The 57,671-nt window shown below is 42.3% G+C and carries 53 protein-coding genes and 3 tRNA genes (1 of these 56 cut by a window edge); 29 read left to right on the top strand and 27 right to left on the bottom strand.

Annotated features, from left to right (window positions below; all coding sequences use genetic code 11):
• The 6 genes from glmU to hisF all read right to left on the bottom strand — a co-directional run.
• Positions 1-93: the 5' portion of a bifunctional UDP-N-acetylglucosamine diphosphorylase/glucosamine-1-phosphate N-acetyltransferase GlmU gene (gene glmU / locus M0221_RS12050; RefSeq protein WP_483283923.1), read on the bottom strand. 1,284 nt of this gene lie to the left of the window's left edge; the window shows 93 of its 1,377 coding nt (coding positions 1-93); its start codon is at positions 91-93; the stop codon falls past the left edge of the window.
• A gap of 183 nt (positions 94-276) precedes the next feature.
• Complete coding sequence (locus M0221_RS12045) at positions 277-855, bottom strand: phosphatidylglycerophosphatase A family protein (RefSeq protein ID WP_483283922.1); 579 nt, start codon at positions 853-855, stop codon at positions 277-279.
• Positions 856-858: 3 nt separating this feature from the next.
• Entirely contained in the window at positions 859-1,893 is a 1,035-nt protein-coding gene (gene thiL / locus M0221_RS12040; protein WP_483283921.1) for a thiamine-phosphate kinase, read from the bottom strand.
• Between the two features lie 2 nt (positions 1,894-1,895).
• Positions 1,896-2,957: a transcription antitermination factor NusB gene (nusB, locus tag M0221_RS12035; protein ID WP_483283920.1), complete on the bottom strand. Its 1,062-nt coding sequence runs from the start codon at positions 2,955-2,957 to the stop codon at positions 1,896-1,898.
• Positions 2,958-3,187: 230 nt separating this feature from the next.
• Positions 3,188-3,709: a 6,7-dimethyl-8-ribityllumazine synthase gene (gene ribH / locus M0221_RS12030; RefSeq protein WP_011514697.1), complete on the bottom strand. Its 522-nt coding sequence runs from the start codon at positions 3,707-3,709 to the stop codon at positions 3,188-3,190.
• A 205-nt stretch (positions 3,710-3,914) separates the two neighbouring features.
• Positions 3,915-4,697, bottom strand: a complete 783-nt coding sequence (hisF, locus tag M0221_RS12025; protein ID WP_011514696.1) for an imidazole glycerol phosphate synthase subunit HisF — start codon at positions 4,695-4,697, stop codon at positions 3,915-3,917.
• 179 nt (positions 4,698-4,876) lie between these two features.
• Between hisF and M0221_RS12020 the strand changes: the two genes are divergently transcribed.
• Genes M0221_RS12020 through M0221_RS12010 form a run of 3 tightly spaced genes read left to right on the top strand, consistent with a single transcriptional unit; the run spans position 4,877 to position 7,280 of the window.
• Entirely contained in the window at positions 4,877-6,052 is a 1,176-nt protein-coding gene (locus M0221_RS12020) for a homoserine kinase (RefSeq protein WP_483283919.1), read from the top strand.
• 43 nt (positions 6,053-6,095) lie between these two features.
• Positions 6,096-6,356: a hypothetical protein gene (locus M0221_RS12015; RefSeq protein ID WP_011514694.1), complete on the top strand. Its 261-nt coding sequence runs from the start codon at positions 6,096-6,098 to the stop codon at positions 6,354-6,356.
• Positions 6,357-7,280 carry a class II glutamine amidotransferase gene (locus M0221_RS12010; RefSeq protein ID WP_483283918.1) on the top strand — a complete coding sequence of 308 codons (924 nt, stop codon included), beginning with the start codon at positions 6,357-6,359 and terminating at the stop codon, positions 7,278-7,280.
• A gap of 23 nt (positions 7,281-7,303) precedes the next feature.
• On the opposite strand, the gene M0221_RS12005 is transcribed toward M0221_RS12010, so the two are convergent.
• The gene (locus M0221_RS12005; protein ID WP_483283917.1) at positions 7,304-7,867 is read right to left on the bottom strand and encodes a YchJ family protein; all 564 of its coding nucleotides are present in this window, start codon (positions 7,865-7,867) and stop codon (positions 7,304-7,306) included.
• 42 nt (positions 7,868-7,909) lie between these two features.
• Positions 7,910-8,626 (bottom strand): metal-dependent hydrolase, encoded by a 717-nt coding sequence (locus M0221_RS12000; RefSeq protein WP_483283916.1) that lies wholly within the window; start codon positions 8,624-8,626, stop codon positions 7,910-7,912.
• Between the two features lie 114 nt (positions 8,627-8,740).
• Here M0221_RS12000 and M0221_RS11995 point away from each other — a divergent pair, with 114 nt between their 5' ends.
• A complete protein-coding gene (locus tag M0221_RS11995; protein WP_483283915.1) occupies positions 8,741-9,784 on the top strand; it encodes a DUF3025 domain-containing protein in 1,044 nt (347 codons plus the stop codon).
• Between the two features lie 411 nt (positions 9,785-10,195).
• On the top strand, positions 10,196-13,003 hold the full coding sequence (gene acnA / locus M0221_RS11990) for an aconitate hydratase AcnA (RefSeq protein ID WP_011514689.1): 2,808 nt from the start codon (positions 10,196-10,198) through the stop codon (positions 13,001-13,003).
• An 88-nt stretch (positions 13,004-13,091) separates the two neighbouring features.
• Here acnA and M0221_RS11985 read toward each other — a convergent pair whose 3' ends face one another.
• The 5 genes from M0221_RS11985 to gltX form a co-directional block, all read right to left on the bottom strand.
• Entirely contained in the window at positions 13,092-13,745 is a 654-nt protein-coding gene (locus M0221_RS11985) for a LysE family translocator (protein ID WP_483283914.1), read from the bottom strand.
• A 224-nt stretch (positions 13,746-13,969) separates the two neighbouring features.
• Positions 13,970-14,045, bottom strand: a tRNA-Glu gene (locus tag M0221_RS11980).
• Between the two features lie 145 nt (positions 14,046-14,190).
• Positions 14,191-14,266 (bottom strand) — tRNA-Ala (locus M0221_RS11975).
• A 122-nt stretch (positions 14,267-14,388) separates the two neighbouring features.
• Positions 14,389-14,754 carry a hypothetical protein gene (locus M0221_RS11970; protein WP_483283913.1) on the bottom strand — a complete coding sequence of 122 codons (366 nt, stop codon included), beginning with the start codon at positions 14,752-14,754 and terminating at the stop codon, positions 14,389-14,391.
• 136 nt (positions 14,755-14,890) lie between these two features.
• Positions 14,891-16,420, bottom strand: coding sequence for a glutamate--tRNA ligase (gene gltX, locus M0221_RS11965; RefSeq protein ID WP_483283912.1), 1,530 nt, complete (start codon positions 16,418-16,420; stop codon positions 14,891-14,893).
• Positions 16,421-16,697: 277 nt separating this feature from the next.
• Here gltX and rsmH point away from each other — a divergent pair, with 277 nt between their 5' ends.
• The 7 genes from rsmH (at position 16,698) to M0221_RS11930 (ending at position 26,217) form a co-directional block, all read left to right on the top strand.
• Positions 16,698-17,849: a 16S rRNA (cytosine(1402)-N(4))-methyltransferase RsmH gene (gene rsmH / locus M0221_RS11960; RefSeq protein WP_483283911.1), complete on the top strand. Its 1,152-nt coding sequence runs from the start codon at positions 16,698-16,700 to the stop codon at positions 17,847-17,849.
• A gap of 212 nt (positions 17,850-18,061) precedes the next feature.
• Complete coding sequence (ftsL, locus tag M0221_RS11955; RefSeq protein WP_149409701.1) at positions 18,062-18,574, top strand: cell division protein FtsL; 513 nt, start codon at positions 18,062-18,064, stop codon at positions 18,572-18,574.
• Positions 18,571-20,658, top strand: coding sequence for a peptidoglycan D,D-transpeptidase FtsI family protein (locus M0221_RS11950; protein ID WP_149409702.1), 2,088 nt, complete (start codon positions 18,571-18,573; stop codon positions 20,656-20,658). Before ftsL ends, M0221_RS11950 begins: the two co-directional genes overlap by 4 nt.
• A 70-nt stretch (positions 20,659-20,728) precedes the next feature.
• Positions 20,729-22,447 (top strand): UDP-N-acetylmuramoyl-L-alanyl-D-glutamate--2,6-diaminopimelate ligase, encoded by a 1,719-nt coding sequence (locus tag M0221_RS11945; protein WP_483283910.1) that lies wholly within the window; start codon positions 20,729-20,731, stop codon positions 22,445-22,447.
• A 111-nt stretch (positions 22,448-22,558) separates the two neighbouring features.
• The gene (locus M0221_RS11940) at positions 22,559-23,995 is read left to right on the top strand and encodes a UDP-N-acetylmuramoyl-tripeptide--D-alanyl-D-alanine ligase (protein WP_483283909.1); all 1,437 of its coding nucleotides are present in this window, start codon (positions 22,559-22,561) and stop codon (positions 23,993-23,995) included.
• 3 nt (positions 23,996-23,998) lie between these two features.
• Complete coding sequence (mraY, locus tag M0221_RS11935; protein ID WP_483283908.1) at positions 23,999-25,117, top strand: phospho-N-acetylmuramoyl-pentapeptide-transferase; 1,119 nt, start codon at positions 23,999-24,001, stop codon at positions 25,115-25,117.
• 158 nt (positions 25,118-25,275) lie between these two features.
• Entirely contained in the window at positions 25,276-26,217 is a 942-nt protein-coding gene (locus M0221_RS11930; RefSeq protein ID WP_483283907.1) for a putative RNA methyltransferase, read from the top strand.
• Between the two features lie 70 nt (positions 26,218-26,287).
• On the opposite strand, the gene cls is transcribed toward M0221_RS11930, so the two are convergent.
• From cls to M0221_RS11915, 3 genes are all read right to left on the bottom strand, one after another.
• Positions 26,288-27,727 (bottom strand): cardiolipin synthase, encoded by a 1,440-nt coding sequence (gene cls / locus M0221_RS11925; protein ID WP_483283906.1) that lies wholly within the window; start codon positions 27,725-27,727, stop codon positions 26,288-26,290.
• A gap of 83 nt (positions 27,728-27,810) precedes the next feature.
• Positions 27,811-28,590 (bottom strand): YdcF family protein, encoded by a 780-nt coding sequence (locus tag M0221_RS11920; RefSeq protein WP_483284789.1) that lies wholly within the window; start codon positions 28,588-28,590, stop codon positions 27,811-27,813.
• Positions 28,591-29,398: 808 nt separating this feature from the next.
• On the bottom strand, positions 29,399-30,073 hold the full coding sequence (locus M0221_RS11915) for a GntR family transcriptional regulator (protein ID WP_020444457.1): 675 nt from the start codon (positions 30,071-30,073) through the stop codon (positions 29,399-29,401).
• 323 nt (positions 30,074-30,396) lie between these two features.
• On the opposite strand from M0221_RS11915, the gene madL reads away from it, so the two are divergent.
• The 10 genes from madL to M0221_RS11865 all read left to right on the top strand — a co-directional run bounded on the left by madL (position 30,397) and on the right by M0221_RS11865 (position 38,637).
• Positions 30,397-30,801, top strand: coding sequence for a malonate transporter subunit MadL (gene madL, locus M0221_RS11910; RefSeq protein ID WP_020444456.1), 405 nt, complete (start codon positions 30,397-30,399; stop codon positions 30,799-30,801).
• A 72-nt stretch (positions 30,802-30,873) separates the two neighbouring features.
• A complete protein-coding gene (gene madM / locus M0221_RS11905; RefSeq protein WP_020444455.1) occupies positions 30,874-31,632 on the top strand; it encodes a malonate transporter subunit MadM in 759 nt (252 codons plus the stop codon).
• A gap of 21 nt (positions 31,633-31,653) precedes the next feature.
• Positions 31,654-33,309 carry a malonate decarboxylase subunit alpha gene (mdcA, locus tag M0221_RS11900; RefSeq protein WP_020444454.1) on the top strand — a complete coding sequence of 552 codons (1,656 nt, stop codon included), beginning with the start codon at positions 31,654-31,656 and terminating at the stop codon, positions 33,307-33,309.
• Between the two features lie 21 nt (positions 33,310-33,330).
• Positions 33,331-33,648, top strand: coding sequence for a malonate decarboxylase acyl carrier protein (gene mdcC, locus M0221_RS11895; RefSeq protein ID WP_483283905.1), 318 nt, complete (start codon positions 33,331-33,333; stop codon positions 33,646-33,648).
• On the top strand, positions 33,641-34,528 hold the full coding sequence (locus tag M0221_RS11890) for a biotin-independent malonate decarboxylase subunit beta (protein ID WP_483283904.1): 888 nt from the start codon (positions 33,641-33,643) through the stop codon (positions 34,526-34,528). Before mdcC ends, M0221_RS11890 begins: the two co-directional genes overlap by 8 nt.
• Before the next feature lie 4 nt (positions 34,529-34,532).
• On the top strand, positions 34,533-35,249 hold the full coding sequence (gene mdcE / locus M0221_RS11885) for a biotin-independent malonate decarboxylase subunit gamma (RefSeq protein WP_483283903.1): 717 nt from the start codon (positions 34,533-34,535) through the stop codon (positions 35,247-35,249).
• 31 nt (positions 35,250-35,280) lie between these two features.
• On the top strand, positions 35,281-36,006 hold the full coding sequence (gene mdcG, locus M0221_RS11880; RefSeq protein ID WP_483283902.1) for a malonate decarboxylase holo-[acyl-carrier-protein] synthase: 726 nt from the start codon (positions 35,281-35,283) through the stop codon (positions 36,004-36,006).
• Positions 35,933-36,820, top strand: coding sequence for a triphosphoribosyl-dephospho-CoA synthase MdcB (mdcB, locus tag M0221_RS11875; RefSeq protein WP_020444449.1), 888 nt, complete (start codon positions 35,933-35,935; stop codon positions 36,818-36,820). Before mdcG ends, mdcB begins: the two co-directional genes overlap by 74 nt.
• Positions 36,798-37,706, top strand: a complete 909-nt coding sequence (gene mdcH, locus M0221_RS11870) for a malonate decarboxylase subunit epsilon (RefSeq protein WP_020444448.1) — start codon at positions 36,798-36,800, stop codon at positions 37,704-37,706. The genes mdcB and mdcH overlap by 23 nt, the downstream gene beginning before the upstream one ends.
• 127 nt (positions 37,707-37,833) lie before the next feature.
• On the top strand, positions 37,834-38,637 hold the full coding sequence (locus M0221_RS11865) for a sulfite exporter TauE/SafE family protein (RefSeq protein WP_483283901.1): 804 nt from the start codon (positions 37,834-37,836) through the stop codon (positions 38,635-38,637).
• Positions 38,638-39,126: 489 nt separating this feature from the next.
• Here the strand turns inward: M0221_RS11865 and M0221_RS11860 are convergent.
• A tRNA-Ser gene (locus tag M0221_RS11860) sits at positions 39,127-39,217 on the bottom strand.
• Positions 39,218-39,440: 223 nt separating this feature from the next.
• Here M0221_RS11860 and M0221_RS11855 point away from each other — a divergent pair.
• From M0221_RS11855 to M0221_RS11845, 3 genes are all read left to right on the top strand, one after another.
• A complete protein-coding gene (locus M0221_RS11855; RefSeq protein ID WP_483283900.1) occupies positions 39,441-40,334 on the top strand; it encodes a DNA/RNA non-specific endonuclease in 894 nt (297 codons plus the stop codon).
• A gap of 76 nt (positions 40,335-40,410) precedes the next feature.
• Positions 40,411-40,674, top strand: coding sequence for a hypothetical protein (locus M0221_RS11850; RefSeq protein ID WP_020444445.1), 264 nt, complete (start codon positions 40,411-40,413; stop codon positions 40,672-40,674).
• Between the two features lie 271 nt (positions 40,675-40,945).
• On the top strand, positions 40,946-41,329 hold the full coding sequence (locus M0221_RS11845) for a DUF2147 domain-containing protein (RefSeq protein WP_133104958.1): 384 nt from the start codon (positions 40,946-40,948) through the stop codon (positions 41,327-41,329).
• Positions 41,330-41,623: 294 nt separating this feature from the next.
• Here the strand turns inward: M0221_RS11845 and M0221_RS11840 are convergent, their stop codons facing one another.
• From M0221_RS11840 to M0221_RS11825, 4 genes are all read right to left on the bottom strand, one after another.
• Entirely contained in the window at positions 41,624-42,886 is a 1,263-nt protein-coding gene (locus M0221_RS11840) for an ammonium transporter (RefSeq protein ID WP_483283899.1), read from the bottom strand.
• Positions 42,887-42,963: 77 nt separating this feature from the next.
• Positions 42,964-43,302 (bottom strand): P-II family nitrogen regulator, encoded by a 339-nt coding sequence (locus M0221_RS11835; protein ID WP_011514651.1) that lies wholly within the window; start codon positions 43,300-43,302, stop codon positions 42,964-42,966.
• Positions 43,303-43,741: 439 nt separating this feature from the next.
• Positions 43,742-44,596: a universal stress protein gene (locus tag M0221_RS11830; RefSeq protein ID WP_020444443.1), complete on the bottom strand. Its 855-nt coding sequence runs from the start codon at positions 44,594-44,596 to the stop codon at positions 43,742-43,744.
• Positions 44,597-44,741: 145 nt separating this feature from the next.
• Positions 44,742-46,241, bottom strand: a complete 1,500-nt coding sequence (locus tag M0221_RS11825) for a SulP family inorganic anion transporter (RefSeq protein ID WP_011514649.1) — start codon at positions 46,239-46,241, stop codon at positions 44,742-44,744.
• Positions 46,242-46,762: 521 nt separating this feature from the next.
• Here M0221_RS11825 and murD point away from each other — a divergent pair.
• Together murD and M0221_RS11815 are read left to right on the top strand one after the other, a co-directional pair.
• Positions 46,763-48,178 carry a UDP-N-acetylmuramoyl-L-alanine--D-glutamate ligase gene (gene murD / locus M0221_RS11820; protein ID WP_483283898.1) on the top strand — a complete coding sequence of 472 codons (1,416 nt, stop codon included), beginning with the start codon at positions 46,763-46,765 and terminating at the stop codon, positions 48,176-48,178.
• A 437-nt stretch (positions 48,179-48,615) separates the two neighbouring features.
• A complete protein-coding gene (locus M0221_RS11815; RefSeq protein ID WP_149493099.1) occupies positions 48,616-49,740 on the top strand; it encodes an FtsW/RodA/SpoVE family cell cycle protein in 1,125 nt (374 codons plus the stop codon).
• 48 nt (positions 49,741-49,788) lie between these two features.
• On the opposite strand, the gene gluQRS is transcribed toward M0221_RS11815, so the two are convergent.
• The 6 genes from gluQRS to M0221_RS11785 all read right to left on the bottom strand — a co-directional run bounded on the left by gluQRS (position 49,789) and on the right by M0221_RS11785 (position 55,374).
• Entirely contained in the window at positions 49,789-50,778 is a 990-nt protein-coding gene (gluQRS, locus tag M0221_RS11810) for a tRNA glutamyl-Q(34) synthetase GluQRS (protein WP_483283897.1), read from the bottom strand.
• Positions 50,779-51,041: 263 nt separating this feature from the next.
• Positions 51,042-51,482, bottom strand: coding sequence for an RNA polymerase-binding protein DksA (gene dksA / locus M0221_RS11805; protein WP_011514645.1), 441 nt, complete (start codon positions 51,480-51,482; stop codon positions 51,042-51,044).
• Between the two features lie 523 nt (positions 51,483-52,005).
• Complete coding sequence (locus tag M0221_RS11800; protein WP_149493097.1) at positions 52,006-52,845, bottom strand: metallophosphoesterase; 840 nt, start codon at positions 52,843-52,845, stop codon at positions 52,006-52,008.
• A gap of 309 nt (positions 52,846-53,154) precedes the next feature.
• Positions 53,155-53,988: a metal ABC transporter permease gene (locus M0221_RS11795; protein WP_263241297.1), complete on the bottom strand. Its 834-nt coding sequence runs from the start codon at positions 53,986-53,988 to the stop codon at positions 53,155-53,157.
• A gap of 75 nt (positions 53,989-54,063) precedes the next feature.
• On the bottom strand, positions 54,064-54,795 hold the full coding sequence (locus M0221_RS11790; RefSeq protein ID WP_227673050.1) for a metal ABC transporter ATP-binding protein: 732 nt from the start codon (positions 54,793-54,795) through the stop codon (positions 54,064-54,066).
• 57 nt (positions 54,796-54,852) lie between these two features.
• Positions 54,853-55,374, bottom strand: coding sequence for a Fur family transcriptional regulator (locus tag M0221_RS11785; RefSeq protein WP_149493096.1), 522 nt, complete (start codon positions 55,372-55,374; stop codon positions 54,853-54,855).
• Between the two features lie 287 nt (positions 55,375-55,661).
• Between M0221_RS11785 and M0221_RS11780 the strand changes: the two genes are divergently transcribed.
• Positions 55,662-56,597 carry a metal ABC transporter solute-binding protein, Zn/Mn family gene (locus M0221_RS11780; RefSeq protein ID WP_483283896.1) on the top strand — a complete coding sequence of 312 codons (936 nt, stop codon included), beginning with the start codon at positions 55,662-55,664 and terminating at the stop codon, positions 56,595-56,597.
• A 295-nt stretch (positions 56,598-56,892) separates the two neighbouring features.
• On the top strand, positions 56,893-57,291 hold the full coding sequence (locus M0221_RS11775; RefSeq protein WP_011514639.1) for an ATP synthase subunit I: 399 nt from the start codon (positions 56,893-56,895) through the stop codon (positions 57,289-57,291).
• Positions 57,292-57,671 lie beyond the last annotated feature (380 nt).

The raw sequence follows: 57,671 nt of genomic DNA, 5'->3' as shown, positions 1-57,671 counted from the left end.
GCCAGCCAATGTCTGTAGCACTTTTGGCTTGGCCGACTGCATACGCGTGCCTTTACCAGCAGCGAGGATAATTACCGAAAGAGGAAATGTCATAATAGCCCTACAAATGTAACAAAATATAATTTGGGATTATAGCGTAAATTGGCATTTAACTAAAACGCTATGTCGTGACGTCTTTGTAATTCAGCTATCGCTCACAGCAATATTAAATGATAAAAGTTGTTGTGTTATAACTATCTGGTTACAAGATAAAATAAATGCGCTGCTAATGTAAAATTAGAGGATTATATTATAAATAATGACCCAGACTGCCGCTGCCATAATGCCAGCAATAATGTCATCTAACATAATGCCTAGACCGCCAGCGACTTTTCTATCTGCCCATCCAATGGGTGGTGGCTTAATGATGTCAAAAAAGCGAAAAAGTATAAAGATCATGATCAGAGCAGCGACAGAAAAAGGTTGCGAGATGTTGTGCCAAAAATTACCGTCAGCAATACCTATATAGGACAACGGCAATAAGGTAATCCATATACCTGCCCACTCATCCCAGACAATATGTGGGTCATCATGACCGCCCATCAAATCTGAGGTGCGACCACATATCCAGATACCAATGATGCAAGATAAAAGTGTAATAATTAAAAATGGTATAAAACCTAAGCTTAGTAGCGGTATTGCAACGATTAAGCCGCCAACCGTACCCCAAGTGCCGGGCGCCCGGCGAGGTAAACCACTGCCCAAGCCGATACCGAGCCAATAAACTGCGCGGTCAAGCATGGTGGCGTTGACTGGCAGAGGAGGGCAATCATTGGCTTTACGGATATCGGGCTTAACTAGGTCGTGATCGGTCATGGGTTAACCTGCAAAATGTTGGTAACCCATAAGGTTGGGCCAAGTAATAAACGGTGAGGGATGGGTGGGTGTCACTGGCTGATCTTGATAATAAAGTTCAGGACGTTTATGCGCCGCATTATCTGTATTTCTATCACTCGCCAATGCAATCACATTACCAATATAAGTCACAGGCGTATTAACGTCGGTACAAGAAGATGGCTCGATATGGGGAGGTAAGGTAAAAGCCAACTCATAATCATCGCCACCAGTTAATTGACACAATAGCCGCTCAGATACATCGATACTAGCTAAAGGGTTACTGGTAGGAAGAGCTTCCAAATTAAGTCTCATAGCGATGCCGCTTTGCTCGCAGATATGACCAAGATCTTGATAAAGACCATCAGAGATATCTATCATTGACGTTGCACCGATTTGTGCTAGTGCTGCACCTAAGCTAATACGTGGTGTTGGCATATGAAGTCGATGCGCAAGTTCAATACCGATAGCATTATCAGGGTGCTGTAAGGCATAAGCGGCATCGCCAAGTGTACCTGATACATAAATTTTATCACCGACTTGCGCCCCTGAGCGATAGACAGCTGGAGTATCTGCGGCAAGCAGCCCTTGGGCACTGACACTTAACACTAAGCTATCATTACGGGTCGTATCACCGCCTATCAAGGTCACACCAAATAACTGGCAAGCATGAAATAAACCTTTGGCAAACTCAGTCAGCCACTGACTATTAGCAAGGCGCTGAGGTAATGCTAATGCCAGTAAAATGCTATGCGGGGTGGCACCCATAGCCGCAATGTCCGAGATATTAACGGCTACTGCTTTATAACCGATAGCAAATGCCAGTTTATTAACTTGATCCCAATCGGCACTAAAGTGACGACCTTGGACCAGCGTATCAATGCAGCTGACTAAGCGCGCGCCTTGTGGCAATGCCATCACAGCCGCATCATCACCGATGCCCTTTTCGACAGCGTTAGATGATGACTGCGTGGCTTGCATCTGTAAAAATATACGCTCAATCAGCTCAAATTCATTCATGGCTAGTCTTGGCTTTTTTCATCAGTATCGTTTAATTCAGCACTTTTTGTATCAAAATCAACGCTATTCGAGTCAAGTAATTCGACCTCTGCTGTAACTTTGTCATTGCTAGCAGCGATGTTTTCTTCTACTGTCTGATCATTGGCAATGTTTTCGGCACTAACGGCAATCTCGTCTGCTTTATCAACGATGACTGTTTCGATGCTAGTCGGTTTAATAATAATTTCCTCAACCGTATTTTGAGTATCGTTCTGCTTACTGGCTTTGTAATCAGTAATATTTGCCAAAGCTTTACTAACACTATTGCGTTTAACACTGGCATTATTAGCACTGATACGTGGTTTATTTGATGCTGTTGGCTTTTCTTCGATATCACTATTATTAGCATTGATATCTGTGTTTTTATCCGCTTTAGTAACAGGCTTAGCTACCGCTTTTTGTGAGGTGCGAAGATTGGCTTTACTATCTGCGTCTACTTCGGGAGCACGTAGCTCAACTGCCATTCTATCTAAGACGGCATTAATCAGTTTATGTGCATCTGTCGCGCCAAAGTGATTGTTTAGCTTCATCGCTTCATCAAGTACCACTTTGTACGGAATTTCTAAACGATTTTGTAGCTCGTAAGCGCCAACCAAAAGAATGGCATGTTCAACCGTATCGAGTTTATTGATTTCACGATCTAGATGCTGGCTAATAAGCGCATCTAAGGCATCAATCTGCTCTGGGATATCACGCATCATTTCATGATAGTAGCCAATATGTACAGTATGCATGGCATTGGTCGCGCGTGTACGAGCAGCAATATCGTGCGGGGCATTGGCTTTCCAGCCAAGCTTGCCATCGATATCAAAACGGCGGTCAGTAACCAGCCATTCATATAGACCTTGCATAGCAAAGCGGCGTGCCTTACGGATAGCAGTGTGACTAGTCTTATAAGAAGACTCACTCATATCAAAGGTTTGATCGCCCGCACTGCTGCTCGCGATGCGCGTGGCTTCAGCTTGTTGGTCATTAACTTGTGCGGTTTGTGCAGCGCTAATAGCGCGCTTGAGTTGGTCAGTCATAAGGGGTCTATACCTAGTTTTTGAGATAATAAGTTTAAAAATAAAATGTTAAATAGTGGTCGACTCGCAAATGTTGCTAGTCAGTCTTGGAGATGAATGTTCGATAATCATTTAAAATATTAATGCTAATTCTATTGTAAAGTGCTGAGGGCTATCGTTATAACCATAGCCCCGTTTCAAACAATAAATAATAATTTTATACTCATAAATGCGGCTAAGAGTGAGTGCAATTAAGCGTCTTCGCTGCCATCATCAATGTCTAACTGTGATAACACAGCAAGCATTTCTAGTACAACCATCGCTGCTTCTGAACCTTTATTACCAGCTTTAGTACCAGCACGCTCAATCGCTTGCTCGATGCTGTCAGTAGTCAATACGCCGTTTGCTACTGGAATATTATAGTCAATGGCAACACTGCTTAAACCTTTAGCAGATTCGCTTGCGACAAAGTCAAAATGCGGCGTGCTACCACGGATAATCGCACCCAAAGCAACGATAGCGTCAAAGCGATCAGACTCAGCAGCGCGTTGTGCAACCAATGGCAACTCAAACGCACCCGGCACACGAATCACAGTGATGTTACTACCCAATACGCCATGACGAAGCAATGCATCAATCGCACCATCAACCAATGACTCAACGACAAAACCATTAAAACGACCGACGACGATACCGATACGCACGTCCTCGTTTTGATGTAAATTGCCATCAATATGGGTCACGTCATTGCGTTGCTGTTGTAAATTTGACATAAAAAATCCTTTGCCGAATAAGCTATTAATAGAAGTATAAGAATCTAAGTATTAGGAATCTAAATATATTGCTAGGTTCAAATCGCTTATTTAATTGGCTAGTGAGCAGATAAATAGGCACTCAAATGACCGAAAACCAAATGATAATAAGCAGTTAGCGCTATGATAACATTTTTTGCTGCTATATTTGTATTTTACCAACGTCTTACAAACGCATTTGTATACCTTGCGCTGCCATATATGCTTTGGCTTCTTGAACGGTATACTCACCAAAGTGAAAAATACTGGCAGCAAGGACGGCATCGACGCCGCCTTCTAATACGCCTTCGGCTAAATGCTGTAAATTACCGACGCCACCTGACGCGATAACTGGTACATTTACACGACTGGTAATTTGCTTCATTAATGCCAAATCGTAGCCTTTTTTGGTGCCATCGCCATCCATAGAAGTTACCAATAATTCACCGGCGCCAAGCTCAGCCATTTTGCTTGCCCAAGCGACGGCATCAATGCCCGTTGGCTTACGACCGCCGTGGGTAAATATTTCCCAACGCGGCATGATAATGCCATCAACCTCGATATCAGCAACGCGCTTGGCATCGATAGCCACGACGATACATTGATTGCCGAATTTCTGCGAGGCTTCACCGACGAACTCAGGGGTAAATACCGCAGCAGAATTGATCGCTACTTTATCCGCGCCTGCATTGAGCAAATTACGAATATCGGCAATTTTACGCACGCCGCCGCCGACAGTTAATGGCACAAATACCGTTTCCGCCATACGTTCTACCGTATGGTAAGTGGTGTCACGCTCGTCATTGGTCGCAGTAATGTCCAAAAAAGTAATCTCATCGGCGCCTTGTTCATTGTAGCGTTTCGCTACCTCGACAGGGTCACCTGCATCTTTGATATCGACAAATTGTACGCCTTTGACCACGCGCCCATTATCAACGTCCAAACAAGGGATGATACGCTTTGCTAACATAGGGTCTTTCACCTTATAATCAATTCATTCTATAAGCGCTAGTCTAGCAAAATCACTGCCATCTCAGGCAGGTTTTCGCAAGATTATTATGCTTTTAACCAAAGTTTGCTCATGCACGGTACAATCATTGTCATTACCGTATCTATTTACCTTCTTTTAATTGCCATAAGTGAGATGTCATGTCCGTCTATACCCAGTTAACCGATGACCAATTTACTACCTTTTGCCAACGTTTTGGCGTATCGTTCGCCCGTGCCATTCCGATTACCCAAGGTATCAAAAACTCTAACTGGTTTATTCAGACGACTGACGATGTAGATGGCGCACATTCTTATGTGTTTACCTTGTTTGAAGAGCGTCCACCAGAAGACATCGAAAAAATGGCGGTTATCCTCAATCAATTGGATGGTAAATTACCGGTAGCGGCGCCGTTATCATTAGTTGATAGCGCAGAAAAATGTTATGTCATACGTTATGACAATAAAGCCATTACGCTAGTGCCATGTTTGGCAGGCTCTCATCCACAGCAGACTACGCAAGCCATGTGCCATGAAATTGGCGCATCTTTGGCAGTATTGCATGAAACGCTACAACAGCTACAGCCTGCGGAAGAATATGGCGTGCCATTATACCCATGGAGCGATGTACGCGACCGTGAAATGCAGTTTATGCCAGCTGACGAAGCCAAACTCATGAGCGATATTTGGCAGTCTTATACGAATTTGCCGCTTGCCAGCATGCCAAAAGGCTTATGTCATTTAGATATGTTTGCTGATAATACTTTATGGAACTTATCTTTAAATAACAGTCAAAAAGGTGAAGCGCGTCTGACTGGGTTATTAGATTTCACCGAAGTCAGCGTTGAACATTATGTGATGGATATTGCCATTACCATTAATGACTTTTGTACTACTTGGGGTATGGCTGAACAAGGCGAGTCGGTGAATTTTGACCGCAGCAAAATGGTGGCTTTTTTGCAAGGCTATGAGTCGAAACGCATGCTCGGTGAAGATGAAAAGCGTGCCTTACCAGTGATGCTCGCAAAAGCTGCGGTGATTTTTTGGCTATTACGTCTCAACGTCATCCATTATAACCGTACCGAAGGTCGGACTGGCGATAACATCATGGTCAAAAATCCTGACTTAATGAAGCGTCTAGCTGCTTATCATTGGTCACATGTTGAAAAAGTGCAAAATACGGTATTTGTATTGTTAGATAATCAATCAGTGGCGCAAAAAAACACTCAGATAATCGGTATTTTTAGCAATATCACCCAAGCTGAGCAAGCACGTGATAAATTAAGTAATAGCAGTGATTTTGCAATCAAAGAATATACGCTCGATCAATTAGTATAATTTTTTTTGAGCATTCCTGTATCACAAATATAAAGGCGAACTCATGACCGATCAAGTTGATAACTGGCACAAACTGGCACGCTACGATACCAATATCCAAGGTGAGTTACATGCCAATTTGCTGCGTAATAACGATATTACTGTTTCTCTACAACCGCTGAGTGCGATGCCTGGCATGAATTCTGGCATCGTGCTTTGGGTACAAGATACCGATTTGGTGCATGCAAAACGCATTTTGGATAGTATTGATAAGGATGCGGCAAGCTTGCCTGAAACAGACGACGATAACGGCGGTACTCTATAAATGTGTCAACTTTTAGGTATGAACTGTAATACACCAACCGATATCGGTTTTAGCTTTGCAGGCTTCCGTCGTCGCGGCGGCATGACAGACAGTCATGAGGATGGTTTTGGTATTGCATTTTTTGAGCGTAGCGAATGCACTAATAGTGACAGCTCTAATAGTGAAAAGTCGGACAATGCCTCGACTGGTCTACGCTTATTCCATGACAATCGCCCAAGCCATTTATCGCCCGTTGCTGATTTGGTTAATAATTATCCAATCAAAGCGATGAATGTTATCGCACATATTCGTAAAGCTACTCAAGGGCAAAACTGTTTGGCGAATACCCATCCTTTTGTCCGTGAAGTGTGGGGCGAGCAGTGGGTATTTGCCCATAACGGGCAGATGAATAGCGAATTTATTAAACGCTGTCAGCGCCTGCAAGACAATGGTAATGCCTCACATTGCCAGCCAGTCGGTAATACCGATTCTGAAATGGCGTTTTGTTATCTCGTTAATCGTCTAAAAAGCAGCTTTAAAACCCGTCCTGATGACAAAACGCTGTTTAACTTTCTGACGACTCAATGTCGTTATTTATCCGCTAACGGTTTGTTTAATTGCTTAATATCGAATGGTCAATGGCAATTGGCTTATGCAGGCAGTTTACTGTTTTATCTCACGCGCAAAGCACCATTTGGTGAAGCAAAATTAGCAGATGATGATTTGGCGATTAACTTTGGTGATGTGACCACTGATAAAGATAAAGTGACTATCTTAGTGACTGTGCCATTGACTGAAAATGAAAAATGGCAGCAGTTGGCAGTTAATGAGTGCTTAATATTTCAAGATGGGGATGTCATTTATAAAGACAGCCCAAGCCAGCGCAAGTTTTTGACGATTGAGGAAGGCGTTGCGGTGGCACGGGCAGTTGGGGCGAGTGTTTAGGAGTGGTGAATAGTGGATGTTAATTAAATATACATTCCACAACAACGCTTAAATTTCTCACCCGAACCGCAAATACACGGCTGTTTTTGGGTTATAGTCATTTCTACTGTTGGGTCGAGGAAGTGCCAACGCGCATCGTTGTTCGCTTTGTCTGTTACTTTTACAAAGGCAGACAATTCATGATGCGCCTGCAAGCCATCATCTTCATTATCAGAGACATTAAAGTAAGCCTTAAATTCAACTTGCGCATGACGTTTACCTAGCTTTGGCGTGTGCGCGACGATTTCCAATCCTGCCCAATCCGTCTCTTTTGCCCAACTCTCAATCGCCTGAATATTTAGTAAATTTTGCTGCGAGGGTAGCGTGGTCTTGACGATATATTCTGGAATGACCAACACAAACGCACTATAGCGCGTGCGCATGAGGCGTTCAGCAGTTTCAGTTTTTATGCCGTCAGCTTTATCAGTTTCTTCGCTCAATAAACTGTCATGGTAAGGCTGGCAGCAATCTTGATAAAGTAGCGGCGCGCTAATGTCATCCGATGACGGATTCATTTGGCAAGGGCAAGTCTGTAGAGAAATTGACATTATTTACTCAAGTTATTATTCGTTTTGATAGCTTCATAAGTTTTAATTTAGCCAGTTTTTTATCAATTCTGGCCATAGACCGATTTTAAGCTTTGCCCAAGGTGCGGGGTCACGTAGCTGCTGCCAAAATTCATCAAATGGTGGCGCAAAATATACCAAGAGCACAAGCATGACGTACAGTAGCAGATACCACCATTTATCTTTATGTTGATAGAACTTCATCGCCGTACCCGATGAGCGCTTCATTTTCATATTGGATAAATTCACACTATATAGCTCATCTAATGCCAAATGCACCATGGCGCCGCCGAATAAAAATAAGCCGTAAAACCAGCTAACCGTCAAAGGTAAATTTAAAATATCGTAGCTGACATAGGTCATTCCAAGCCCCATTATCGCCATATAGGGAACCGAATGAATGACACCGCGATGCACGGTCATATTGGTAAAAATCGAAAATACCACATAACGCATAAAGCCGTAGCCTGCTAGCCATAATGCTATCAGCGCCAGTAAACTCAGCTCACTACGCCAATGCATTACCAGACCAAAGGCAAAAATAAACGAGGTAATATTAAAACCAAGTTTAATGGGCGTCGAGTTATCTGAATCTAAATCAGGTAGCAACCCACCGATGGTACCGAGCGCCACACACATCAAAAACCCTGAATCATCAATCAAGCCAGCTTTATAAACCGTTAGACTCAGCGTACCACTGACCATGAATGCAACATTTAAGTGGGTGTTAAAATTTGCCATAAAAACTCATCAATAAGTAGCGCACGAAAACGTCATTTCGAGCGGCTCGTCTAGCCGTAAAAAAGCGCTCCATGATACCATAGCCAAGCCAGTCGTCTAATAGGGATAGTCAATATGACCGCTACTGATTTACCTGCCAAGCCTAATACCAATATTTGCAACGCTCCTTTCGATGTGCCTGTTAATGCATCTGTTGAAGCTTCTATTAATAACCCGTCTGCATGCGATAGTCAGCTTGATGACAGCTTTGCTGCCATTGACTGGCAAGCGCCATGGCTGTGTCACTTAAACCAGTTAGGCTATATAAGTAAAGCCATCACAAAGCTTAGCTCTTTAAGAGATGAGCCTGCTCAAACAGATAAACTCGGAAACACACCTGATATTATCGCCAAGGTTTTAAATATAGCATTGCAGCAACAGGCTGATGACCTACAGCAGTCATTACCGCAAACCAAACCTGCACTAAACAATCAAGCCCACACCTTACGATTTGTCTCACAAAATGCGTTGCCAGAAGGTGAGGCGTACGAGAGTTTTATCGGCACGACCGGTAATATTCCCACCCGCGATAACTTGCATGATTTATTTAACGGTAGCATTTGGCTCACCTTTCCCAAGACCAAAGCGTTACTCAATTATTATCATATGCGTGAGATTGATCAGCAAGGTATTGGTGCCAGTCGCGGTCGTGTTCGCGATACCATTACCGTATTTGATGAAAATGGCGCGATTTTAGTGACAGCAGAGCCTAGTATTGGTGAGGCACTAGTGGATTTTGACTGGCAAAAAAGTTTGGTAGAACCGCGTGAGCAGTGGGATAAGCCAAAGCAATCGAATAACCACTCTCAAGCTGCGGTTTATATTTTTGGTCATGCCTTACTAGAAAAACTGCTACAACCACGTAAAGCATTGTGCGCCCATAGTATTGTTATTTATGTGACGCCAGATTTTTTTGCCTTATCGCTATCTGAGCGTATTAGTCATTTGGATCAGAAAGTAGCTGATTATATGGAGGCATTATTATCACAACCGGATGTGACACCGCGCAAACTGTCTCCATTGCCTATTTTGGGTGTGCCGCATTTTTGGGCTGAAAATGCCAAGCCTAACTTTTATGATGATAGCCAAGTGTTTCGCAGTGGTCGCCGTCAAAAATAAAAAGATAAGGGAATACCTTACGAGTTAACCGTTAATGCTTAACCGCTAAAGCATTGTTACGTTTACGATTGTGCCACGATTTGACTACGTCTAGACGTTAACAAAGCTCGGGTTATTTGTTATGGTAAAAGGACGTTACTGTTAAATACTAAAGATATGCTTATGTCTTTTGTTACCTAAGATTTTGTAAGTATAAAAATACAGCGGTCTATTTTTCTTAGCAACTCTTATGAGTCATTAATTTGAGTTGTTAATAACAGCTACTAAAGTTAGCCATTAAATTCATTTAGTAAAAATTTAAGCACTATTATTTAGCCACCAATTATCAGCATAAATGCTTATTGATTGATAGTAATATTAGTTCAAGAGTCATTTATGTTCAGGATCTATAACAACGATAAGGAAGCTACCATGAGTGATATTTTTAATGTAAAAGACACCATTACGGTCGATAGCAAGGACCATACCTATTACAGTCTGCCCAAGTTAACCGAGACTTACGAAAACATTAGCAAGTTACCATTTTGCATGAAAGTCGTTTTAGAAAACTTATTGCGTAATGAAGATGACGGCCAATCTGTTGGCAAAAACCACATCGAAGCGGTCGCCAATTGGGATGCAGGCGCAGAAGCGTCAAAAGAAATAGCCTTTATGCCAGCCCGTGTTGTCCTGCAAGATTTTACTGGTGTGCCATCGGTAGTCGATTTGGCAGCGATGCGTGATGCCGTAGTTGAGCTTGGCGGCAAAGCTGAGCAAATTAACCCGTTTATCCCAAGTGAATTGGTCGTCGATCACTCAGTACAAGTCGATGCTTATGGCCGCGAAGATGCCATAGATCTTAACGAAAAGATTGAGTTTAAGCGTAATAATGAGCGCTATGAGTTTCTGCATTGGGGCAAGAATGCCTTTAAAAACTTCGTTGTCGTGCCACCAGCCACAGGTATTGTGCATCAGGTCAACTTAGAGTACTTGGCCCGTGTGGTAATGGCTGCAGATGTCGACGGTGAGCTGACCGCTTATCCTGATACGGTATTTGGTACTGACAGTCACACTACTATGATTAATGGTATTGGTGTACTTGGTTGGGGCGTGGGCGGTATTGAAGCGGAAGCGGCAATGCTTGGTCAGCCATCATCAATGCTCATCCCACAAGTGGTTGGTTTTGAGCTAAAAGGTAAGTTAACCGAAGGCGTTACTGCAACGGATTTAGTGTTACGCGTCGTTGAGATGCTGCGTGCGCATGGCGTGGTTGGTAAGTTCGTCGAATTTTATGGCGAAGGCTTACACAGTATGCCACTTGCAGATCGTGCCACCATTGCCAATATGTCACCAGAATATGGTGCAACGTGCGGTATTTTCCCGATTGACCAAATGGCGATTGATTATCTACGTCTATCAGGTCGTGATGAAGCACAAATCGAGTTGGTTGAAAAATATGCCAAGGCACAAGGCTTATGGCATGATGCAGATACGCCAGCAGCGACCTACTCAAGTAAGTTGGAATTGGATTTATCATCAGTACAGCCCGCACTTGCTGGTCCGAACTTGCCACAACAGCGTATTAATCTATCTGATATGCATGAAAAATTTGGCGAAACCTTGACGGCGATGACCAAAGACCGTAAGAAAGAAGTTGAAGCCAAGGTTCGCTTCGATGAAGAAGGCGGTAAGCAAGAGCAAGCAAAAACGCTCGCGGCAAAACCTAATCCTTTTTGCGCGGAAGGCAGTACTTATTGCACGGTCAAAATCGAAGATGAAGAGTATAGATTGCGTGATGGTTCTGTCGTTATCGCGGCAATTACTTCTTGTACCAATACCTCAAACCCAGCAGTGATGATTGGCGCAGGTTTGGTTGCGAAAAAAGCCGCTGCAAAAGGTCTAACGGCTAAACCATGGGTTAAAACTTCACTGGCTCCAGGGTCAAAAGTAGTAACTGATTACCTTGAAAAAGCCGAATTGATGGATGAGCTAGAGAAAATAGGCTTCTACCTAGTTGGTTATGGCTGTACCACTTGTATCGGTAACTCAGGTCCGTTATTAGGGGCGATTGAAGGGGCTATCGAAGAAGGTGATTTGGTTGCCGCTGCTGTACTATCAGGTAACCGTAACTTTGAAGGTCGTATTCACTCACATGTAAAAGCCAGCTACTTGGCGTCACCGCCATTGGTTGTTGCTTATGCCCTAGCAGGTACTGTCGATATTGACTTGACCACGCATCCGCTAGGACAAGACCAAGAAGGCAATGATGTATTCCTAAAAGACATCTGGCCAACGTCAGAAGAAATTAACGAGCTAATTGCCAATAATATCGACGCGGATATGTTCCGTAAAAACTATGGCGAAGTGTTTGACGGTAGTGCAGCATGGAACGCCATTAGCTCAGCCGATAGCCAGCTGTATCCATGGAGCGAAGAGTCTACGTACATTAAGAACCCACCGTTCTTCGATGGCATGACCATGGAGCCGGAAGGTATCCCTGATATCGAAGGCGCGCGTATCTTAGGGTTGTTCGGTGATTCAATCACCACCGATCATATCTCACCAGCTGGTAATATCGATGCTGATTCTCCTGCGGGTAAGTACTTGCAAGGGCGTGGTGTGATGGAAGCTGACTTCAACAGTTATGGCTCACGCCGTGGTAATGATGCGGTCATGACTCGTGGTACCTTTGCCAATATCCGTATCAAAAACGCCATGATGGCTGGCAAAGAGGGCGGTTATACCTATTACTTCAATGGCGATAGCGCCACGTTACAAGATGGTCAAGAAATGGCTATCTATGATGCGGCGATGAAGTATAAAGAAGATAAACGTCCGCTCGTGGTACTTGGCGGTGCAGAATATGGCTCTGGCTCTAGCCGTGACTGGGCCGCGAAGGGAACGATTCTACTCGGCGTGAAAGCGGTACTGACCAGCTCGTTTGAGCGTATTCACCGCTCAAATCTAGTCGGTATGGGTGTTTTGCCATTGACTTTTAAAGACGGTGAAAATGCAGCGACCTATAATCTAGATGGTTCTGAAGTCCTTAGTATCACAGGTCTAGATAATGGCGAAAGCAAAACAGCCAAAGTTACGGCCACACGTGCCGATAGCTCAACTGAGAGCTTTGACGTCAATGTCATGTTACAGACGCCAAAAGAGCGCGAGTATGTGCGTCATGGCGGTGTATTGCACTATGTGCTACGTCAGTTAGCTGCTGAGAGTAAAGACGCAGCATAGTCATTTATTAGACCTAGTATGGTAAAGAGCCCAATCATATGATTGGGCTCTTTTATGCAATATTATCGTGCTTAGGTAATTTTATTGCTCAACCTTTCTCAGTCAGCAGCTTGACTCCCATGCCGATAAATATCACACCGCTTATTCTATTTAAAATTACTTCAATAGTAGGATTCTTACGCAGATTTTCACTGAACTTTGACGACAGTAATGCCAAGCACGAGAACCACATAAAACCGGTCGTAGCAAAAGTTAGCCCAAGACCTAAAAAAGACAGCATGCTATTACCATAACTCGAGTCGATAAACTGTGGGAAGAACGCCAAAAAGAATAAGGCGACTTTTGGATTAAAGGTATTAGTTATGACCCCTTGCTTATATATCTGCCACCTATCTAACGGTCGAGTAGACGCTAATTTTTCTTCAATGGGTAAATTACTGGCAAGTAAAGGTACTGGTTTGCTAGTCAGCATTTTAAAGCCTAGATAGCATAAGTAGCTTGCGCCAATATATTTCACTAGCATAAATGCAAATGGTGAATTGGCTAATAGGACGGACAATCCGAACGCAGCCAGCAAAGTATGTACTAAAATACCAGAGATAATACCGAAGACAGAGTAGAATCCTGCAGTTTGTCCCTGTGACATACTACGAGTAATGATATACATGCTATCTGTTCCGGGTGTTATATTTAATAAAATGGCAGCAAGAATAAATCCCAGATAATTTTCAATACCAAACATAGCCAATACCTCCTTGTGATAGCAATTCAGCTCAACATTTTATAGAGCGCCTTTACATTGCATTCTATCAATATTCCTAATGGTATATATAGCCTTGCTCGCATTTTTCAGAAATGACAGACATAAAAAAGCCCAGTCACCGTATGATGACTGGGCTTTTTTATTGTTCGCTTACTAGTCTAATCTGATGCTAAGCAAAAGTGCTAATAAGTGACGCCGTATAGTGGCGTCCCCAGGGGGATTCGAACCCCCGTTACCGCCGTGAAAGGGCGGTGTCCTAGGCCTCTAGACGATGGGGACGCATAGAGTGTTATAACCAGTGGTTACAACGGTACTTCACAATATCAGATAGCTTATAAATAAGCATTGCCTAGGTGCTGATATCGTCCTACTAGCGAGTATTTACGTTAAAGTTTCAGTGAACTGAGCTTTGCAATAAATAGTATGGTGGAGCTAAACGGAGTCGAACCGTTGACCCCTTGCATGCCATGCAAGTGCTCTACCAACTGAGCTATAGCCCCTCGCTAAGAGTGTGCGTATTTTATGTAAGACCAGCAGTCTTGTCAACTGCTATTTTAAAAATAATGCATAAATATGCAAAAAAAAGTGTTCAAAGCTATTTTATTAACTTACTCAGCCCAAATTAGCGTGGATTTTGCTGACTGGCTATCTCTTTAATGGTTTTATCGGTAAAGAATTCTTCTTCCGTACCATCTGAAAAAATAACTGCACCGCATTCTGTGGGTATATATTGCCCACCTTTTAGTTGTACTGTGCTGATACCTTTAAAACCAATAATGTCAGATTCTTTCAATCGATCGACATTATGATTGATATAACTGCAATAAGAGGTATATATCCACTTTAAGTCATCAAAGTCTTGACCGGTCGTGAGGATTAACTTGGTATCGTATAGCTCTTTTACGATGGCATCATAGTATTTCTGCGCTTCTTTTAACGTGTTAAAGACATAATCTTTACTTTCTATTGTGACGGTCTTGGCTGCCATTTTTATTTCCAATTTAAGTATTAAATAAAGAATCAGTATTCGTATGCAAATGCTGATATTCACGTAAAGAGGGGTCAGTATTAGCCTGACCCCTCTTTTTTATTCACTAATAATGTTATAAACCAAAAGTTAAAAACTATTCTGCTGCCAAAAAATCTGGCAACTCTGCCGCTTGTTTCTCTAGTTTTTTCAGCTTCTTTTTGCCCAAACCACCAAGTACGTCAATCGCATGACGCAAGCGTGTCAATGTCATATCAGCGCCGATAATTGCCATAGAGTTCATGACTGGCGTCGATGAGGTGCTACCAGCGATAGCAATGAAGAACGGCGCCATAAAATCACGCATTTTAATGTCAAGGTGAGCAGCAAGACCTTTTAAGGTGGCATAGATGTTTTCTTCCGACCACGTTGGTAAGGTCTCTAGCTGCCAAAGCGCTAATTGCAGCATCTCAGTAATTTGTTCAGCCGAGAGTGATTTATGGGTAAAGCTCTCAGCATTGATATTAGGTAAGTTCTGGAAATAAAAGCCACCCCAATTAACTGCATCAGATAACAGCTCAATACGAGGCTGAATCGCTGCTGCGATAGCGGTTAATTTATCGCTATTACTTGCCCAATCGAGGATTTTATTTTTTAGCTCTTCAGGAGTAAGCGCACGTAACCATTCTGCGTTGAGCCAGTTGAGCTTTTCGATATCGAAAATAGGGCCGCCAAGTGACACACGCTGAATATCAAAGCTGGCAATCATTTCCTCTAACGTAAATTTCTCAGCTTCGTCAGGCATTGAGTAGCCCATACGACCAAGGTAATTTAGCAAGGCTTCAGGTAGCACGCCGGCATCACGGTAATAGGTGATAGAGGTTGGGTTTTTACGCTTAGACAGTTTTGATTTGTCTGGGTTACGCAGCAGTGGCATATGGCAAAGCACAGGCATCTCCCAACCAAAATACTCATAAAGCAGCTGATGTTTCGGCGCAGAGTTGAGCCACTCTTCACCGCGCAACACATGGCTGATGTCCATCAAGTGGTCATCGACAACGTTGGCTAAATGATAAGTCGGCATGCCGTCGGTTTTGAGAAGCACTTGCATGTCCACTTGCGTCCAAGGAATCTCGACCGTACCGCGCAGCATATCTTGTACCTGACACACGCCTTCGGTTGGCACACGCATACGAATGACGTTTGGTTTGCCCTCAGCAACCAATTGCGCAGTTTTCTCTGATGCTAAATGGGCACAGCGACCGTCATAGCGTGGTGTTTCGCCATTGGCCATTTGCTCAGCGCGCATAATATCTAATTCTTCACTGCTACAAAAGCAGCGAAACGCATGATCGTTTTCTATCAGTTGCTCTGCATGCTTTTTGTAGATATCACTACGCTCGCTCTGACGATAAGGCGCGTGTGGACCGCCGATATCTGGACCTTCCGCCCAGTCGAGACCGACCCAACGCAGCGCATCCAAAATCATTTTTTCAGATTGCTCGGTTGAGCGCGTTTGGTCGGTGTCTTCAATACGCAAAATAAATTCGCCACCATGAGCTTTGGCAAAGGCTAAATTAAACAGTGCGATATAAGCAGTGCCAACGTGCGGGAAGCCAGTAGGCGAAGGGGCAATACGGGTACGAACAGGGCGTATGCTATTAGTAGAAGTAGATGGTTGCATCATAAAAATCTCAGAATGTTGTTGTTAATGAATGGGACAGTCAAAAGTAGTAGTGAAAAGTGAAAATATGGACGAAAGAATGGCAGTCAACGTTGAAAAATAGCGTAAAATATAGCGCTAGTATAACAGAGAGATGGGATATTTTTAACGAAATGCCCTTCTAGCGCTTGACTACCCGTGTATCCTTGCGATAATAATGTTAGGTAAGTCATAACTTGTTTATTTTCATCTGATTTTTTACTATTACTGGTCAATTTGACCATCATCTATTGAGTTGTTTGTGTCCATATCGAATAGTAAGCCAAAAAATACGCCAAATGCTAATCACAATCCTTCTGACCCTGATCATTCTATGTCAGCGGCGAGTCTGTTTTCTGAAGAAAGCACTTCTACTCAAAAACTTATACAAGAGTCTAGTGAAGATCAAGCTACATCTGACGAATTGAGTTTTGCCCATGATGCGGTGCTATTGCAAGAAGCAGTCGCCGCAGTGTTGGGTGTCAAATCTCTACCGAAGCAGACAGACGACGAAAGTCAAAATAGCTTGCAAGCAAGCGGTATCTACGTCGATGCTACCTTTGGTCGTGGTGGCCATAGTCGCTTGCTATTGAGCCAGCTTGCCGATGACGCAACCTTGATTGTTTTTGATAAAGACCCAACGGCCATTAGCGTTGCTCGTGAATTGGCAAATAGCGACAGTCGCGTAAAAGTGGTACATGATAGCTTTGCGACGTTAACAGACAGTCTTGCTGCAATGGGAATCACTCAAGTTGACGGTTTAATGGCAGACTTAGGTATCTCATCACCGCAAATTGATGATGGCAGTCGTGGTTTTAGTTTTATGCGCGATGGCGCGGTCGATATGCGTATGGACACTAGCCGTGGGCAGTCGGTTGCTGAGTGGCTTGAGACGGTCGATGATGAAACCTTGGCCAATGTCCTTTATGAGTTTGGTGAAGAGCGTCACAGCCGCCGTATCGCTCGTGCCATTAAGCAGATGGACAGTTACGACTCTACTTTAGCATTGGCTGAAGTGATAAAAGTTGCGCACCCAAACTGGCAACGTGGCAAGCATCCAGCGACCCAGAGCTTTCAGGCGATGCGGATTTTTATTAACAACGAGCTTGGTGATGTCGATAACTTTTTAGAGCAAAGTATCCCGATATTAAAGGTAGGCGGACAGCTAGCAGTGATTAGCTTTCACTCGTTAGAAGATCGACGTATCAAGCAGTTTTTGCAGCGTCATAGTAAAGGGCAATATCCAGAAGATGAGAATCTACCGATGCCACCCAAGCGTCCACGTTACTTTAGTAAGCCTAAACGCGTCGGTCCAAGTAAAGCAGAGATAAGTCATAACCCACGCTCGCGTAGTGCATGGTTACGCATGGCAACACGTACTGATGCTGACTATGTAGCAGATATTCATCCATGAATGCCATTATTAAATTATGTGGTTTAAATATGACTGAATGTTTTAATGATTACGCGGCTGTTAAAAAGCTGTAAACATTATCTGCTAGGCTCAGCAGTTACTTTTTTGCTTGGTATTGTTTGTATTGATGGTGCTGATGCCTTATAAGAGTTTTATAACTCGTAAATGGTTATCGCTTTTTATATTTTGAAGTTCACTTTTTTGAGATTGTCATGGCAATATCCGACAAACCTGCAAACCGCCGCGCCGCAACGCCATCGAATACCGATGTTGGCGCCTTATTTGTGCGTAAGTTTAAAATATCAAATATCTATGTGGCTATATTGGTACTGTTGGCGGCTGGTATTGTATGGAGTGGCATCAAAACGGCTGAAGGTGTTCAGCAATATCATCAGGATTATAAAACCTTGCAAGACATGAAAAAACAAGAGCGGAAACTACAAGTTGAGCATCAGCGTCTGCTTATTGAACAACAGACCTTTAGTGCGACGCCGCAGATTGCCAGTCGTGCCGTTGCTGAGCTTGGGATGTTTTCGCCGACACTCAAAGATAAGCTGATTATCCAGCCAGGTGCTGCGACAGCAGTTGCACTCGTGGACCCTGAGGCCAGTACTCCAGACACTTTAACGACGAATGATTCTGATGTTTTCGAAGCTGATGCTGTGAGCGATGCACCCGTTAAGGCTGCTGCTACCGATTCTGACCTAGCGGAGGCAGGACAATGAGCGATAAAAAACCCAGTGCTAAAGCGACCAGCAAAAAACCCGCCAGCGGCAAGGTTACTAAGCCACTACGCCGTGCTAGTGCGGCCAAATCTGGGCAAACGAGTAGCAAGCCTGACAATAAATCAGATGATGGCCGTAAAGCCAAGCTATTTGGTCGCTTAAAAAAGAATGAAGAACAGGGTGCTTATACCAGTGTCAAAAATCTAAAAAGCAAAAGATCAATTTTGGGAAAAGCATCTGGTGCTTCCTCTCGCGGCGGTGTCGAACAAGATAAGAACCGTTTCCGTTTGATTTGGGGTATAGCGCTGCTTATTTTGGTGGCACTTATCGGTCGTGCTTACTACATTCAAATTGCCAATACTCAGTTTTATCAAGATAAAGGCAATGAGCTCATCACCAGTGTACGCACGCAAAAATCCTATCGTGGCATGATTACGGATCGCAACGATTTGCCATTGGCTGTCAGTGCACCACTTGCGACAGTCTCTTTTAGCCCGCATGACTATGCCCGTGAATACTACGAGCTTAAGCGTATTATTATCACCAATCCTGAAAGTCCGCAGCTTATCGCACGTATGCAAAAGCGCTTAGACAATATGGATTTGACGACGCTTGCGGCGGCTGCCAATATCTCAGCCGATGAGCTAAAAAGAGTGACAGCTATCGACCCTACTATTGATGTAACGGATGAAGTGGCAGTCAAAGCAGCGCTGCCATCGGGTGCAGGCTCGCATTATTTACCACTATTAAATAAAGTAACGCCGGAGATTGCAGAAAGCGTTAGCTCGCTTGATTTTCCTGGTGTTAATGAGAAAAACTTTTTTCAGCGCTATTATCCGCAGCCACAGCCTAACTCGCAACTACTAGGTTTCATGGGACAAAATGCCAACGATCCGGAAGGTGGTTACGAAGGACGTGCTGGTATCGAACGTCAGTATGAGAAAGAGCTGGCGGGTGATGATGGTAAGGTTTTGGTGCTCAAAGATGCCAAACAAAACAGTCTTAAAGAAATCAAACAGGTTGAACCAGAAGTGCCGGGTAAAGATGTGACATTGACCATTGATTCGCGTTTGCAATATTTGCTTTATAAAGAGTTAGAAAAGGCGGGGCGTTTGCAAAAAGCGCGCTGGTCGACGGGTATGGTAGTCGATGTACAAACCGGTGAAGTACTTGCGCTATCAACATGGCCGTCATTTAACTCTAATAATCTAAATGAGATGACGGGTGAAAATCAGCGTAACCGTGCGCTCCTTGATGTCTTTGAACCCGGTTCAGTCATGAAGCCATTCACCGTTGCTGCGGCTTTAGATTCAGGGAAATACACTGCCACTACTTTGATCGATACCAATCCTGGCTCTATCCGTGTCCGTGGTTATACGATTCGTGACCATAATAATTTAGGGCGGATCACGATGGCAACGCTACTACAGAAATCTAGTAACGTCGCCTCGACCAAGATTGCTTTGTCTCTACCGGCTGACGGCATTACCAATATGCAAAGACAGTTTGGCTTTGGGGCAAAAACACCACTGCAATTCCCAGGTGAAGGGAGTGGGCTTGTGGTGACACCAGAAGAAAAAGAAACTTCGAGACGGGCAACGGTCAGTTATGGCTATGGTATACAGGTGACGCTGGCACAGATAGCGCAAGCTTATTCAGCGCTGGCGGCAGGTGGCGTCATGCATCCGCTAACGTTGAATAAAAATGACAAAGCGCTACCAAGCAAACGTATTATGGCGCATGAACAAGCGATGGCCATCGTACAGATGATGGAAAGTGTCACAGAAGACGGCGGTACGGCTAAGGGTGCGGCTATTGATGGTTACCGCGTTGCTGGTAAAACAGGAACCTCGCGCCGTATCAATCCAAAAGGTGGTTACTATACTGACCAGTATCGTAACGTCTTTGCGGGTATGGCACCAGCTTCTAATCCAAAACTGGTCGGTGTCATGTTAATCGAAGACCCGCGTGGTCAGATTTATGCTGGTTTAACCGTGGCTCCTGTTTTTCATAATGTTATGAAAGAGGCACTGCGTTTATATAATGTGCCTTTAGATAAGCCGCTCAAAACCGAAGCTCAATAGATATAAAAGTAAATTTTTTAATATCCACCTCTTAACTATTTGATGTGTTTTAACCGTTTAGGATTTGCCAATGACCCTGTCTACCTCGTCGCCAAGCAGTATCACCGTTACCTTGCAACAGCTCCTTGCAGCTAGTAGCAGCGACGATAGACATAGTCTACAGCAGGTATTTACAGCGAATATGACCGCATCTGTTAGCGAGTTATCGCATCAAATGACCGCTGTTCAACTGGATGCGGTGATCAATATTCCATTCCAGCAGTTCTGTTTAGACAGCCGTCAATTAGCCAGCAACGACGTGTTCGTCTTGTTAAAAAGCCATACGCCAAATTGCCAAAAAAGCCGTGACCACCTTTATCAAGCCGCTAACAATGCGGCTTTTATCCTATCGGAAATCGACCCTCTAGCTTTGCTTGCCACCGCTAATGTCCCGCCTCATGCCAATCTCGAATTGACTAAAACTGATAATGCAAAATCTATCGCACAGCAGCAATTAGGTACTTTGCCTTGCCCCGTATTATATGTACCTCATATCCGTGATTTTCTGGGCAGCTTGATTCAAGCACGTTTGCAGTATCAGCAGCCCGTGACATTACCAACTGTCATAGCCGTGACGGGCACCAATGGCAAAACCACTATTAGTCAATTGGTGGCGCAATTGACGCAGCTCACCGGTATGAGTAGCGCAGTCATGGGCACGGCGGGTAATGGTCGGCTTGGCGCTTTGGTGCAAGCCAGCCATACCACGGGAGATGCTTTAGCGGTCCAGCAATTTTTATATCAAATGGGCAAAGAAGGTGCTGAACTACTAGCATTGGAAGCCAGCTCACATGGTTTAGATCAGCAGCGTCTGCAAGGTATGCCAGTGTCGGTGGCGATTTATACCAACCTGAGTCGCGATCATTTAGATTATCATGCTGATATGGCAGAGTACGCGGCGGCTAAAGCCAAGCTATTTGATAAAGCCCATTTTCCGGATTTGACCCACGCTATTATCAATATCGATGACGAGCATGCCCAGATTATGCTCGACACCGCACACGCTAGCCAATTAATAGTTTGGACATACAGCTTAGATTCACTAAAAACAGCTACCTTCGTCGCCGCTAACATCACGCCAAGTTTACAAGGTGTAGAGATCAGCCTGCGTACAGATTTCGGCGATGGGACAATGAATCATTTAGATATCGTTAGCCCATTATTGGGACGTTTTAACGTGGCGAATTTACTTGCTGCTATCGCAGCTGCTGTAGCTTTAGGAATTAGTCTTGAAAGCATTGCGACCGTTATCCCGCAGCTACAAGGTGCGGTTGGGCGTATGCAGCGTGTACCATCGAATGATGGTTGTTTCATTGTCGATTATGCTCACACCCCTGATGCCTTAAGTCAGGTGCTTGCCAGTCTCAAAACTCATTGTAAAGGCCAGCTATGGGCAGTGTTTGGCTGCGGTGGTGACCGTGATGCGGGCAAACGTCCTTTGATGGCGCAAGCAGGATTGGCAGGCGCGGATAAAGTCGTGTTAACGGCAGACAATCCACGTACTGAAGACCCCAACGCGATTTTGCAAGATATGCAGGCAGGGATGAGTACTGAACAATATCAGCGTACCCATATTGAGCCTGCGCGCCAAGCAGCGATTGAGTATGCGGTCAATCAAGCAGCGGCTGATGATATCGTCGTTATCGCGGGCAAGGGTCATGAGACCTATCAAGAAATTAACCATGTTCGTTATGATTTTGACGACAGTGTTATTTTGCGAAATGCCTTAAAACAAGCAGGGCGTGTATAGCATTTATAGATAAATAATAGCGCTTACAGTTAGTTTTCCATGCTATTTAAAAAGTATTAGTCGTTAACTATAAAAAATAAATAAGTAGTCATCATATATAAGGTAATCATTATGACAGCCGACAACGATAACAGCATTCAGTCGCAAGGGCTGTATGTTTGGCAAGCAGACAATCTGCTCGCAGCAACCACAGCGCTCAACGGGCATTGGCAGCTGAGTGAGGGACAATCCGGCTCAGAAAACGATGTAATGAGCACTCGTATTGCCACCGATACCCGTACGATAAAGCCTGGTGATATATTTTTAGCGTTAACGGGTGACAATTTTGATGGTCACAATTATATTGAACTAGCTGCCTCAAAAGGCGCGCTCGCTGCTATCGTCTCACGTCCTATCTTTACTGATATTCCACAATTGGTTGTCAGTGATACCCGTTTAGCTTTAGGACAATTGGCTGCGTATCGTCGTCAACAGCATCAAAATTTAACCGTCATTGCTATTACTGGCTCTAGTGGTAAGACCACCTGTAAAGAGATGCTCGGTAGTATCTTTGGCAGACTTGCCCCAACGCTTATCACGCGTGGCAACCTAAATAATGACTTGGGCGTACCAATGATGTTGCTCGAATTATCCGATCATCATCGCTATGCTATTTTGGAATTGGGCGCAAACCATATTGGCGAAATTGCTTATACTACGGAGATTGTCCAGCCAGATGTTGCGTGTATCTTAAATATTGGTACAGCGCATTTGGGTGAGTTTGGCAGCCGTGAAGGGATTTGCCAAACCAAGGCTGAGATTTACCATACCTTGAATGATAGCCAATTTGCGATCGTTCCTGATAAAGATGATTTTACCAATCAATTACGCCGTATCGCTGAAAAGCATACATCACACGTGATTGGCTTTGGTAGTACTGATGTCAGTGCCAGCCATCTAGATGTCGAGCCTGAGCGTAGTGAATTTAAGCTGCATATCGGCAATCAAGTCCATGATATCAACTTGCCACTAGCGGGCGAGCACAATGTCAATAATGCTTTAGCCGCTGCTGCCTGTGCCCATGCATTAAATATTGAAGTTAGTGATATCGTCGTCGGACTTGAAAATGCGCGTCCTGCCAAAGGTCGCTTGAACAGTCAGCTGTTAGGCATGCATCGACTGATTGATGATACGTATAATGCCAATCCACATTCGGTACGGGCGGCTGCCAAAGTATTGGCAGCACAAACGGGTACGCAAGTGATGGTATTAGGCGATATTGCTGAGTTAGGTGAGGCTGCAGTGAGCGAGCATCGAAGCTTGGGTCGTACCATTGCAACCACAGGTATTAATGTACTGCTTTGCGTTGGTGAATATGCCCCTTATACAGTCGAAGGTGCGCAGGAGATTTCTGATATCAATGCCCATGCGTTTACCGATAAAGACAGTTTATTGGCGTATTTGAAACCTTATTTGCAAGCGCAGCAGGCGCAACCTTGTACGGTGTTGTTTAAAGGTTCTCGTTCCATGGAAATGGAAACACTTATCAATGCGCTAGTCGAGGAGTAGGCGGTGTTAGTTTGGTTGTTTAGCTGGCTTGGTCATTATTATGCCCCGTTTTATGCGGTTTCTTCTTTGACGCTGCGCGCGTTACTGGCGGTCATTACCGCCCTTGCTTTTAGCATGATTTTTGGTAATCGCGTTATTCGACGTTTGCGTGCACTTAAGTACGGTCAGGCGATTCGTAATGATGGACCACAGTCGCATTTGGTCAAAACTGGCACCCCGACCATGGGTGGGGTGCTGATTTTAAGCGCGATTGGGGTATCAACCTTGCTTTGGGCGCGTTTGAATAATCCGTACGTTTGGATTTTGCTCATTGTCATGATTATCTTTGGTGCGGTAGGCTGGGCGGATGATTGGCTCAAAATTAAATATAAGAACCCAAAAGGTCTAATTGCTCGCAAAAAATACTTTTGGCTATCCATGGGTGCATTATTCGTCGGCATTTCTTTATATTATATTGCCACACTGCAGCCAGATATTGCGACGACTCGCGAGATGCAGGATTTATTAATACCTATCTTTAAAGATTGGATGATTCCATTTTCGGCAGTGCCGTTTGGTATTGGCTTTATTATCTTTACTTACTTTGTGATTAATGGCGCCTCTAACGCGGTCAATTTAACTGATGGCTTGGATGGCTTGGCGATTTTGCCAGTGGTCTTGGTTGCTGCAGGCTTGGGCGCGATGGCATATGTCTCTGGTGACGTACGCTTTGCGGATTACTTGCACGTACCTTATATTGCCTACAATTCTGAGGTGATTATTGTCTGTGGCGCGATGATTGGCGCAGGGCTTGGCTTTTTATGGTTTAACGCCCATCCAGCGCAAGTGTTCATGGGTGATGTGGGTGCGCTGTCACTGGGCGCAATGCTCGGTACCATTGCGGTAATGACCCGTCAAGAAATCGCTTTCGCAATTATGGGCGGACTGTTCGTTGCAGAAGCATTGTCGGTAATGCTACAGGTTGGCTCATATAAGCTACGCAAAAAGCGCGTCTTTCGTATGGCACCGCTGCATCACCATTTTGAAGAGATTGGCTGGAAAGAAACCCAAGTGGTCGCAAGGTTTTGGATTATCGCCATTATCTTGGTTATCCTTGGCTTGATGACGTTAAAGCTGCGTTAGAACAGTAACTCAGATTAATCTCGATATTCTTCGTTAAAAAGCCATCTCAACAAGTTTGAGATGGCTTTTTTGTTTCCCATACTATCTTTTCTCATACCTTTTAACACTTAGCATGGCTGAATTTTGGTAAAATAACAGCCATATTGCTATGATTTGAGATGCCTGTGTCCTTATTTATTTGTCCCCTTTGTCAGTCGCCACTGCAGCCCGCAATCGATACATGGCGCTGTGATGGTAGCTTGCACCCAAAACAAACTGCGCATCCTTTTGATGTGGCGCGTCAGGGTTACGTTAATCTTCTACCTGTCCAACAAAAAAAATCTAAAGCACCGGGTGATAGTCAAGCGTCCATCGAGGCACGGAAACGGTTTTTAAATGCAGGGTATTATCAGCCATTACAGGCACTGATCTGCCAAAAAATAGTGGAATTGTTAGCAAAAAACGAGTTGCCATCTGAACAAACTGGTAAACCAGTCAATTGGCTGGATATCGGCTGCGGCGAAGGCTACTATACCCAAGCGATGGCTCAGACGGGTATGGATACACTTATTGCGGCGGATATTAGTAAACCTGCCATAGTAGAGCTTGCAAAAGCGAGCAAGGCAGCAAGTTCTCTTTGGAATCAGCAAGATAAGAACGATGGTATTGAAACGGCAGTGATTTATCCATTAGTGACCAGTGCTGCTCATTTGCCCTTACCTGCGCAAAGTATCAATGGGATTAGCAGTATTTTTAGTCCCATTCTGCCAGAAGCGTTCAATGAAGTATTAAGTGATGAGGGCTATTTAATCATTGCTAAGCCAGATATTGGTCATTTAGCAACGATGCGTGAGGCTTTGTTTGACGATGTCCGTGAGCACGATTCTGACAAGTTTTTGCAGGAATTAGCACCATATTTTACGCTGCTTAAAACTTATAATGTCAGTACTGAGTTAAAATTATCAGCAGATGATTTGGCCGATTTGCTGACTATGACTCCTTATGCATATCGTGCGCATAGCGAAAAAAGACAAGCGCTACTAGCTTTAGTTGCAACCGAAACATTTGCAACTGAAGCCAAATTTATCGTTTATATTTTACAGAAGACAACAAACTTATAAGTTTACTTATCGCTATGTCCTCTTATCAAGACACTTCACAAAATAACCTGATGGGCTTAAAGTAAAAGGCTTATAAAACAGGCCCCATCGTAGCAATGATGTTGTTCCAAATCCTAGAAGATAGTGGCCAGTTTTTGACCTCTTCACGTGTTACTTCGTCTGAGTCAGCGATATATTGGTATTGGCGCTCAATAATATCCGCCGTCAGCTTTTTATCGCTAAAGACAACGTTATTCTCATAATTCAAATCAAAGCTACGCAAGTCTAAATTGGTCGAGCCAATCAAGCTAATTTCACCATCAATCGTCAAGGTCTTTGCGTGTAACAAGCCTGGTTTATATTCATAAATTTTTACGCCCGCTTCGAGCAATTGCCAATAATAACTGCGACTGGTCGCGGCGACGATAAAGGAATCGTTATTTTTTGGAAAAACCATCGTCACTTCAACCCCGCGATAGGCGGTAGCGCATAAAATACTGACGAGTGAATAATCGGGCACGAAATAAGGCGTAGAGATAATCAGCGTCTCTTGCGCTTGGCTAATCAAAGCACCCAAAAACTGTGGCGTGGTACCGTGCCGCTGAGTGGGACCATCTGAAAAAACTTGGGCAGGGAAGCCATTAGGCTTTGGCGTGCTATCATAATAAAAGCTATCAAGCGGAGTGTCTGGATTTTCAATCAACCAATCACTGGCAAATAACATCTGATTCTGCGCGACCACAGGTCCTTCGATACGCAGCATAATATCGACCCACGGAGCATATTTTGGCTTTACCATAAATTCAGGATCGGCGCAGTTTCGACTACCAGAGTAGCCAATTTTGCCATCAATAATGGTAATTTTGCGGTGATTACGCAGATCAATACGGCTAAACAGCATTACTTTTACAAAGTTAGTTAGTGGGAGAGCTACACTGACTTGTACGCCAGCATCTTGCATTTCTTGCCATATCTTTGAGCTCACCATCTTCCGCGAGCCCATGCCATCAACCATTGCTCGACAAGTAACGCCACGCTTTGCTGCTCGGATGAGAGCTTGAGCGGTATCAATACCCATGCCATCGACGAGCCAAATATAATACAGCACATGGATATGGTCTGTTGCAGCATCAAAATCGGCAATCATGCGTCTGCGGGTTTCGCTTGCATCTGCCATGAGCTCTGCCTGATTACCCTCCATAGTATGAAAACCGGTGGCTTTTGCTGCATAAGCAAAGGAAGCTTGATAAGCGGGCTTGATCATCTTCTCTAACGTCGTCTCATGACCAAGAACGCTTGGACTATGAGTATTTAATCGCTTAATGATATCGTCGCGTTTTTGCCCAAAGTCATGACCCAAATGCACTTCACCAAACATCCAGTAAATCAGCACGCCAAAATAAGGCAAAATAAACAGGATAACAATCCATGCTAATCTGGCAGGCGAGGTCAAATCATGACGAGATAAGACCCGTAAAGAAATCAGTATCAGTAGGATAAAATGTATCGTCAACAAAATATCTACGATCATAACAGCGTCCCTTATTATTATTTTATATCTAAAAAGTATCAATCGCTTTAACTAATCAAAAAGAGAAGTACTATGAAAACCGTCTAGTATTCTCCAAAAAGCCAACCGCTGACAAAGGCAAAGTACTCTCTAAACCACGCGTTATAGCGGATGGATAACGGAGTAGGGCTGGCAAGCATAATAGGTTGCACGTAGCCTTGATGCCGAGCGATGTTTGCGGCGCGAATAATATGAAAATCACTGGTCACGATAGCGATGGGCGCTTTAATAGAAATGCCTTTTGCCGCTAATATCTCTTGGCTATAAATAAGGTTTTCTGCTGTACTCGTGCTTTGACCTTCTTGCAAAATATGCTTAGGAGGAATGTCATATGTATCGTACAAGTAGGTTGCCATAATATAGGCTTCGCTACGTGTCTGTCCAAAACCTATACCACCGCTAGTGATGACTAGCGCGCTTTTTTGTAAATCGATAAGGGGCGCGGCAGTATCTAAGCGTTTGGCAAGTGTTGGTGTAGGTTTGCCTGCGACCGTACCTGACCCTAGCACAATGATGGCAGCGACTTTAGGTATGGGTTTAGCACTTTGTTTAATCTGCTGCTGTAATGCATAAACAAAAATGCCAAAACTGATCAACCAGATAAAAAACACCATCCATAGCCCATACCACAGACGGCTTAACCAACGATTTTGGCAGATAAATCTTATTATGTTACGCCAAAAAATACCATGAGCAACAAACACCATACCTACTAAGAAGGGTACAACAGAACCAAAATTTACCTTACCTACTGCCATCAAAATCGTACAGTCGACGATCATAAGGCTACCGATAATGGTTAATATAACTCGCACTGGCATCATGAAGTTTTTTGGCAGGGGTATACGATTGTTTAAAGGCAATATATTCAATGGATCTTCTATGGTGATATTAGTTTGGACGCTATAGCGTGTCTGATAAGAGATTAATCGCTGCCATGATAACGCACCCTGTTTTGAGATAACGTCTTATTGTTGTTACTAGGAAAAGCAAATTTAACGATAAGGGTGGAAGAGAGAGTTAAAGCGGTTTAAGGTTGAAGAGATCATCCATTAATGTAAATTTAGTGATAAGAAAATAGTAGAAGGTGATATCAGAAAAACAAGCATGAGAAAACTATAAGATTTATCTTAACAGTTTTTGAGGGATATTTAGGAGGGGGTAGGACAGATTGGGAAAACTAGGAATTTCTAAGATTGGCGGTGAAGGAGGGATTCGAACTATTAACATAAGACTTTGATTTTTAAGATATTTAATTTTAAATACGTATTTATAGACCAGCTATTAGACCAACATCATTCAAGTGTTGGATGCAGGATAAATATCGGGATTTATCTCAGAATAAGTTGAAACTAAATGTTTCTACGCTTTAATTTCAAAACTATATTATCACTAAAAAAGGTTTTTTGAGGAATATAACCATTGTAAATTGATTCCTGCTAGAAAATTGATCAGAAAGTTAAGTGCTCTCAGTTAGCGAACATCGTAATTCCTAGCTTTATATGAACCTCTAAACCTATCGTTACTAGTTAAAGGCTCATATAAATCAATTAAGATACAGTCTTAAAGTGCCATAAAAGTATACTTATATAAATAATAAAACTATCAAGTTTTATAATGGTGCATATAAGCTTAATCTTGTGAGTTATCAGGACTCATAGTTGCAACTAAGTCTGTAAACCTTTCTCCTTGTACTGAGACATGTTCTTTGATTAAACGCTCAGCTAAATCCTCATCAGCACTAATAACTGCATCTACGATCCTTTGATGCTCTTCAAAAGAATGTTGCATGCGGTTATTTACTCGAAGCTGCAAACGCCTATATGGATGTAGTCGATTGTGTAAATTGCTTGCTTGCTCTATAAGAAAGCTATTATGACTAAGTTGATATAGGAAGAAATGAAACGTCCTATTTGCTTCATAATAGCTTTCTGTGTTCTGGTCCATTAAGTACTGTTTACATTGATTATGTAAAGACAGTAGCTCAACTTTTTCTTCTTCATTTATTCTTCTGGCAGCTAACCTTCCACACATTCCCTCAAGATATGCCATTACTTCAAACATTTCAAATAGCGTCACAATATTTAAAGTAGGGATGATTGCACCTCTACGTGGGCGTATTTCTACTAATCCTTCAGATGCTAAAAGTTTCAAAGCTTCACGAATAGGTGTTCTTGATACACCATATTTTTCGCAAAGCTTTGCTTCATCAAGTTTAGTACCAGGAGGAAGCCGACCGTAAATGATCTCGTCTTCTATTTTTTTACTAACTTGTACTGATAAGGGTAAATCATCAATTAAACTCATAATACCTCAATTTGTATACAATATATATTTTAATAAATACAATATGGTTGCACTTTAAAACTATCTGTATTAGATTATATCAAACAAGTGGGTAGTAGGTGATAGATCCTTCTAAAGGTTTTGAGCTCTATTAAGGCTTATATTCTTTATAAGGTAGGGGTAGATAAGGAAATTCGAAGAACCCTGAAAGACATCATCAAGCTACAATTATTTGCGCTTGTATCTATATCTAATTGTTATTAATTTAGATTCTTATTTATACAGCCCGTATATCAAGTTAGATATTGCCAAAAAGGCTGTCATGATATCCAAGGAAGGTTTTTATGATCATATATGGTACTGCTTTATTGGCGGTTAGCTATTTGCTAGGAGTTTTTCTTGGTGGATTGTTAGGAAAAATATTAGGGGTTGACGCTAATATTGGTGGTGTAGCTATCGCAATGATTCTACTAATTGTCGGCAAAGAAATGCTTGCTAAAAAAGGTTATCTACCTAAGTCGACGCAGTTTGGTGTTCTATATTGGGCAGGTATGTACATCCCTATCGTTGTTGCGATGGCTGCAGGACAGAACGTAGTCGCTGCACTATCTGGCGGAATGGTAGCAGCTGTTGTTTCTGTTATTGCGCTTACTGCAACTGTCTTTGTCGTACGCTTACTTAATAATATTGGTAATGATTACGATACATTTACTTGGGATGATACTGAAGAGCATCGTGACCAATTGTGAGTGTCTCATCAATATTATCAACACTATAAGAAAACTGAAACTACCAATTCAATCGCGCAATGGAGTAATTAAATGGACTTAATTATAGAAACCCTCACTAAAAATGCCTTTGTAACTGCTCTAGCAGTAACAGGCCTAGTGATGCTCTTCTCTCAAATACTATCCAAGTACCTAACAAACAATAAGCTACAGTCATCTGCAATTGCTATCACCCTTGGTCTCATTGCTGCCTATTTTGCTGGTTTATATACTGGTGGTGAAAAAGGCATTTCCGATATAGAGCTTTTCTCTGGATTTGCTCTTTTAGGTGGCGCGATGCTCAGAGATCTTGCCATTGCATCTACTGCTTTTGAAGTAGACGTTAAAGAAATAAAGCGTGCTGGGAAGATTGGTATTGTTGCCTTGATATTGGGCTGCGTTATACCGTTTGTGGTAGGAGCCGGTGTTGCATGGACATTAGGCTATAGAGATGCTGTCTCTATGACCACTATTGGAGCAGGTGCAATGACTTACATTGTGGGACCTATTACAGGTACAGCAATTGGAGCAAGCTCTGATGTGATTGCTTTATCCATTGCCATTGGTTTGATTAAAGCCGTCTTCTTTATGATCGCAACCCCTTTACTTGCCAGATTTATGTATCTTAAAAGCCCACGTTCAGCCATGATTTTCGGTGGCTTGGTAGGTACTACTAGTGGAGTAGCAGCTGGCTTGGCAGGTACTGATGTAAGGCTGGTTCCATATGGAGCATTGGTAGCCACTTTCTATACGGGCCTAGGTGCTTTATTAGGACCATCTATATTTTTCTTAACACTAAACGCAATATTTTAATAAGTAGAGAAAGGAAGTCTTATGAAAGCGAATATTGACAAAAAAGTATGGGATACACAAAAAACTAGACGGCTTACCAAACTAAATGCTGCAAAAGACAAAGGATTAGAAAAACTAGTCCCGAGTGATAGAACAATTGAACTACTGGAAACGGTACTTGCACCTGAAGATAAAGTTTGTATTGAAGGTAATAATCAAAAGCAAGCTGACTTTTTATCTGAATGTTTGTCTCAATGTAATAATGAAGTGCTAAACGACTTGCATATATTACAGTCGGTTTTAGCACTACCCAGCCATATCGATATATTTGAAAAGGGTATTGCCAGTAAAGTAGATTTTTCTTTTTCTGGTCCACAAGCATTAAGATTAGCAAAGCTGGTTCAGCAACAAAAAATCCAAATTGGCTCGATTCATACCTATCTAGAGTTATATGGTAGGTATTTTATCGACTTAATACCGAATGTGTGCTTGATCACAGCACATTCTGCCGATGCAGAAGGTAACCTATATACCGGTCCAAATACTGAAGATACACCAGCAATTGTAGAAGCCACGGCATTCAAGAGCGGTATCGTCATTGCACAAGTGAATGAGTTAGTAGATAGCGTTCCACGAGTTGATATTCCTTCGGATTGGGTGGATTTTTTCATTGTCGCACCTAAGCCTAACTATATAGAGCCTCTGTTTACACGTGATCCAGCCCAGATTACCGAAGTACAGATATTGATGGCAATGATGGTTATAAAAGGTATTTACGCTCCCTATCAAGTCAAACGCTTAAATCATGGGATTGGCTTTAATACAGCAGCAATTGAGTTGCTCTTACCTACCTACGGCGCAGAATTAAACCTCAAAGGTAAAATTTGTACTAACTGGGCACTTAATCCTCATCCGACTATGATTCCAGCGATAGAAAGTGGGTTTGTGGATAGTATTCATAGCTTTGGCTCAGAAGTAGGGATGGATGAATATATTCAAAGCCGCCCTGATGTATTTTTTACAGGCAAAGATGGAAGTATGAGATCCAACCGTGCTTTTAGTCAAACGGCAGGTTTGTATGCTTGCGATTTATTTATAGGGGCAACTTTACAGATTGATCTACAAGGTAATAGTTCGACAGCGACGGTAGACCGCATTGCAGGTTTTGGTGGGGCTCCCAATATGGGGTCAGATCCACATGGACGTAGACATTCTAGCTATGCATATCTCAAAGCAGGTAAAGAAGCGACAGATGGACGCGTGGTAAAAGGTCGTAAGCTAGTGGTGCAAATGGTAGAAACTTATCGTGAGCATATGGATTCTGTCTTTGTGGAAGAGCTTGATGCATGGCAACTACAAGAAAAGATGGGAAGTGACTTTCCACCCATCATGATCTATGGCGATGATGTCACACATATTGTGACCGAGGAAGGTATCGCAAACTTATTATTATGTCGCACTCCAGAAGAGAGAGAGCAGGCCATTCGCGGTGTAGCGGGTTACACACCTGTCGGTCTGCAACGAGATCATGAAAAAGTCAAAGAATTAAGACAGCGTGGGATTATCCAAAGACCAGAAGATATTGGCGTAGATGCTTCAAAAGCGACGAGGGATTTATTGGCAGCCAAATCTGTCAAAGATTTAGTGAAGTGGTCCAATGGTACTTACTCTCCACCAAGCCGTTTTAGAAACTGGTAAAACAATACTAAGGATATAACTATGAATGTACTTAATTTCGACTTCATTTCACAACCAATCGAAAATATCAAAAAAGAAGTTATTTGCGGTGTGGTTGGGTCAGGCAACTTAGAAGTATTAGTAACACCGCTAGCGAACAATGAAAGTAGCAAATTCATTATTGATACCTCAGTCACAGGCTTTGATCATATTTGGGAGACTGTGTTAAAGGATTTTTCTAGTCGTTATGCAGTAGGCGGATTGGAGTTTAAAGTCAATGATATGGGTGCGACTCCTGCAGTAGTGAGTTTACGTTTAAGCCAAGCGATTAATATCTTAGAGGAAGAATCAAATGGATAGTTCAAATATTCAACAAAGCTTTTATGAAAAGACGGCACGTAATCGAATCACGAGTATTGTTGATAAGAATAGTTTTCAAGAAGTTCTTAAACCCGGCAGTATCCCTGTGAGTCCCAACCTTGCCTCGTTAGATATTGTAGGCAGTTTTGATGATGGTGTCATTATTGGGCAAGCAAAAATTCAAGATGAGCCAGTATACATGATTGCTCAAGAAGGCAAATTCATGGGGGGTGCTGTAGGGGAAATACATGGGGCAAAAATTGTCGGCATGTTACTCAAAGCTATTGAGGAAAAGCCTAAAGCCATCATATTTTTGGTTGATTCAGGTGGTGTTCGCCTTCACGAGGCAAACGCTGGTTTGATCACGATTTCTGAGATTATGCGTGCGATGTTAAAAGTTCGAAATGCTGGCATTCCTATTATTACCGTCATTGGTGGTACGAATGGTGCCTTTGGTGGCATGGGTATATGTGCGTGCCTAAGTACGCACGTTATCATGACAGAAGAGGGACGTTTGGCTCTTTCAGGTCCTGAAGTCATTGAAACTATTAAGGGTGTAGAAGAGTTTGACTCTAAAGACAGGGCTTTAGTATGGCGAGTGACAGGTGGTAAAACACGTTATTTGCTCGATCATGTCGACTTCTTAGTAGAAGACGATGTAAATGATATTACTCAAGGGATTATTGAGGCTCTTCAGCAACCTGCTGTGGATTTAGACTTAGCGTATTTGCAGCAACAGCAAGCGTCATTGCAGAACCAATATGATCAGTGGTTTGGTGAGAAAGATAGTATACAAATTTGGCAGGCAATGAATATAGACAACCCTGAATCTATTTCCATGCTTAGCGCTCAACAGGTTAGAGCTATTAAAAAAGGATAATATCATGCAAACCAAAACAATTTTAGAAAAGCTTTTCCCCAATAATCTTGAGTATCGCATTGAGCATTCAATGATACGAGGTAGTGCAGACACTAAACTTGGAAAAGTTGAAATTATTGGTACAGTCGATTCTGCAGCTATGAACCAGCTGATTGCAATGACCCTTGCTAATGAGATATTAGATGTCATAGCAAAAGGTCAAAAAACACCCATCGTATTTATTGTAGACACGATGGGGCAAGACTCATCGAGAGCTGATGAGCTGTTATGTTTAAACAGAACATTTGCTCATCTAGCATCTTGTGTAGATTTGCTCAGACGTAGCGCTCATCCAAATATAGCCATTGTCTTGGGTGAGGCGGTTAGTGGTGGGTTTTTATCTTATGGTCTCATGGCAAATCAAGTATTTGCTATGCAATCAAGCCAAGTTAAAGTAATGGACTTAAATGCGATGTCCAGGGTAACCAAAATACCGTTAGATAAACTGAAGTCCTTGTCACAGACATCAGCCATTTTTGCTCCAGGTGTAGAGAACTATTATGCAATGGGAGCAGTTGATGATATCTGGAAAGAGCTTAATGAACATCTGGTCGAAAATGCTCTTGAATCCCAGCTGATGCATATTGATGATTTTCTTATAGATGATCGCCGGCAAGTAGCAGAAGAAAGAAAAGGGCGTTTATTATGCAACGAGATTGTTGAGTCAGTTCTGATGGCTTAATTCTAAGCAGATTTTTATAGAGGTGAGATGTATGCAACGTCATGATTTAGTTTACTTACAACCACATGAGTCATACGATTTTATGAATGCATCCCTACCTTTATCTGTGACGATGGCTGTTGGTAAGATGATTGAATCTCAACAGCCACTGACTGCTTGTAGACAAGACATTGCCAATGTAATCAAAGTTGCTACTAGTTATATAGAAGACGGTCGTAAATATCGATTGGCACTAACACTATCTAAAATACCTGAAATTATCAAGCCACCTTTAGCGCTTGAGGTTTTAGTGCCTCAGTTGCCGAAAGCGATTCGAGAACACGCTCAAAAATTTATCGAACGCTGTTCTTATTTAGATTGTGATGTGCATGTCTATGGCTCCTTTGCCAATCAATATTTTACGGATTTGCCTTTTGTGAAACCAACATCAGATTTGGATGTTTTGATCGTTGCACACAGCAATAATATCTCACAAATATTGTTAGAAGTGGAAGCCTTGAACCTGTTTGCAAAATCTACTGTGGGTTTAAAAATTGATGGGGAGATAAGATTACATGGATGTAACGACATATCTTTTAATGAACTAATCTACGCCATTATGTTTGATGTTCCAACCGTTTTAGTAAAAACCCTTTGTGATATCAAACTTCAAAAAATAGACGTATTACTAGGATGGAATACTGATGAATTTGAACACTTTATTAGATCAAACAAACAAACCTTTATTGCCCATACAGGCAGTCTGGCAGCAGATTGATGAATTAGCATGTGAAGCTTTATATGATGAGTTAAGTTTGGAAAATAAACCAGGTCTTGTCTGTCCCTCCAGTAATGGCAGTCACACAGATATGAACCATCTTACTTTTATTAATAGCATCACATCTTTGAAAGGGTATTTTTCCACGTTAAGTCAGTTTGGCTATGATGACAGACCATTTGATGATTTAAAAAATATGGGAATTTATCAAGAAGCAAAAATGCGAGAGGCGACCAAGAATGTTAATACCCATAAAGGGGCTATATTTAATTTAGGTTTTGTCTGTGCAGCGATTGGTAGATGTATACAAGCAGAAATACCATTAACCGCTAACAGTATCTGTGAGCAACTGGTGGATAGGTGGCAGTTTGATTTAACGACTCGTCTGCAGCGTGAGCCAGATAGCCACGGTCAAAAAATGTTTAAGAAGCACGGCATAACTGGTGCTATCGAAATGGTTTCTAATGGCTTTGAGATTATTTTAACTGACGTTTTGCCATGCTTCTATGACACTATCTATAGCACTCGAGATTTTGAAAAAGCCAGTATGCAGGCATTAATGACACTGATATCTGTATTGTCAGATACTAATATCGTGTGGCGAGGCGGGATAAAAGACTTAGAAAATGCGCAAGCGTTGGCGAAACAGTTTTTGCAGGAAGGTGGTGTACATCAGCTAAATTGGCGGCAGAAAGTAAGTAATATTAATCAATATTTTATTCATAATAACCTCAGCCCAGGTGGCAGTGCCGACTTACTAGCCGTCACAATCTTCTTTTATAAGGTGGAAAATGAATTTAATTATCTTATTTAGTGGGCAAGGCCTACAAAGCCAAAAGCATGTGAATGAAATACTGACCTATACCTCGGAGCACGAGCGATCGATTCTAAGTGCTATTGCACCCGAGCTCTTCAATGAAAATTCTGATAGTGATAAATTATTTGATAACAAAGTTGCGCAACCGTTTATTTATACTTTGCAATATTATCGATGGCATCAGCTACGTCAATTGATTTCAGCACCAACGGCTTTTGCTGGGTATTCTTTGGGAGAAGCAAGTGCCTTTTGTTGTAGTAGCCAACTCACATTTGAGGACGGGTTAGATTTAGTTAGTAAAAGAGCCAACCTCATGCAGCAAGAAGTAACAGAGTCTAGCGGGTTATTAGCAATCAAAGGTGTTTCTGATAGGAACCTTGAGCAACTGCTTGAAGAAAGCAACACCTATCTGTCTATAAAGATCAATAGGGACCAATTCATTATAGGTGGTAATAAAAATGATCTTGAACAGGCTGCACAAGTTGCACAAACACTAGGTGCACAAAGTGTGCAGCTGTTAAACGTGTCTGTGCCATCCCATACAGTAATGATGCAAGGTGCTGCAGAAGGATTTCGTAAATATACTAAGACATTGGCTTTACCTTCTATGACAACTCCCATCATTAGTGCAACTGAAGGAATAAGGTACAGCGATACACATCAAGGTTTAGAAATCTTGTCACGTCAAATAGACCATGCGTTAGACTGGTACTTTTGTATGGAAAATATCGAAGAATATCAGCCAAGTATGGTGATAGAAATAGGGCCAGGAAATGCTTTGTCCAGAATGGTAAATAATTTGCTGCCGCATGTGCCTTGTAGAAGTTGGGACGACTTTCGTAATGTAGATGGGTTAAAAGAGTGGATAGACAGAAATAGCTAAGGTGCTAGTTAATAGTTTTTATAATTTAGAGCCTGATAAGTGGTTTTTTATAAAATTTTTAATAAGGTCATCAGATAAAATAATCATCATTATTTGTGATTTATTATAATCAAAAGGTAGGCTCTACATGTTGTATGTGTGGTTTGTTATTGCAGGTGCGTTCGCAGGGGTCAGTGCTGGTTTGTTTGGTGTAGGCGGCGGCATGATTATTGTACCAGTACTCGTGTGGATTTTTACCGCATACAATTTTTCACCTGAGGTAGTCACACATTTAGCTATTGGAACCTCTCTAGCGACTATTGCCGTAACCTCTATTAGTTCATTGACCGCACATAACAAACGTGGTGGTGTACGTTGGGAAGTCTGGCGTAGTATGGCATTAGGTTTAGTAATTGGTGGTCTAGTTGGGGCAGGGATTGCCGATATGATTGATGGTGATATATTGCAAGTCATTATTGGTATTGGGGCATTATTAATGGCTTTGAAAATGTTGTTTTTATCCAATAAGGAACAATTAGACAGGCCTTTACCGCCTGCTAGTGTGCAGTTTGGTGCTGGTAGTGCTATTGGTATGGCATCGTCTATTTTCGGTATTGGCGGTGGTAGCTTGACTGTTCCATTTTTAAATTGGGCAGGATTACCGATGAGACAATCGGTGGGAACGTCGGCTGCTTGTGGTTTACCAATTGCTGTAGCTGGAGCGGTGGGTTTTGCATGGTTTGGTCAAGATGTTGTCAATCTTCCTAAAGGCACTATAGGCTTTATACATATTAGTGGATTTATATGTATCTCAGTTGCAAGCTTCGCGATGGCCAAAGTTGGGGCTAAGCTTGCCCATGTATTGCCAGCCTTGATACTAAAGCGAGCATTCGGTATGTTGTTATTAGTTGCAGGCGGTCAGTTATTGTTGAGCGGTATCGGAGTGTTGTAGTATGCCTTAGTCTAATAAAGTATTGAGAATTTAGCTGTAAAGACTGTTTTTCCGTTTTTAAAAACTCTTTTGACTAAGTTTAGGCTCTATCCTTGATAAAAATAATTAATGAGAAGCCTGCATAACCCATTACGTCAAAACCAATTTAGATAATAAACATAGTCATGCTCGTAATTGATCAAAAAATACTTGGTAGCTGTGTTTAATAATTTAAAAACGGTGCCTACTTGAGGCACCGTTTTTTTGTTTGTATATGACTGTAGTGGCATAATTAAATTGGACAGCGCCTAAGAGGTTATACTAACCCAAAGAGGAAAATAGTATGACCAACGAATAGACCAACACAACACGTGGGATACATAGGGTTGAACGGGAATGATTGGGACAGCAATAGAGAATAAGCATAGACTGAAAGTCTTGCTATTAAAGGTTTTAAGGGTTGTTTAGGATAGGGTAGGACAAGACAGGAAAACAGGGAATAACTAAGATTGGCGGTGAAGGAGGGATTCGAACCCTCGATACGCTATTAACGTATACACACTTTCCAGGCGTGCGGTTTCAGCCACTCACCCACTTCACCGTTTTGAGTCATACTCACTTAAATACTGCACAGACCATTGACAATCTGATTAGGACTCCAAGCTTTTAAATACTGTATATGATATACAGGCACTGATTTTTGCAGGACCTAGTATAGCGGATAGCATTTAAAATGTCACGGTGTGCGCAGTATCTTTCTTTATTGGTAGACGCCTGCTAGGATAGAGCATACGTAATAGTAAGCATAAATGGTTGAAAGTTGCATGAGAAGTGTTTTTAAGCGAAGATTTAATCTAAAAAACAGCACGATAACGGTAATAATTGCTACCGCTTTAAGCGTATCAACGGTACATGCTGATGATTTTACACAATGCAGCCAATCATTTTATGGTGGTGTCTATCCTGAATTCAGCAATACGAAGCTCAGTAATAATACCCAAGCACTATGTATGGACGGTTTCGCTGTCATGTATTCTGGTATATCACGTACGCCATTATGGTCAGCAGAATATCTAGATCGTAAGCGTTTACAGCAGGCCAAACAAATCGACCGTGAAGACAGCTTTCATGAAGAAAGCCGATTGCCACAGTCCATGCGTGCCAAGCTCTCTGACTATTCAGGCTCAGGTTATGACCGCGGACATTTAGCGCCTAATGGTGACATGGCCAATCGAAGTCAGCAGTATGATAGCTTTAGCCTTGCTAATATAGCCCCGCAATCACCACGTAATAATCGCTATATCTGGCGCAATATTGAATCGGCGACTCGCTATTTAACGCAGCAATATGGTGAAGTCTATACTGTCACAGGGGTTGCATTTACTGATAAAAAAGCTAAACAATTAGCAGGGCGGGTACTGGTGCCCAGTCATTTTTTTAAAGCCGTTTATATTCCAGCGATCAATCAAGCAGGTGTTTACTATGCGCCAAACGACGAATCTGAGCGTATAGAAATCATTAGTATTGACGAATTGACGTCTAAAATTGGTATTGACGTCTTGCCGGTACTTGATGCAAAGACTAAAGTACAAGCTCTGGATTTACCGCTAAAGGCTGGCGAAGCGATAGATCTACCAACCACAGAGGTAGAAGAGCCTGCTTGGATATTATTCGTAGTAGCAATCTTTGAATGGCTCATGACACAATTGCAAACATAGGTCGTTTAAATATTGCTAAACCTGTGTGATTCTGATACATCCTGTAATATGCTACTCATGAAAAGAGGGGGATTAAATGATTGACCCATTTGCTAATAACCACCAAAGCATGCAAATTGGTGAGCTAGTGATTGAAAATCAAGAAGATAAAATTATTATTTATGGGGACATTAATCTGGTCTTAAATGACACTGGATATGAGCAGGCAAAACAGCTGCATGAGCTTAGCGGTAAAATTTTAAGCGCCTTCGAAAGTAAAAGTCTTTATAGCAATGATGAGGCTAAGTCAAAAGAAAAAGATGACCAATCGGGCAAAATTATAGACAATCCTTTCCTGTAACTTATTGATATAGTTTTGATTTTATAGAAATAATAAACTATAAAAAAATTACTAGGCAAATTCTTAAAATTGCTTATAATGGGTCAAGACAACGCTTATGCTGTCCAGATTTTTTATAAAGAGTAAATTGGTCATTTGGTATTTGCTGTACTAATGAGCGAAAACTGAATATAGTACCACTGAGCTGTAATAAAAAATTGTTGGCAAAGGATGAGCTTAGGACATAGAAACATATCGTTTCTAATAATCATTGAATGAAGGGAGTCTATTTATGAAACTATTCGCAAAAACTACATTAGCAATTGCTGGTATCAGTTTAGCAAGCATGGCATTCGCTGCTGATCCATTAGCCAATACTACTTGGCAGACTTATGACGAAGGCAAGCCAAAAGGCGTGGTTAAAATCACCGAGTCAAATGGCGTGTTGACTGGTAAGCTTATCAGTACCGTGTCAGAGAAAGGTCAGAAGCACGTTGGTATGACGATTATCTCTGGACTAAAAGCTGATGGTAATGGTAAATACAGTGGTGGTAAGATTACTGACCCTGAAAAGAACAAGACTTATAAATTGACTGCTAACTTGAATGGTAGCAATCTTGATCTAAAAGGTCATTTAGGGCCATTCTCACGTAGTCAAACGTGGAAAAAGAAATAAGTCTGAGTTACTGTAATTCTCTTTATTAAGCTAAGTATTAATAAAGAATAAAAAAATCCCGCATTGCCGAAAGGTATTGCGGGATTTTTTAGTAGTGTCTGTTGTTATATTTCTGTTTAAAGTAAAATTGAGATCCTGATTAGATATTCATCTCAAAACAAAAGCGGTATAAGATAACTATAGCTTTGCTAGGATAGATGTTCATCGTAAACTGTGAGCAATGCGTGGCAGAGACTTTGAAATCCCTGCTAGCAGCACTACAGCATTCTTAAAGCAGAATTATTAATATATTCCCTATCTTATAAATTCTGGATAGGCTTCCATACCACATTCGGCAATATCAGCACCTTGATATTCTTCTTCTTCAGAGATACGCAGACCGATGACAAACTTAATAATGCTCCAAACGATTAAGCTGCTTATAAAGACCCATGCAAAAATAGTCGCAGCACCGACTAGTTGACCAAGCAATGACGCTGCCGGATTGGTCAGCGGTACAATAAGCAGACCAAATAAACCCACCACACCATGGACAGAAATAGCGCCTACCGGATCGTCAATTTTTATTTTGTCTAGTAGTAAAATCGATAAGACAACGATGACACCAGCAGTCATACCAAATAAGGTAGCTTGTAGTGCTGACGGCGTTAAAGGTTCTGCAGTGATGGCAACCAAACCTGCCAATGCACCGTTTAAGAGCATGGTTAAATCGGCTTTACCAAATATAAGGCGTGCGATGAGCAAGGCACCAATCGCTCCACCAGCAGCGGCAGCATTGGTATTCAAAAACACGACAGCGACAGAATTGGCGCTAGCGATATCACCCAGTTTTAATACAGAACCACCGTTAAAGCCAAACCAGCCCATCCATAAGATTAAGGTACCAAGCGCTGCCAGTGGTAAGTTTGCACCAGGAATAGCGCGTATCTCGCCTTTAACGCCGTATTTACCAAGGCGCGCTCCTAAAAGTAGTACACCTGATAACGCCGCCGCCGCACCTGCCATATGTACGATGCCAGAGCCTGCAAAATCAGAGAAACCCAAGTCGCCTAGACTATATAAGCCAAAGACTTCCTTACCACCCCATGTCCAGCTGCCTTCTAATGGATAAATGACCCCAGTCATCACCACGGCAAACAGTAAGAATGACCATAGTTTCATACGTTCAGCGACCGCGCCTGAGACGATAGACATACAGGTGGCTACAAAGACCACTTGAAAGAAAAAGTCGGACGCGCTGGAGTAAACGGCATCGCCATTAAAACCGTTTTCAGCTGAGGTAGCTAATGCATCAGTGACCAAACTTTCGGTACCTGCAATACCACTCAAAAACAGATTGCCGTCATACATGATGGCATAACCGCATATCATGTACATGGTACAGGCAGTCGCAAAAAGCGCGATATTTTTTGTTAGGATTTCGACAGTATTTTTTGAGCGAACCAGCCCTGCCTCTAACATTGTGAAGCCCGCAGCCATCCACATGACAAGCGCGCCACACATTAAAAAGTAAAACGTATCTAGCGCGTACTGGAGCTCAAAGATTTGATTTTGCATGTTAATTCCCCCTTGAATATATGCAATACAGAGATCGGTATGACCTATAAAGAGATATTTATAGGTAAGTCTTGCGCTTAGATAGCGTCAGGACCTGTCTCACCCGTACGAATACGAATGACTTGCTCGAGATTGGTCACAAATATCTTACCGTCTCCGATTTTACCGGTACTAGCGATACGCGTGATAGCTTCAATAGCTGGCTCAACCATCTCATCCATCACCGCCACTTCCACTTTTACTTTAGGCAAAAAATCCACCACGTACTCGGCGCCGCGATAGAGCTCAGTATGACCTTTTTGACGACCGAAACCTTTGACTTCAGTGACGGTAACGCCTTTTACACCAATGTCAGAAAGCGCTTCACGCACATCATCGAGCTTAAACGGTTTTAAGATCGCAGTGATTAGCTTCATAAAAAAATCCTTATATGGGTGATGTCGCAGGTCAATAGATGCCATTTGATGCAACATATTATGATCATGCTTATATTAAATGATTCAAGAATTGTGCCAAACTTACTCAAGGGGGAAGGTAAAATAAGGCGCATTTACTCAAAATCATTAGCACAATGACAAAAATGGCGTTTATACAGCAAACATAATCCTCGTTTTACTGTGTATAAATAGACAATTAACCTGTAACGTTACATGAATACAAACTTTATTATAACTAACTTTTTAATCACTTTGGGGAGGATATGGCTTTATTTCCTGTGATGATTTGCTAAATGATTGTCGGATATAAAAACAGCTAGAAAAGATAAAGGCTACCTGTTTATCGATATAAAGAGTAGTCTCTATATCGATAAACAGGTAGCCTTTGTGTCAAAAAGAATAAGCTAAGAGGCTGTCTTTAGGCCTTGGGGAACAATAAGTACGGAGTAGTGGTGCTACCTAATAGCTTTTTGGTGTCACTGCCTTTGAGCAGCTCAATCAAGCGCGGCTGGGCAAAGGCACCTGTCATCAGTAGACCAATATCGTTGTCACGTTGATAGTAGGTTAGCGCTGCAGTGACATCACGGCAGTCGAGCAAGGTTTTTTTGCATTTAATACCAGCTTGTTTTAGGCGCGCGTAGGCTTCACGTAATGCATCGCAGTTTTCAGAATTCTCTTTGCCGACCATGACGATATGGATCATCAAGGCGCGCACTAAAGGTGTTTTACAAAGCCAATTCAGCATTTTGTGCGAAGTAGGACTATTATCAAACGCAAATAAAGCACTGGTAGGGGGCAAAAATGGTGCATGAGTCACCAAAATGGGGCAGTGACTTGAGCGGATAAGCTGGCTTAGAGTCGATTTACAAGTGACATGATGACCAATCACGATAAGTTGGGCTTGGTCATCGACATAATTAATACTGTCATCGAGCTTTTCATGCCGATGCAGCGTATAAGTCTTGATTTTGTGACGTTGCTGCTCGCAATAGCTGCTTGCTTGATGTAAAAGAAGCTTACCTTGCGCTTTTAACTCGCAATTACTCAAGTGCTCTTTTGTAGTGAATTGATCTAGTAAGGTATTTTCATCATCAATATTGAGGCAGCCCGAATAATCAACGGCTGCCTTCTGCTGTAAGCTTGGCACTGAATACAGCAGTCCAATCGGGGCTTGCAAGCGGATAGACGCCCACATGCTTGCTTCCAATACAGCTTGCACATGGTTTGGGCAGTCTAAGCAGGCAATCACGCTATCTGGCTTCAAATTACTCATAGAGGCATCACATCATTTCAATAACTTAAATGCAAGCTGGGCAGTCGAGATATGGCGCTCAACTGCCCAACCTGATTTATATACCAATATAATTACTGATCAATAAACCACTCGTTTATATCAGCTTGATAACACACATACAGTGCTAATCTAATAAGCCAATATCTCGGCGATCATGAATAGAAAAACGATCGATAAGCGTACGGCTGGCACTGTTCAATCCAACGACTTTTACCTCAATACCTTCGCGCTGCAAGCGTATCACCAGCTTATCCAAGGTATCTACTGCGCTGATATCCCAAAAATGCGCTTGGCTCACATCGATGTGAACATTATCTAATGCCTCTTTGGTATCAAAGCTTTGCAAAAACTGCGTGGTAGATGCAAAGAATACTTGTCCTTGAACGTAATAATAACGCGTATTGCTACTGTCATCATATTCGCTAAATACGGTTAAGAATTGACCAATTTTGTTAGCAAAAGCTAAAGCAGATAATAGTACGCCAACACCCACGCCGTATGCTAAGTTGTGAGTAAAAACGGTGGTCAAAACTGTCGCTAGCATGACAATATTAAATGACATAGGATGGGTCTTAAATTCACGAATAGACTGCCAGTTAAAGGTACCAATAGATACCATAATCATCACAGCTACCAGCGCCGCCATCGGTATCAAGCTGACCCAATCATTTAAAAACACCACCATAATCAGTAGTACGACACCAGCGATGAGCGATGATAAACGGGTACGCCCACCAGATTTTACGTTAATCATTGACTGCCCAATCATTGCACAGCCAGCCATACCGCCAAAGAATCCTGATACGACGTTAGCGATACCTTGACCACGGCATTCACGGTTTTTATCGCTTGGTGTATCGGTCAGCTCATCAACAATGGTTGCTGTCATCATAGATTCCAACAAACCTACGATGGCAAGCGCGATAGAATAAGGCGCGATAATAAGTAAGGTAGTCAAGTTTAGGGGAATATCAGGAAGCAAAAACATCGGTAATGAATCTGGCAAGTCGCCCATACTACCAACGTTACGAATATCAAGATTCATATACATGGCAACAGCTGTCAAACCTACAATGCAAATCAGTGGCGATGGAATAACGCGACCAATTTTAGGAATGAGGGGAAATAAATAAATAATCGCCAAACCTGCAGCAGTCATTATATAAACCGTCAGACCAACGCGTTCAGTGGCAGGGTTGAGCTCAGGCAACTGCGCGGCAAATATCAAAATTGCCAGCGCATTCACAAAACCGATAACGACTGAGCGCGATACAAAACGCATCAGATTACCCAGCTTTAAGATGCCCATAACGACTTGAATACCACCGCACAATAAAGTTGCAGCAAGTAGGTATTGCAGACCGTGGTCGGCAACCAAGTCAACCATGACCAGTGCCATGGCTCCTGTAGCTGCCGAAATCATACCCGGACGTCCACCAACGAAACTGATGACTACTGCGATGCAAAATGAGGCATATAAACCAACTTTTGGGTCGACACCAGCGATGATAGAAAAGGCAATGGCCTCTGGAATCAGTGCCAGAGCAACGACTAAACCTGATAAGGTATCACCACGAATATTGGAAAACCACTCTTCACGTAAATTACCAAAAAAAGATGTCATAAGTAAACTGCATATAGTTGGGGACGAAAAAAGCAATCATTACTCAGTGATAGAATGATTGCATTGTGATGAGCATTTCTAGAATGATAAAACTGTGTCCGCAATCATGGTCTGCGGTAGAAGAAGACAGATAAACTGTCAGAAAAATTATAAAAATACATATGATGAAAAATAAGGGAGAACATGCCTATCATACTATTAGCGTAATATGAAACATCGCCAATAAGAGGCGACAGTCGCACGATAATCGTGACAACATGCTAAACTAAAATGCTATGCTGAAGTTGTCGTCAATATAGTCGCTCTTACTAAGGTCGCTATTATAGCATTAGCCACTCAATATAAAAACCGCCGTCTCATTGTATAAAGTATTGAAAAATCAGTACCGAAATATGGTTGATACCGTTATCATGCTATTCATTTTAATCAAATGGTTCAGGCGATATGTGCAGTATGTTGATTGTCTGTTTTCTTGATATTATTTTGTTCGTTTATTTATTCGTTTCATAAAAGGAAAAGCCATGACCGCTAGCACCGCAACAGAAACCTTACTTCATAAAGGCAGTGGTTTACAAGTCGTGGTCGGTTTGGGGCAGTCGGGGTTATCGGTCGCGCATTATTTGGCCGAGCAAGGCTACCAAGTTGCCGTGACTGACAATCAGGAAAATCCTGCGTTAGCAGATAAGCTACCTGCTACTATTGATATCAGGCAGTTTGGTGCGATCGATGCCGAATTATTACAACAAGCGGCACGGATTATTATCAGCCCTGGTATCTCTTTAGATAATGTCGCCATTGCCGCGGCACGAGCTGCAAATATTCCAGTGGTCAGTGATATTCAGCTATTTTGTGAGGCTTGTACAGTACCAATCGTTGCGATTACAGGTTCAAATGCCAAGAGCACCGTTACGACACTGGTCGGACAAATGGCGGCAGATGCAGGTATCAATGTTGGCGTAGGCGGTAATATTGGTGTGCCAGCGCTGAGCCTACTGAGTGATAAAGAGATGGAGCTGGCGGTTATAGAGTTATCCAGCTTTCAGTTAGAAACGGTCACCAACTTAGGAGCGCAGGTCGCGACAGTCCTCAATATGTCGCCTGATCACTTAGATCGTCATGGCGATATGCTCGGCTATCACCAAGCCAAACACCGTATCTTTCAAGGTGCCAAATCAGTAGTGATTAATCGAGAAGATGCCTTGACGCGGCCACTGGTATCAGACAGTTTGCCAAGATTGAGTACTGGTATCCATGCGCCTAATAAAGGACATTATGGACTTATTACGGATACCGCCGGACAAACTTATTTGGCACGCGGCACAGAGCGTCTAATATCGGCAGACAAACTCAAGATAAAAGGGCGTCATAACCTGCTTAATGCCCAAGCAGCGTTGGCATTGGGCGAGCTTGCTGGTTTGCCGCTTGAAAGTATGCTCATTACTTTGCAGCAGTTTGCAGGGCTTGAGCATCGCTGCCAATATGTCTCTACAGTCGCTGGCATTGATTATTTTAATGACTCTAAAGGCACTAATATTGGCTCAACTATGGCGGCTGTTGAAGGTTTAGGTGCAGTTTATGCGCCAAAAGACGGTAAGCTGCTATTAATATTGGGCGGTCAAGGTAAAGGTCAGCAGTTCGGTGAACTTTCGCCCTTTATCAATCAATATGTGAGTCAAGTGCTGTTTATTGGTGAAGACGGTAAGCAGATTGAGCAGCATTTACGCGCAGCGGGTCTCAGCGATGAGGTCAGCCTGCATCAATGTCAGACATTAGAAAATGCTTTTGCGACGATTGAGCAAGTAACAGCAAGTAGTTTGTCGCAAGTACAGGCGGTATTATTGTCACCTGCTTGTGCAAGCTTCGATCAGTTTGATGGGTTTGTCGCCCGCGGCGAGCACTTTAGCCAGCTCGTTAAACAATTGGATGTTGTGTCTTAAAGATTTCGATCATAAACGGCAAAACCCAAGCATCTATATCGCCCTATTCAGTCTTATAAAGTGTCTTGTTACAATATTATGTGACCTGCGCTTTATAATCGTAAACATGACAAGCATTTTCTGGATAAATGATTGTTTTGCTTATAAATTGCTGCTACTGTCAAAGAGAAGCATTATGGTCAAGAATTACAGGCTGTAGCATAGACAGTGAATACTTTGATGAGTATTAATTGAAGGTTTTCTAATCGACACTTGCTTATGCGCAACTTTTTAGTCAAGTCTATTTAACAATATCTCTTTTTAATTTTTAAACGGTGGCGTTGCATAAACGCCGTGTTTTTTCGTTTGCTAGTGTATATAAAATTATGGCGCTCTCTTCTCTCTTTCGTTCTTCTTTTCAATCTCGACAACCTAACGGTTCAGATGGCGTTTTATCTATGCCATCTGCGCGTGCGATTTTATTATCTAGTGTTGGCTGTATGTTGGTGCTGAGCCTATTAATGGTGGCTTCGGCGTCTATTCCTTTTGCGCTCAGTCGCGGCATGACAGAGCTAAAGTTTTTCTACAATCAGCTTCTATACATGGGCATTGGACTGGCTATCGCAGCGGTTTCTTATCGGGTTGTATCCTTAAAGACCTTATATAAGACCGAAACCCAATTTATACTCTTAGCCATTACGGGAGCCTTGCTATTTGCGACCTTATTTAGCACGCCCATTAATGGCTCGAAGCGCTGGTTAACCTTAGCGGGATTTAACTTCCAAGTAGCAGAGCTTGCAAAGCTTGTAATGATTATATTTGTCTCAGATTTTGTCGTACGGCGCTCATTCGAAGTTCGTAACGGTTGGGATGGCTTTTTAAGGATTGCGTTGGTGGTTGGGATGATAACCTTCCTATTATTAGCGCAGCCAGATTTTGGTTCCTTTGTGGTTATTATTGGTATGGTCTTTGCGATTTTTTATATCGCTGGTGCTCCTTACAAACAATTTATCGCCTTGGGTGCGGTCGCTGTCGGCGGCGCAGTATTAATGGTTGCGACGGTACAGTACCGATTGGTACGAGTGATGTCTTTTCTAGACCCATTTGATGATGTGCAAGATACTGATTATCAGTTGGCACGCAGTTTAATTGCCTTTGGCCGTGGACAGTTTACTGGTGTTGGGTATGGTGAAAGCGTGCAAAAACTGTCGCATTTGCCGGAAGCGCATACCGATTTTTTATTAGCCATTACGGGTGAAGAATTGGGTTTCGTTGGGGTGACGATGATTCTGATACTTGAAGCGCTGATTATCGGTAGTGCCATGCGTATTAGTTATACCGCTCTAAAGCGTCGGCAGATGCGCATGAGCTATACTGCTTTTGGCATTGCGGTCGTGTTTATTGCGCAGACCATTATCAATGCTGCAATGAATATGGGTGCAATTCCGACTAAAGGTTTGACAATGCCTTTCTTTAGTTATGGTGGCTCATCAATGTTGATTAGCCTAGTGATGGTGGCAGTGCTACTAAAGATTTATAAAGAAAGTCCTGAGATTGAAAAAAGCCAATGTCGCTATTACTAATTGGTATTTTTGATTTAGAGAAGCGTCGCTTATAGCGGCGTTTTTTTGTTAAATAGTGGGCATATTTAAAGACTGCCTACCTTGTAATGGCGTGTTATCCCATTGAGCAATTGCTTGATTTAGCATACGCTCTGGCGAGTCATGCTCGACTGGTAACTGCCCTAATAGCTTTAACGCATACGCAAGTAATTTACTTGGATGACGAGTATCGATAGGCTGCGCAAGATTTTGCTTGGAAAGTTTTTGACCATCTGAATTGCATATCAAGGGCAGATGATACCAATGACTGATCGTCGGTAAGCGTGCTGCTTGCATGATACTGATTTGAGCAGTCGTCATCGGTAAGATGTCCAAACCACGCATGATATGGGTGACTTGCTGTAGTCCATCATCAAGACTTGCCGCCAAAATATAATTAATCATGCCATCTTGACGTCGAGCCACCATGTCCCCTAAAGTTTGCTGCGGATTATCCCACTGTATGCCCTGAATACCATCATTAAATCCAATACAGTAATCTGGCAGCTGTATACGCAGTTTATGTTGTATAGGACTTAAATCCTTCTCAATACAAAAACGTGGATAGCGTTGCCTATTGGGCTGTAGATCACTATCTACTTTTCTATTATCGTTAATAGACAAGTCAGTGGATAATTTTACATCATTAAGCGCTATTTGTTGTTCTTGCTGTGTCCAATAATGCTCTAAACGCTTACGTGAGCACTGACAGCCATAAGTCAAAGGACTTAATACTGAACAGACATAATCATTATAAATATCAATGCGCTCAGATTGAAAAATAACATCGTCATCCCAGTTGAGCCCAAGCGCCTCTAAATCTATCAAAATTTGCTCGGTAAACTGTCTGTCACAACGTTCGGTGTCCGTATCTTCGATACGTAATAACCATTTGCCACCGAGTGATTTGATATGACAAAAGCTGGCAAGCGCGGTCGTTAACGAACCTAGATGCAGCTCACCTGTGGGTGAAGGCGCAAAACGGCCGATAGGCTGCGTCAATTCAATATTGGTTGGCATGGTTTTTTCTGACTTAGACGGGGTAAACGTTTTCAACATAGACAGTTATTGTAAAATGACTAGAGAGATGAATAGAATAAACAATCCACCTATAAAAAGATATTTAACAAATACGCTTATTTTGTTGGTGACTCGTCAACCTACGTAAAGCCTATTTATAAAACGCAACGAGCGACCAATCAATGGTCGCTCGTCCTTATTGTCATGCTTGATCAAAACCGCTTCAGTTCACTATATCTTGTATTTAGCAAACCTAAGCGCTTTTAGGTATGACCTTGGTTTTGGCGTTCTTTAATCTCAGACAATGTTTTGCAATCAATACACTGAGTTGCTGTTGGACGTGCTTCAAGACGACGCAAACCAATCTCTACGCCACAGGTTTCACAAAAACCATAATCATCATTTTCTATTTCTGAGATAGACTTGTCGATTTTGCGAATAAGCTTACGTTCGCGGTCACGCGTACGCAAAGTCAGCGCAAACTCTTCTTCTTGAGTGGCGCGATCATTGATGTCTGGCATGGCGCTCGACTCATCTTGAATATAAGTCTTGGTGCGATCCGCTTCACCGATAAGCTGATGCTTCCAGTCTAATAACATTGCCTTAAAATGTGCCAACTGCTCATCAGACATATACTCTTCGTCTTTGGCAGGTGCATAAGGCGTAAACTTAACATCACTTGGATTCGTGGTCAGGGTGCTCATATGGGTATCCTACTTTTTCAAATTAATTCAATAAAACGTGCTGTCAAAAGACCAGACGTTATCAATTTACCAAACGCTATAAATTTTCCCTTTATAAAACGTTTTACCACTTAGTAACACAGCTGATCTGATTAAAATGTTTGTCTCAATATGCTGATAATGACGTATCAATGGTCAAGTATATTGTCATAAATATTTTTATTTAAATGGTTATGCCTAAATAAAATAATAAGTCACTGACTGTGAACACTTAAATTGTGGTCGATGTAGCCATCCTAGCTATTATAATATTGCCTAATGATATATTAAACTGTTGTGATTTTTATCACTATTTATCGTTTGTAATGCTGTCTTCAAAATATAGCTCTCAAGACAAAAATGCGATTAGTTATATCGATATCAACCTATACTTTGCCAGCCATTCTATAACGAATCAAGCAAAATCAGCGAACAATATAGCCGACAGACTCAAAGCACCATTATAGCCAGACAAGTAATCAATTCTAGTCAATAAAACTGGTCGTCAAGTATCTAGTCTTTCAACCCAGCTTGCAACCTTTCCATTGTTGGCTAATTGCAACCAACGATACCCTGGGCGCATATTTTTATCGTAGGCAAAATTGTCTTCAAACGGCTTAAATTGATAGCAGGTAGAAGGAGTGCTATATACAGTGACACCTTGATAATGGCGTGTTTGCTCTTGATGGGTATGCCCATTGATAATAACGCTAAGATTTTCAAAAGGGGTTATATGCTGCCAGAACTCTTCTGCATTTTCTGCCATATGGCTATCAATCCATTCGGAATCTACGGGCAATACATGATGATGGAGCGCGATGAGCGCGGGCTTAGCACAAGATGCTAGCTGCTCACGTACCCAATCAATGTCGGTCGCCGTAATCTCGCCTTCTACTTTGCCAGTAATCGATGAGTCTAGTAAAAGCAGCTGCCAATGCTCAGATTCAATCAAATGACGGCTAAGCAGACGTGGGTCAGAAGCCCTCGCAATCAGCGTCCGTTGGTAAAAAGGTAAATCCTCACCCATCTCATCAGTCACGTCATGATTGCCAGCAATACAGGCAAAAGGAATGCCCGTCTCCTTCAATACTGTAAAAATATGGTCATAAATAGCAGGCTCTACTTTATTGACCAAATCGCCTGTTACAATAATTAAATCACACCGTATCTCTTTGCTCAATGCTTGCTTGATAATTGCCTCAAAACTATATTGGCAAACAGCGACTTCACTACTGGTTTCATCAGCAGAAGCCGGCACATGTGATGATAGATGCAAATCAGTGATTTGCAATACATTCACCTGTCCGTCTGGCGTGCTGACGGCACTCACAGGATAGCTTGGCATTAAATTTTGTCCCTTATCGAAGACTAACAATGAACACTTTTAGGATATTCAGATAATTAAATGCACTATGGCAGCTCACCTGATTTCTCAATGTCGTTTTTATAGAGCGCATTTTAGACTGCTGATAAGAAGGGTGTTCCCTCTTGCGTAAAGCGCTATTAACTATCATATTGATAGCATTAGTGAAATTTTACAACATTAAACGTATGAAAGCTTTATCAATTTTAATGAAATAAAGTTGTGCAAGGGAAAGAGATATTTGAGAGCATTACTAATGGCTATAGTGTGTTATGGCAAATGGCCTACCTTCTAACGGCGTGACGACCAAAACTTTGCCAATATGGATTTTGATGTGGTCAGTTTTGAGATGATTAAAGCGGTAAAGAACAAACTGGCTAAGACCAAGACGATAGAGAGTCCAGTTTGGATATCAAGCCAAATACTACCCCATACACCGAGTGTCACACCAAGTTGTGCTGTAAATAGGGCGATAATCACCATCTGTTTTGGTGATGCTGACCACAGGCGGGCAGTAAGAGCTGGCAATACCAATAAGCCGCTGATCAATAAGCTGCCAACAGCTTGCAAAGCGATGGCACAGAACCCTGCTAATACGCCCATAAAAAACAGACGTTGGCGAGTAGGGTTAATGCCTTGTATACGTGCCAAAGCTTCATGGGTTGCCAATTTAATTTGGGCAGGCCATATGTAAATAAGCAATGCCAAACCGACCAATACGCTGCCAGCAATTAAGGGCAAATCTGCCCAATCAAGCTCAAGCAAGTTACCAAACAAGAACCCTAAGACGTTTGCTTGCTGATCGGTTAGTTGGGTTAAAGTTAATAGTCCCAGACACAGTAAGGATACGGCAACCACTGCTAGTACAGCATCGGCTGGTAAGCGTTCATCATCCATAAATACCAGTCCCAATACCACCAGCACGCTGACCAATGCAATACCGATACCCATTGGCATCTGCCACCATACCGCCAGTGCCACACCTAGTAATGTCCCATGTGCTAATGCATCAGCGAAAAAAGCCATACGTCGCCACAACACCAAACATCCTAAAGGTGCTGAAAGCAATGCTAAAATACTACCGGCAATCCAAGCAGGCGCAATAATGGCTAACCAAGCACTCATAATACATATCCGTAAATTTTTATAAAAAAGGGTGTCAGGTCGTTTTTGATTTAAGTCATTTGATTTTTATTATATCTAGCTTGGTGCGTGATGCTCGCAGGCATGCGGCTGATGGACATACGGTTGCTCGTAATGATGACCGAATAGCTTTTGAAACTCACTGCTGATGGCAAGCTCGCTCGGTTGACCTTCACAGCAAATATGCTTATTCAAGCAAATCACTCGTCGACTGCCTTTCATGACCCAGTGCAAATCATGCGAGACTACTAACATAGCACAGCGTAAAAATTCCGGTAGTTCATCAATAAATTGATACAACCAAACCTCCGTTTCAGGATCAAGACCTTGCATCGGCTCATCTAAAATCAATAAGTTGGGCTTATCTAATAACGCCCGTGCCAATAATACCCGTTGAGTTTCACCGCCAGAGAGGTGCAGCATCTGCCGCGAGAGTAAATGGGTCAATGATAATTTATCAAATATAAACTGCCGCTGCTCTGCCGTAAGGCGTTTTTTACGGGCTTGCGCTAAAAGGTCGCTGACACGTAATGGCAGTATTGGTGGCACAGAAAATCGCTGCGGCACATAGCCTATCTGTAAAGGCTCAGAAGGTGTGACCTGTCCAGATGTTGGTACAATCAGTCCCAAAATAAGCTTAACCAGCGTCGACTTGCCCGCACCATTGGGACCAATAACGCTTACCGTCTCATTGACAGCAATGTCAATATTAATATTAGACAGTAAACGTTGTTGACCAATATAGTAGCTGACATTGCTTAGATTCAGCAGCTTACTTGTATTATTCATCAGATGACCGCGCATATGGATAGGGAATAGGTTTGAATATAACAGTAATCTAAATTTTTACTGACAGGCTTGGCAACGACCGCTCAGCTCAATCACACTACGAGCAACGGTAAAGCCGATATCTTCTTCAGCAAAGCTCATCATCTCTTGCACAGGTAAGCTGCTACACTCTTGTACGCGTTGACACTGCTCACAAATTAAAAAGGCTGCCGTATGATGAGCGCGTGGATGACAGCAAGGTACATAAGCATTGATAGAGGTCAGTTGATGAATCAAACCTTCGCTCAATAAAAACTCTAAACTGCGATATACAGTTGGCGGTGCGACATTTTTCGTGCCCTCAAGCTCACTGTCATTATCTAAGAGTCGCATTTGCTGTAACTGAGTGATTAAATCATAAGCGCCTACTGGTTTATTGGCTTGCAATACCAGCATATATATTTGCTGCCGTAAGGGGGTAAAACGCACACCTCGCATACGAGACTGCTCTTTTGCTGCTTCTAGACGCTCGGTCACATCCTGTGGCGTAAAATCTTGCACGTCATGAGCATGCTCACAGTTCGATGAAGTGGTCGGCATAGCACAAACTCCCAAAAGCATTTTTAATAAATGCAGAAAGCATTCGGTTTTAATTAAATTCCGCACAGTATAACGGTAAATGGCTATATCAATACGTAGATTTGTCAAACCTTACTATTACTTTTAATCAACATCGCTTTTGTAGGTTGGACTGCGGTTAGCAAAAACAGAATAGCTGAAATGCAAAATAAAAGTGGGATTTCATTATGTTATAGTATAACATAATGATTGGAAGCTTAATATATTAAAGATATCGCAGTTCAATGACTTAATAGGATCAATAACGCATGATTGCCAATGCTCATAAAGCCACGCCGATTGTAGATAACAGCTTAAACGTTCAAGAAAAGAACCTTTTGCATAAGATGCAGCAATTAACACAGCAGTACTTCTTAATAGCTAGCTTGTTGATGTTAGGGTTTTTGGCGTTACCAGCTCAAGCGGCAACGGTGAGTGTGAGTGTGAGTAATTATCCATTATTTTTGTTAAGCCAAGCAGTTACTGAAGGCGCGCCCCCTGCCAAGCAATTATTACAAGCAGGGGAGGTTGGGCATCATGGTAGTATCAGCCCCGGCGATATCAAAGCGATTCAGGACAGTACCTTTGTGGTTTGGTTTGGTGAGCCGTTAGAAAATAACTTGGCAGCAAATTTAAACGACGCGCCTAACTCTATCGCTTTATTTAAGTTTGATGCTTTTAATCGCCATCCTTTGCGTGATATCAAAGGCAAGCCTATCGCTGGCACGCTTGATCCACATATTTGGTTGGATCCTAACAACGCCAAAGCCATTACCCGTGCTCTTGCCGTCATACATAGTCATGCCGATCCGCAATATAAAGAACTTTATCATGCCAATGCACAAAAATTTGCCCAACGTATGGATGCAGCAGTGGCAAACAGTAGTGCTAAACAAAAACCTTTGCCGTATTGGGCTTATCATGATGCTTATCAATATATGGAAAACAGCATCAACCTACAGCTCATCGGCAGCTTAAGTACTGACGATCATTTAGCACCAAAAGCCAGTCAATTACGCTGGCTTAACGAGCAGCGCCCCGCTAAGAAAATGTGTCTGGTCAGTCCAAGTGTGCCTGCCAAAGGTTTACTTGCCAAGTTACAGCCCGTTCAAGAAACCGTTCAGGCAGAAGATATGAGTAATAGTAAGGACTTTGTCAGTGGGTGGCAAACGATGGCACAGCAGATTCGCCAATGTATATCATAATGGACTTATTAGAATAAGTGATTGAAACTGTTAATTAAGAATCCCTAAAGACTGTGATATAGTGCCGGTCAAAGACTAGTTATCTACGCTTAAGTATCTGAATTCTTGATGATTGAGCTAGGTGACTGATAAAAGGTATATTTTACTTGCTTAAAAGGGGCTCGCTCCCTATAATAAGTGGCGTTTAATTTTGGTTAAAAGGTAACATCTGTAGAGTGAGCCATTCACGGATAATAGTGTCGCGATGATATTAGATAGCGATATAATCCAAATGTTTAAGGCTATAGGAATACCGATGACCAAGCCTGCCAAACGCACACAGAAAGATAAGATTGGTATTTATATCAAACGTCAAGCATGGATACTGTTTATCCTTATTATTATTGCTTGGCTTGTAGATACGATGTGGCTGCACAGTGCGCTAACCGTTGCAAAAAGCACCGCTATTGGTGCCTTGCTAAGTTTTGCCACACAAGCGGTCTTTGCCTTTTTTATCTTTTGGTATACCGGTTATCGCGCGCGCTTACATATTGTTAGCCAGCTTTATCGGGGTCAGATGGCCAAATGGCTATTGACTGTGTTTGGTTTCGCACTAATTTTTATTACCGTACAACCCCTATCAGCGCCTGCGCTGTTTATCGGTTTTATGGTAATGCAAATTAGTCACAGTTGGATGTTGTGGCATATACGCTAGTGTTAATAAATGATAACTATATACATAGTTACAGTATTCATTGCGCTTAGCAAGTCACCCTGCCGTCCAGCTTCTCTATGACTGATTTTAGAAAGTCGAAGCATAATAATTGTCTTAGGACAGTACCAACTATCGTGATATGAGCGTTTGATATAAGGTAGCGTGCAGTAATGTGCGGGTAGGGGAGCGCGAAATGAGCGTTTACTACTATTTATACTTAAATTCTTACAATTTAATTATAGATGCGAAGCAACGGTGTTAAACGCCACTAGCAGCTAACTTATTCATACAGCGGATAAAAAAGTCACAATTGACTTTACACGAATACAACCCTGCATTAATATATGCAGCTAAATATTTTACTTAACAGCGCTGTATTA

It is taken from the genome of Psychrobacter sp. ANT206, assembly GCF_056880555.1.
This window is presented reverse-complemented; position numbering and strand designations above follow the sequence as displayed.

Coding starts and splice junctions, on each gene's coding strand:
- M0221_RS12045 (WP_483283922.1), bottom strand. CDS start 855: ATGACCGATCACGACCTAGTTAAGCCCGATATCCGTAAAGCCAATGAT.
- thiL (WP_483283921.1), bottom strand. CDS start 1,893: ATGAATGAATTTGAGCTGATTGAGCGTATATTTTTACAGATGCAAGCC.
- nusB (WP_483283920.1), bottom strand. CDS start 2,957: ATGACTGACCAACTCAAGCGCGCTATTAGCGCTGCACAAACCGCACAA.
- ribH (WP_011514697.1), bottom strand. CDS start 3,709: ATGTCAAATTTACAACAGCAACGCAATGACGTGACCCATATTGATGGC.
- hisF (WP_011514696.1), bottom strand. CDS start 4,697: ATGTTAGCAAAGCGTATCATCCCTTGTTTGGACGTTGATAATGGGCGC.
- M0221_RS12020 (WP_483283919.1), top strand. CDS start 4,877: ATGTCCGTCTATACCCAGTTAACCGATGACCAATTTACTACCTTTTGC.
- M0221_RS12015 (WP_011514694.1), top strand. CDS start 6,096: ATGACCGATCAAGTTGATAACTGGCACAAACTGGCACGCTACGATACC.
- M0221_RS12010 (WP_483283918.1), top strand. CDS start 6,357: ATGTGTCAACTTTTAGGTATGAACTGTAATACACCAACCGATATCGGT.
- M0221_RS12005 (WP_483283917.1), bottom strand. CDS start 7,867: ATGTCAATTTCTCTACAGACTTGCCCTTGCCAAATGAATCCGTCATCG.
- M0221_RS12000 (WP_483283916.1), bottom strand. CDS start 8,626: ATGGCAAATTTTAACACCCACTTAAATGTTGCATTCATGGTCAGTGGT.
- M0221_RS11995 (WP_483283915.1), top strand. CDS start 8,741: ATGACCGCTACTGATTTACCTGCCAAGCCTAATACCAATATTTGCAAC.
- acnA (WP_011514689.1), top strand. CDS start 10,196: ATGAGTGATATTTTTAATGTAAAAGACACCATTACGGTCGATAGCAAG.
- M0221_RS11985 (WP_483283914.1), bottom strand. CDS start 13,745: ATGTTTGGTATTGAAAATTATCTGGGATTTATTCTTGCTGCCATTTTA.
- M0221_RS11970 (WP_483283913.1), bottom strand. CDS start 14,754: ATGGCAGCCAAGACCGTCACAATAGAAAGTAAAGATTATGTCTTTAAC.
- gltX (WP_483283912.1), bottom strand. CDS start 16,420: ATGATGCAACCATCTACTTCTACTAATAGCATACGCCCTGTTCGTACC.
- ftsL (WP_149409701.1), top strand. CDS start 18,062: ATGGCAATATCCGACAAACCTGCAAACCGCCGCGCCGCAACGCCATCG.
- M0221_RS11950 (WP_149409702.1), top strand. CDS start 18,571: ATGAGCGATAAAAAACCCAGTGCTAAAGCGACCAGCAAAAAACCCGCC.
- M0221_RS11945 (WP_483283910.1), top strand. CDS start 20,729: ATGACCCTGTCTACCTCGTCGCCAAGCAGTATCACCGTTACCTTGCAA.
- M0221_RS11940 (WP_483283909.1), top strand. CDS start 22,559: ATGACAGCCGACAACGATAACAGCATTCAGTCGCAAGGGCTGTATGTT.
- M0221_RS11930 (WP_483283907.1), top strand. CDS start 25,276: ATGCCTGTGTCCTTATTTATTTGTCCCCTTTGTCAGTCGCCACTGCAG.
- cls (WP_483283906.1), bottom strand. CDS start 27,727: ATGATCGTAGATATTTTGTTGACGATACATTTTATCCTACTGATACTG.
- M0221_RS11920 (WP_483284789.1), bottom strand. CDS start 28,590: ATGATGCCAGTGCGAGTTATATTAACCATTATCGGTAGCCTTATGATC.
- M0221_RS11915 (WP_020444457.1), bottom strand. CDS start 30,073: ATGAGTTTAATTGATGATTTACCCTTATCAGTACAAGTTAGTAAAAAA.
- madL (WP_020444456.1), top strand. CDS start 30,397: ATGATCATATATGGTACTGCTTTATTGGCGGTTAGCTATTTGCTAGGA.
- madM (WP_020444455.1), top strand. CDS start 30,874: ATGGACTTAATTATAGAAACCCTCACTAAAAATGCCTTTGTAACTGCT.
- mdcA (WP_020444454.1), top strand. CDS start 31,654: ATGAAAGCGAATATTGACAAAAAAGTATGGGATACACAAAAAACTAGA.
- mdcC (WP_483283905.1), top strand. CDS start 33,331: ATGAATGTACTTAATTTCGACTTCATTTCACAACCAATCGAAAATATC.
- M0221_RS11890 (WP_483283904.1), top strand. CDS start 33,641: ATGGATAGTTCAAATATTCAACAAAGCTTTTATGAAAAGACGGCACGT.
- mdcE (WP_483283903.1), top strand. CDS start 34,533: ATGCAAACCAAAACAATTTTAGAAAAGCTTTTCCCCAATAATCTTGAG.
- mdcG (WP_483283902.1), top strand. CDS start 35,281: ATGCAACGTCATGATTTAGTTTACTTACAACCACATGAGTCATACGAT.
- mdcB (WP_020444449.1), top strand. CDS start 35,933: ATGAATTTGAACACTTTATTAGATCAAACAAACAAACCTTTATTGCCC.
- mdcH (WP_020444448.1), top strand. CDS start 36,798: ATGAATTTAATTATCTTATTTAGTGGGCAAGGCCTACAAAGCCAAAAG.
- M0221_RS11865 (WP_483283901.1), top strand. CDS start 37,834: ATGTTGTATGTGTGGTTTGTTATTGCAGGTGCGTTCGCAGGGGTCAGT.
- M0221_RS11855 (WP_483283900.1), top strand. CDS start 39,441: ATGAGAAGTGTTTTTAAGCGAAGATTTAATCTAAAAAACAGCACGATA.
- M0221_RS11850 (WP_020444445.1), top strand. CDS start 40,411: ATGATTGACCCATTTGCTAATAACCACCAAAGCATGCAAATTGGTGAG.
- M0221_RS11845 (WP_133104958.1), top strand. CDS start 40,946: ATGAAACTATTCGCAAAAACTACATTAGCAATTGCTGGTATCAGTTTA.
- M0221_RS11840 (WP_483283899.1), bottom strand. CDS start 42,886: ATGCAAAATCAAATCTTTGAGCTCCAGTACGCGCTAGATACGTTTTAC.
- M0221_RS11835 (WP_011514651.1), bottom strand. CDS start 43,302: ATGAAGCTAATCACTGCGATCTTAAAACCGTTTAAGCTCGATGATGTG.
- M0221_RS11830 (WP_020444443.1), bottom strand. CDS start 44,596: ATGAGTAATTTGAAGCCAGATAGCGTGATTGCCTGCTTAGACTGCCCA.
- M0221_RS11825 (WP_011514649.1), bottom strand. CDS start 46,241: ATGACATCTTTTTTTGGTAATTTACGTGAAGAGTGGTTTTCCAATATT.
- murD (WP_483283898.1), top strand. CDS start 46,763: ATGACCGCTAGCACCGCAACAGAAACCTTACTTCATAAAGGCAGTGGT.
- M0221_RS11815 (WP_149493099.1), top strand. CDS start 48,616: ATGCCATCTGCGCGTGCGATTTTATTATCTAGTGTTGGCTGTATGTTG.
- gluQRS (WP_483283897.1), bottom strand. CDS start 50,778: ATGCCAACCAATATTGAATTGACGCAGCCTATCGGCCGTTTTGCGCCT.
- dksA (WP_011514645.1), bottom strand. CDS start 51,482: ATGAGCACCCTGACCACGAATCCAAGTGATGTTAAGTTTACGCCTTAT.
- M0221_RS11800 (WP_149493097.1), bottom strand. CDS start 52,845: ATGCCAAGCTATCCTGTGAGTGCCGTCAGCACGCCAGACGGACAGGTG.
- M0221_RS11795 (WP_263241297.1), bottom strand. CDS start 53,988: ATGAGTGCTTGGTTAGCCATTATTGCGCCTGCTTGGATTGCCGGTAGT.
- M0221_RS11790 (WP_227673050.1), bottom strand. CDS start 54,795: ATGAATAATACAAGTAAGCTGCTGAATCTAAGCAATGTCAGCTACTAT.
- M0221_RS11785 (WP_149493096.1), bottom strand. CDS start 55,374: ATGCCGACCACTTCATCGAACTGTGAGCATGCTCATGACGTGCAAGAT.
- M0221_RS11780 (WP_483283896.1), top strand. CDS start 55,662: ATGATTGCCAATGCTCATAAAGCCACGCCGATTGTAGATAACAGCTTA.
- M0221_RS11775 (WP_011514639.1), top strand. CDS start 56,893: ATGACCAAGCCTGCCAAACGCACACAGAAAGATAAGATTGGTATTTAT.